The sequence below is a fragment of the Demequina sp. NBRC 110053 genome (assembly GCF_002090095.1).
Classification (GTDB): Bacteria; Actinomycetota; Actinomycetes; order Actinomycetales; family Demequinaceae; genus Demequina.
This window is the reverse complement of sequence record NZ_BBRJ01000003.1, coordinates 339,824-395,971: the sequence shown is the minus strand read 5'-3', so window position 1 is coordinate 395,971 and position 56,148 is coordinate 339,824. Positions and strand designations below refer to the sequence as shown.

Annotated in this window: 55 protein-coding genes (1 of these 55 running past the window's edge); 41 read left to right on the top strand and 14 right to left on the bottom strand. The window is 71.4% G+C overall.

Translation table 11 applies throughout. The features are described from left to right. Positions 1 to 57: 57 nt before the first annotated feature. Positions 58 to 261 (top strand): cold-shock protein, encoded by a 204-nt coding sequence (locus B7K22_RS11020; protein WP_084040286.1) that lies wholly within the window; start codon positions 58 to 60, stop codon positions 259 to 261. A 179-nt stretch (positions 262 to 440) separates the two neighbouring features. Here B7K22_RS11020 and B7K22_RS11015 read toward each other — a convergent pair whose 3' ends face one another. Beyond that, positions 441 to 1,217 (bottom strand): spermidine synthase, encoded by a 777-nt coding sequence (locus B7K22_RS11015; protein WP_084040285.1) that lies wholly within the window; start codon positions 1,215 to 1,217, stop codon positions 441 to 443. Between the two features lie 93 nt (positions 1,218 to 1,310). On the opposite strand from B7K22_RS11015, the gene B7K22_RS11010 reads away from it, so the two are divergent. Then, the gene (locus B7K22_RS11010) at positions 1,311 to 1,697 is read left to right on the top strand and encodes a DUF3040 domain-containing protein (protein ID WP_084040284.1); all 387 of its coding nucleotides are present in this window, start codon (positions 1,311 to 1,313) and stop codon (positions 1,695 to 1,697) included. 120 nt (positions 1,698 to 1,817) lie between these two features. Here the strand turns inward: B7K22_RS11010 and B7K22_RS11005 are convergent, their stop codons facing one another. From B7K22_RS11005 to B7K22_RS10995, 3 genes are read right to left on the bottom strand one after another with little or no spacing between them, the layout of a single operon-like run. Continuing rightward, a complete protein-coding gene (locus tag B7K22_RS11005) occupies positions 1,818 to 3,995 on the bottom strand; it encodes a DUF3488 and transglutaminase-like domain-containing protein (protein ID WP_084040283.1) in 2,178 nt (725 codons plus the stop codon). Further along, positions 3,992 to 5,278 (bottom strand): DUF58 domain-containing protein, encoded by a 1,287-nt coding sequence (locus B7K22_RS11000; RefSeq protein ID WP_084040282.1) that lies wholly within the window; start codon positions 5,276 to 5,278, stop codon positions 3,992 to 3,994. The genes B7K22_RS11005 and B7K22_RS11000 overlap by 4 nt, the downstream gene beginning before the upstream one ends. Before the next feature lie 9 nt (positions 5,279 to 5,287). Beyond that, complete coding sequence (locus B7K22_RS10995) at positions 5,288 to 6,304, bottom strand: MoxR family ATPase (protein ID WP_084040281.1); 1,017 nt, start codon at positions 6,302 to 6,304, stop codon at positions 5,288 to 5,290. 235 nt (positions 6,305 to 6,539) lie between these two features. On the opposite strand from B7K22_RS10995, the gene mraZ reads away from it, so the two are divergent. From mraZ to B7K22_RS10900, 20 genes are all read left to right on the top strand, one after another. Next, on the top strand, positions 6,540 to 7,007 hold the full coding sequence (mraZ, locus tag B7K22_RS10990) for a division/cell wall cluster transcriptional repressor MraZ (protein WP_084040280.1): 468 nt from the start codon (positions 6,540 to 6,542) through the stop codon (positions 7,005 to 7,007). 107 nt (positions 7,008 to 7,114) lie between these two features. Continuing rightward, a complete protein-coding gene (gene rsmH / locus B7K22_RS10985; RefSeq protein WP_084040279.1) occupies positions 7,115 to 8,098 on the top strand; it encodes a 16S rRNA (cytosine(1402)-N(4))-methyltransferase RsmH in 984 nt (327 codons plus the stop codon). Next, entirely contained in the window at positions 8,095 to 8,505 is a 411-nt protein-coding gene (locus B7K22_RS11980) for a hypothetical protein (protein WP_144276402.1), read from the top strand. Before rsmH ends, B7K22_RS11980 begins: the two co-directional genes overlap by 4 nt. Before the next feature lie 206 nt (positions 8,506 to 8,711). Further along, positions 8,712 to 10,526, top strand: coding sequence for a penicillin-binding protein 2 (locus B7K22_RS10980; RefSeq protein WP_159448853.1), 1,815 nt, complete (start codon positions 8,712 to 8,714; stop codon positions 10,524 to 10,526). 11 nt (positions 10,527 to 10,537) lie between these two features. After that, on the top strand, positions 10,538 to 12,178 hold the full coding sequence (locus B7K22_RS10975; RefSeq protein ID WP_084040507.1) for a UDP-N-acetylmuramoyl-L-alanyl-D-glutamate--2,6-diaminopimelate ligase: 1,641 nt from the start codon (positions 10,538 to 10,540) through the stop codon (positions 12,176 to 12,178). Next, positions 12,175 to 13,563 (top strand): UDP-N-acetylmuramoyl-tripeptide--D-alanyl-D-alanine ligase, encoded by a 1,389-nt coding sequence (murF, locus tag B7K22_RS10970; protein WP_084040277.1) that lies wholly within the window; start codon positions 12,175 to 12,177, stop codon positions 13,561 to 13,563. The genes B7K22_RS10975 and murF overlap by 4 nt, the downstream gene beginning before the upstream one ends. After that, complete coding sequence (mraY, locus tag B7K22_RS10965) at positions 13,560 to 14,657, top strand: phospho-N-acetylmuramoyl-pentapeptide-transferase (protein ID WP_084040276.1); 1,098 nt, start codon at positions 13,560 to 13,562, stop codon at positions 14,655 to 14,657. The genes murF and mraY overlap by 4 nt, the downstream gene beginning before the upstream one ends. A gap of 5 nt (positions 14,658 to 14,662) precedes the next feature. Continuing rightward, positions 14,663 to 16,045 (top strand): UDP-N-acetylmuramoyl-L-alanine--D-glutamate ligase, encoded by a 1,383-nt coding sequence (murD, locus tag B7K22_RS10960; protein ID WP_234983469.1) that lies wholly within the window; start codon positions 14,663 to 14,665, stop codon positions 16,043 to 16,045. A gap of 11 nt (positions 16,046 to 16,056) precedes the next feature. Then, positions 16,057 to 17,337: an FtsW/RodA/SpoVE family cell cycle protein gene (locus B7K22_RS10955; RefSeq protein ID WP_084040274.1), complete on the top strand. Its 1,281-nt coding sequence runs from the start codon at positions 16,057 to 16,059 to the stop codon at positions 17,335 to 17,337. Then, positions 17,330 to 18,472: a glycosyltransferase gene (locus B7K22_RS10950; RefSeq protein ID WP_234983468.1), complete on the top strand. Its 1,143-nt coding sequence runs from the start codon at positions 17,330 to 17,332 to the stop codon at positions 18,470 to 18,472. The genes B7K22_RS10955 and B7K22_RS10950 overlap by 8 nt, the downstream gene beginning before the upstream one ends. Then, positions 18,469 to 19,878 (top strand): UDP-N-acetylmuramate--L-alanine ligase, encoded by a 1,410-nt coding sequence (murC, locus tag B7K22_RS10945; protein ID WP_234983467.1) that lies wholly within the window; start codon positions 18,469 to 18,471, stop codon positions 19,876 to 19,878. The genes B7K22_RS10950 and murC overlap by 4 nt, the downstream gene beginning before the upstream one ends. Positions 19,879 to 20,083: 205 nt before the next feature. Then, positions 20,084 to 21,127 carry a cell division protein FtsQ/DivIB gene (locus B7K22_RS10940; protein WP_159448852.1) on the top strand — a complete coding sequence of 348 codons (1,044 nt, stop codon included), beginning with the start codon at positions 20,084 to 20,086 and terminating at the stop codon, positions 21,125 to 21,127. A 158-nt stretch (positions 21,128 to 21,285) separates the two neighbouring features. After that, the gene (ftsZ, locus tag B7K22_RS10935) at positions 21,286 to 22,464 is read left to right on the top strand and encodes a cell division protein FtsZ (RefSeq protein ID WP_084040272.1); all 1,179 of its coding nucleotides are present in this window, start codon (positions 21,286 to 21,288) and stop codon (positions 22,462 to 22,464) included. Positions 22,465 to 22,470: 6 nt separating this feature from the next. Beyond that, positions 22,471 to 23,184 carry a peptidoglycan editing factor PgeF gene (gene pgeF, locus B7K22_RS10930; RefSeq protein WP_084040271.1) on the top strand — a complete coding sequence of 238 codons (714 nt, stop codon included), beginning with the start codon at positions 22,471 to 22,473 and terminating at the stop codon, positions 23,182 to 23,184. An 82-nt stretch (positions 23,185 to 23,266) separates the two neighbouring features. Then, positions 23,267 to 23,749, top strand: a complete 483-nt coding sequence (locus tag B7K22_RS10925) for a cell division protein SepF (RefSeq protein WP_084040270.1) — start codon at positions 23,267 to 23,269, stop codon at positions 23,747 to 23,749. A 19-nt stretch (positions 23,750 to 23,768) separates the two neighbouring features. Beyond that, positions 23,769 to 24,074: a YggT family protein gene (locus B7K22_RS10920; protein ID WP_084040269.1), complete on the top strand. Its 306-nt coding sequence runs from the start codon at positions 23,769 to 23,771 to the stop codon at positions 24,072 to 24,074. A gap of 112 nt (positions 24,075 to 24,186) precedes the next feature. Continuing rightward, a complete protein-coding gene (locus B7K22_RS12270; RefSeq protein ID WP_084040268.1) occupies positions 24,187 to 25,071 on the top strand; it encodes a DivIVA domain-containing protein in 885 nt (294 codons plus the stop codon). A 112-nt stretch (positions 25,072 to 25,183) separates the two neighbouring features. Next, on the top strand, positions 25,184 to 25,636 hold the full coding sequence (locus B7K22_RS10910; RefSeq protein ID WP_084040267.1) for a TraR/DksA C4-type zinc finger protein: 453 nt from the start codon (positions 25,184 to 25,186) through the stop codon (positions 25,634 to 25,636). Then, the gene (gene lspA, locus B7K22_RS10905; RefSeq protein WP_084040266.1) at positions 25,633 to 26,262 is read left to right on the top strand and encodes a signal peptidase II; all 630 of its coding nucleotides are present in this window, start codon (positions 25,633 to 25,635) and stop codon (positions 26,260 to 26,262) included. The genes B7K22_RS10910 and lspA overlap by 4 nt, the downstream gene beginning before the upstream one ends. Further along, positions 26,255 to 27,172 (top strand): RluA family pseudouridine synthase, encoded by a 918-nt coding sequence (locus B7K22_RS10900; RefSeq protein ID WP_144276400.1) that lies wholly within the window; start codon positions 26,255 to 26,257, stop codon positions 27,170 to 27,172. The genes lspA and B7K22_RS10900 overlap by 8 nt, the downstream gene beginning before the upstream one ends. 146 nt (positions 27,173 to 27,318) lie before the next feature. Here B7K22_RS10900 and hrpA read toward each other — a convergent pair whose 3' ends face one another. Then, complete coding sequence (gene hrpA, locus B7K22_RS10895; protein ID WP_084040264.1) at positions 27,319 to 31,686, bottom strand: ATP-dependent RNA helicase HrpA; 4,368 nt, start codon at positions 31,684 to 31,686, stop codon at positions 27,319 to 27,321. A 184-nt stretch (positions 31,687 to 31,870) separates the two neighbouring features. Here hrpA and dnaE point away from each other — a divergent pair, with 184 nt between their 5' ends. Then, a complete protein-coding gene (dnaE, locus tag B7K22_RS10890) occupies positions 31,871 to 35,413 on the top strand; it encodes a DNA polymerase III subunit alpha (RefSeq protein ID WP_084040263.1) in 3,543 nt (1,180 codons plus the stop codon). Between the two features lie 81 nt (positions 35,414 to 35,494). Here dnaE and B7K22_RS10885 read toward each other — a convergent pair whose 3' ends face one another. Continuing rightward, positions 35,495 to 36,355, bottom strand: coding sequence for an SDR family oxidoreductase (locus B7K22_RS10885; protein ID WP_084040262.1), 861 nt, complete (start codon positions 36,353 to 36,355; stop codon positions 35,495 to 35,497). A 122-nt stretch (positions 36,356 to 36,477) separates the two neighbouring features. On the opposite strand from B7K22_RS10885, the gene B7K22_RS10880 reads away from it, so the two are divergent. From B7K22_RS10880 to B7K22_RS10860, 5 genes are all read left to right on the top strand, one after another. Further along, positions 36,478 to 36,858, top strand: coding sequence for a DUF4260 domain-containing protein (locus tag B7K22_RS10880; protein WP_084040261.1), 381 nt, complete (start codon positions 36,478 to 36,480; stop codon positions 36,856 to 36,858). Next, complete coding sequence (locus B7K22_RS10875; RefSeq protein ID WP_234983465.1) at positions 36,855 to 37,475, top strand: GNAT family N-acetyltransferase; 621 nt, start codon at positions 36,855 to 36,857, stop codon at positions 37,473 to 37,475. The genes B7K22_RS10880 and B7K22_RS10875 overlap by 4 nt, the downstream gene beginning before the upstream one ends. Before the next feature lie 74 nt (positions 37,476 to 37,549). After that, a complete protein-coding gene (locus tag B7K22_RS10870) occupies positions 37,550 to 38,410 on the top strand; it encodes an SDR family oxidoreductase (protein ID WP_084040260.1) in 861 nt (286 codons plus the stop codon). A gap of 60 nt (positions 38,411 to 38,470) precedes the next feature. Next, a complete protein-coding gene (hisD, locus tag B7K22_RS10865; RefSeq protein ID WP_084040259.1) occupies positions 38,471 to 39,784 on the top strand; it encodes a histidinol dehydrogenase in 1,314 nt (437 codons plus the stop codon). 88 nt (positions 39,785 to 39,872) lie between these two features. Continuing rightward, the gene (locus B7K22_RS10860) at positions 39,873 to 40,064 is read left to right on the top strand and encodes a hypothetical protein (protein ID WP_084040258.1); all 192 of its coding nucleotides are present in this window, start codon (positions 39,873 to 39,875) and stop codon (positions 40,062 to 40,064) included. A 22-nt stretch (positions 40,065 to 40,086) separates the two neighbouring features. On the opposite strand, the gene B7K22_RS10855 is transcribed toward B7K22_RS10860, so the two are convergent. Both B7K22_RS10855 and B7K22_RS10850 read right to left on the bottom strand, forming a co-directional pair. Beyond that, positions 40,087 to 41,085: an NAD-dependent epimerase/dehydratase family protein gene (locus B7K22_RS10855; protein ID WP_084040257.1), complete on the bottom strand. Its 999-nt coding sequence runs from the start codon at positions 41,083 to 41,085 to the stop codon at positions 40,087 to 40,089. A gap of 81 nt (positions 41,086 to 41,166) precedes the next feature. Then, positions 41,167 to 43,431, bottom strand: coding sequence for a RecQ family ATP-dependent DNA helicase (locus B7K22_RS10850; protein WP_084040256.1), 2,265 nt, complete (start codon positions 43,429 to 43,431; stop codon positions 41,167 to 41,169). Between the two features lie 79 nt (positions 43,432 to 43,510). Here B7K22_RS10850 and B7K22_RS10845 point away from each other — a divergent pair, with 79 nt between their 5' ends. Genes B7K22_RS10845 through B7K22_RS10835 form a run of 3 tightly spaced genes read left to right on the top strand, consistent with a single transcriptional unit; the run spans position 43,511 to position 45,800 of the window. After that, the gene (locus B7K22_RS10845) at positions 43,511 to 44,605 is read left to right on the top strand and encodes a histidinol-phosphate transaminase (protein WP_144276399.1); all 1,095 of its coding nucleotides are present in this window, start codon (positions 43,511 to 43,513) and stop codon (positions 44,603 to 44,605) included. Beyond that, complete coding sequence (gene hisB / locus B7K22_RS10840) at positions 44,602 to 45,201, top strand: imidazoleglycerol-phosphate dehydratase HisB (RefSeq protein WP_084040254.1); 600 nt, start codon at positions 44,602 to 44,604, stop codon at positions 45,199 to 45,201. Before B7K22_RS10845 ends, hisB begins: the two co-directional genes overlap by 4 nt. Continuing rightward, positions 45,198 to 45,800 (top strand): hypothetical protein, encoded by a 603-nt coding sequence (locus tag B7K22_RS10835; protein ID WP_084040253.1) that lies wholly within the window; start codon positions 45,198 to 45,200, stop codon positions 45,798 to 45,800. Before hisB ends, B7K22_RS10835 begins: the two co-directional genes overlap by 4 nt. A gap of 64 nt (positions 45,801 to 45,864) precedes the next feature. Here the strand turns inward: B7K22_RS10835 and B7K22_RS10830 are convergent, their stop codons facing one another. Then, positions 45,865 to 46,584, bottom strand: a complete 720-nt coding sequence (locus B7K22_RS10830; RefSeq protein ID WP_084040252.1) for a hypothetical protein — start codon at positions 46,582 to 46,584, stop codon at positions 45,865 to 45,867. Positions 46,585 to 46,649: 65 nt separating this feature from the next. Here B7K22_RS10830 and hisH point away from each other — a divergent pair, with 65 nt between their 5' ends. Continuing rightward, entirely contained in the window at positions 46,650 to 47,306 is a 657-nt protein-coding gene (hisH, locus tag B7K22_RS10825) for an imidazole glycerol phosphate synthase subunit HisH (RefSeq protein ID WP_084040251.1), read from the top strand. A gap of 10 nt (positions 47,307 to 47,316) precedes the next feature. Next, the gene (locus B7K22_RS10820; RefSeq protein ID WP_084040250.1) at positions 47,317 to 47,766 is read left to right on the top strand and encodes a hypothetical protein; all 450 of its coding nucleotides are present in this window, start codon (positions 47,317 to 47,319) and stop codon (positions 47,764 to 47,766) included. Here B7K22_RS10820 and B7K22_RS10815 read toward each other — a convergent pair whose 3' ends face one another. Beyond that, on the bottom strand, positions 47,767 to 48,477 hold the full coding sequence (locus B7K22_RS10815; RefSeq protein WP_084040249.1) for a cation transporter: 711 nt from the start codon (positions 48,475 to 48,477) through the stop codon (positions 47,767 to 47,769). Next, positions 48,477 to 48,920 (bottom strand): ArsR/SmtB family transcription factor, encoded by a 444-nt coding sequence (locus B7K22_RS12475; RefSeq protein WP_371327673.1) that lies wholly within the window; start codon positions 48,918 to 48,920, stop codon positions 48,477 to 48,479. Before B7K22_RS12475 ends, B7K22_RS10815 begins: the two co-directional genes overlap by 1 nt. 137 nt (positions 48,921 to 49,057) lie before the next feature. On the opposite strand from B7K22_RS12475, the gene priA reads away from it, so the two are divergent. Further along, positions 49,058 to 49,795: a bifunctional 1-(5-phosphoribosyl)-5-((5-phosphoribosylamino)methylideneamino)imidazole-4-carboxamide isomerase/phosphoribosylanthranilate isomerase PriA gene (priA, locus tag B7K22_RS10805; protein ID WP_084040248.1), complete on the top strand. Its 738-nt coding sequence runs from the start codon at positions 49,058 to 49,060 to the stop codon at positions 49,793 to 49,795. Positions 49,796 to 49,970: 175 nt separating this feature from the next. Continuing rightward, complete coding sequence (locus B7K22_RS10800; protein WP_084040247.1) at positions 49,971 to 50,699, top strand: SseB family protein; 729 nt, start codon at positions 49,971 to 49,973, stop codon at positions 50,697 to 50,699. An 18-nt stretch (positions 50,700 to 50,717) separates the two neighbouring features. Here the strand turns inward: B7K22_RS10800 and B7K22_RS10795 are convergent, their stop codons facing one another. From B7K22_RS10795 to B7K22_RS10785, 3 genes are all read right to left on the bottom strand, one after another. Then, on the bottom strand, positions 50,718 to 51,377 hold the full coding sequence (locus B7K22_RS10795; protein WP_084040502.1) for a serine protease: 660 nt from the start codon (positions 51,375 to 51,377) through the stop codon (positions 50,718 to 50,720). A 77-nt stretch (positions 51,378 to 51,454) separates the two neighbouring features. Next, positions 51,455 to 52,480, bottom strand: coding sequence for a hypothetical protein (locus B7K22_RS10790; protein ID WP_084040246.1), 1,026 nt, complete (start codon positions 52,478 to 52,480; stop codon positions 51,455 to 51,457). Then, positions 52,481 to 52,852: a DUF1844 domain-containing protein gene (locus tag B7K22_RS10785; protein ID WP_084040245.1), complete on the bottom strand. Its 372-nt coding sequence runs from the start codon at positions 52,850 to 52,852 to the stop codon at positions 52,481 to 52,483. A 223-nt stretch (positions 52,853 to 53,075) separates the two neighbouring features. Here B7K22_RS10785 and infC point away from each other — a divergent pair, with 223 nt between their 5' ends. The 6 genes from infC to B7K22_RS10755 all read left to right on the top strand — a co-directional run. Continuing rightward, positions 53,076 to 53,726: a translation initiation factor IF-3 gene (gene infC / locus B7K22_RS10780; protein ID WP_084040244.1), complete on the top strand. Its 651-nt coding sequence runs from the start codon at positions 53,076 to 53,078 to the stop codon at positions 53,724 to 53,726. Between the two features lie 48 nt (positions 53,727 to 53,774). Then, entirely contained in the window at positions 53,775 to 53,969 is a 195-nt protein-coding gene (gene rpmI, locus B7K22_RS10775; RefSeq protein WP_084040243.1) for a 50S ribosomal protein L35, read from the top strand. A 31-nt stretch (positions 53,970 to 54,000) separates the two neighbouring features. Then, the gene (rplT, locus tag B7K22_RS10770; protein ID WP_084040242.1) at positions 54,001 to 54,381 is read left to right on the top strand and encodes a 50S ribosomal protein L20; all 381 of its coding nucleotides are present in this window, start codon (positions 54,001 to 54,003) and stop codon (positions 54,379 to 54,381) included. 9 nt (positions 54,382 to 54,390) lie between these two features. Then, entirely contained in the window at positions 54,391 to 55,218 is an 828-nt protein-coding gene (locus B7K22_RS10765) for an RNA methyltransferase (protein WP_084040241.1), read from the top strand. A 78-nt stretch (positions 55,219 to 55,296) separates the two neighbouring features. Continuing rightward, the gene (locus B7K22_RS10760) at positions 55,297 to 55,746 is read left to right on the top strand and encodes a hypothetical protein (protein WP_084040240.1); all 450 of its coding nucleotides are present in this window, start codon (positions 55,297 to 55,299) and stop codon (positions 55,744 to 55,746) included. A 108-nt stretch (positions 55,747 to 55,854) separates the two neighbouring features. Further along, positions 55,855 to 56,148, top strand: partial view of a DUF6318 family protein gene (locus B7K22_RS10755; protein WP_144276398.1) — the beginning only. 318 nt of this gene lie beyond the right edge of the window; the window shows 294 of its 612 coding nt (coding positions 1–294); its start codon is at positions 55,855 to 55,857; its stop codon lies beyond the right edge, outside the window.

Here is a 56,148-nt window from a genome sequence, read left to right as displayed (position 1 = left end):
AAGCGGGACACGGTGTCTCGCTTCCCGTCACCCGGGCAGTAAGAAAAGGAAACATGCATGGCACAGGGATCTGTGAAGTGGTTCAACGCTGAGAAGGGCTACGGCTTCATCGCGCAGGACGGCGGCGGCGCCGACGTCTTCGTCCACTACTCGGCGATCGAGTCCGACGGCTACAAGTCCCTCGAGGAGGCGCAGCGCGTTGAGTTCGAGGTGACCGAGGGCCCCAAGGGCCCCCAGGCGGAGGCGGTTCGCCCCCTCTGAGCCGAATCAGGCTTCTAACGTAGAAGGCCGTCACCCCTCACCGGGTGGCGGCCTTCTCGCATGTCCGCCCCTCTTCACGCGCGAGTGGGGCCCCCTTCGCGCATCTCAGCGCTGAGACGAGCGAGTGGGACCCCACTCGTGCACCTCAGGCGGGCCGATGCGCCGGCTGGCACGTCGTCCTATCGCGGCCAGTCGGGGGAGACGCTGGTCGGCAGGGGCGCCGAGGCGGCGTACCGGCGCAGGGCGTCGACGTCGAGCCCCTCGCCAGCGACGAGGACGGCGTTGCCGCGGCGCCGGCCCTTGAGGACGGCCCCCTCGCCAACCGCGACCACGCTGGAGAACACCGACCGCGCCGCGAGGGCGTCCGGTCGGTGGGTGGCGAGGCCGGGGGCGGTCTTGACGTTGGCGACCACGAGGCCGCCGGGTCGGAGCGCGCGCCGGGCGTGCGCCCACCACGCGTCGTCGGCGAGCGAGGTCGGCGTCGCATCGCCCGCGAAGGCATCCCGCAGGATCAGGTCGAGCGAGTCGTCGTGGCGCTCGGCGACGGCGGCCAGGCCATCCTGCGAGCGCACGCGCAGCTGGGGAGAGCGGGGAAGGTCCCACCACGCGCGGGCGAGCTCCGGGAGCGACGCATCGATGTCGACGGCGATGTGGCGCGAGTCAGGGTACGCGTGCGAGAGGTGGCGCGCCATGGTGCAGACGCCTGCTCCGACGTGCAGCGCGAGCATGCGGGGTGGAGGCCCCCAGGAGGCGATCGCCGCCGCGAAGTGCCGCATGTACTCGAAGTCGAGCACGCTCGGATCCGCCCGCATCGACGAGCTGGGAACTCCATTGACCCATACGGACGTTGACCCGTCTGGATCGTCCATCAGCCGCACCGTGCCGGTGGCGATCGGGAGGTCGGTGTCCCGTGGGACGTGGAGCGCGATGAGTGCGTCGGACGGGCGGCGGGCCATGCGCAGCCTCCTGGTCGCTTCTGGGTAGTGCTTGACGGTCAGTTGGAACTAGACTAGGTACCATTCGTCCGAGGCGTTGATAGGGAGGTCGCCATGCCGCTGTCGGAGTATGAGCAGCGCGTGCTGGACCAGCTCGAGCAGGATCTCGGGCAGGATCCCTCGCTGCATCGCGCGATGTCGCGCGGGCCCCGGACGCCCGCGCGGGTGATCGGCGCGATCGCCGGCGTTGTCGTGGGCCTCACCGTCGTCGTCGTCGGTGTGATGACGCAGCTCCCGATCGTCGGCATCCTGGGCTTCGCGATCATGGTGGGCGTCGCGCTGTGGGCGCTGCTCGCGCCGCGCAAGAAGCCCGTCCCCGTGTCGAAGGACGCGCCGCGCCCCGCATCGAGCGCGTCTCAGCGCCAGCGTTCGGCGCGCAAGCCCTTCATGCAGCGCATGGAGGAGCGGTTCGAGCGTCGTCGGGAGAACGGCGACTTCTGAGCGACGGCGGGCGCTGACCTGGCCTCGCCCGGGCACCGCGATGGCGGTGAGCCCATGCGCGCGAGCCAGGCTCGCCGTGCGTGAGCCGCGCCGTTGAGAGCGCGGACAGTCGGCTCCTCGTCACCGAACGCCAGCCCGTTCGGCCTTGGCCGCCGCGTGAGCCTCCTCCGCGACGGCCGAGGCCCAGCCTCGCAGCGTCGCGACGTCCGCCGACGTGCCCTCCGGCGCATAGCGCGCGTCCGCGACGGCATGGGCCAGTCTCGTCAGCGCCTCCCGAGCGCCCCCCGACAGCCCGTCGCCGATCACCCGCATGCCGCTCTCGGCGTGCTCGGCCGCCTCATAGGGCGTGAGAGAGGCGGGCCACTGCAGGGGCTCAGGCAGCTCGGCTCTGAGCCTCTCCCACACCTGCTCGGCACTCGCCGCCGAGGATAGGCGAGAGCCTCCGCGGGCTCGCCACCACCAGGCGAGCACGCCCGCGGTGACGAGCAGCAGCGCGATGCCGACCGGCACCCACAGCGGGACGCCGTCGTCCTGCGCCGCCGCCTGGCCGGGCGTGGGCTGCGCCGGGGCGGGCAGCATGTCCTCGGGCATTTGCTGGGGTGCGGCGGTGGTCGGACCGCGCGGAGCCTGCTCACCGTCGGACGGCGCGTTGAGGTACGGATCCGCGTACGAGGGCGGCGGCCCGGTCTGGACTGCCGGGGTGGGCTCGAAGCGCACCCAGCCCTCTCCCGGGAACCACAGCTCCGGCCACACGTGCGCGTCTCCGCCCTCGACGACGAACGTGCTCGACGTGGTCGCCTCGCCCCCGAGGAACCCCACCGCGAGGCGCGCAGGAATGTCGAGAGTGCGCGCCATCACCACCATGGTGGTCCCGAACTGCACGCAGTAGCCCGTCCGGTCCTCGAGGAACGTCGACACCGCGTCCCCGCCCGACGGGCTCACCGAGGTGTCATAGGTGAACTCGCTCGTGTTGCGCAGGAAGTCCTGGATGGCGACCGCCTGGTCATAGCGAGTCGTGGCGTCGCCTGTCACCTCGGCGGTCAGATCCGCGACGCGGCCCGAGTCGATCGCGGGCGAGACGGTGACGTATCGCGGGTCGGTGGGGTCCCCGCCGGCTCTGATCGCGGGCTGAGCGTCGCGCAGCTCGTCAGGCGAGGTGTAGTCGTCCGCGGTCACCACGGAGTACTGCAGGTTGGCGGTGGAGACGCCGTCTCCCACGACCTCGTCGCGGTCGTGGTCGTAGTACCAGGGGCCGTCGATGTCGACGGTGCGAGGCGAGGGTGGCAGCGGCAGGTTGGACTCGATGAGGTTCAGCACCTGGATGTCGATGCGCTCGCGGCTGAGCTCCTCCCAGTCGGGCACGGTCTCCGACCACAGCAGTCCGGAGGAGGCGGAGGACCCCGGGAGGTCGGTGACCTCGCGGTCCCACTCGACGCCGTTGAAGTCGGTGAGCGCGTAGACGCGCAGCGCTTCGACCTGGCCGCCCGAGGTGGAGTAGGTGATGACGGGCGTGGTCGAGTTCGTCGTCAGCGAGGTGCGCAGGTCGAGCGCGAGGTTCAGGCGCGTGGCCGTCTGCAGCGACGCCGGCGCGTCGATCCGGGGGATCATCCCCCAGCCGTTGCCTCCCATGGCTGTCGGCACGACTACCAGCGCCGCCGCCATGGTCGCGACGGTGGCGGCGACGGCACCTGCGATGGGAACGCGCCGGTCCGTCGGTGCCCCGCGACGAGTGAACGCCAGTGCGAGCAGCCAGCACACGATGGCGGCCAGCAGCGCCGCGCTCGGCACCCGATGCTGGAAGACGACGGCGGGGAGCCACGGCAGCAGCAGCACCAGGCCGGCGGTGGCGGTCGCACGCCACGATACGGCGAGGTGCTCGGCGAAGAGGAACATCGCGACCGCGCCCGCGGTGATGAGCGCGGTCAGCGCGAGCGACGCCGGCGCAGGCGCGACGGTCGCGGCCGCGTAGTCGACGCCATCGCGCAAGGCGACTCCCAGGTCGCCGAGCGCGCCCGGCGTCGGCAGGATGTGGCGACTGCCGTCCTCACCGCGCGCGAAGAGCGGCACCATCACGATCACCGCCGCGAGCGCCGCGACCACGGTGGGCAGCGTGCGCGAGTGCGACAGCAGGCGCGTGATGATCGCGGCGGCGGCCGCGACGATGAGGACCGTCGCGACGGACCGCATCCACAGTCCCATCTCGAGCATGGTCGACAGCCCGTAGAGTCCCAGGAACGTGGCGCCCGCGATCAGTGGCGTGGCCAGCCACGGCGAGCGTCCAGGTGCGCCGGTCCTCACGCGATGTCTCCTGCCGTGAGCATGCGCGTCCACAGCTCCTCGAGGTCGTCCGACGACGAGACGGTGGAGGCCCGCCAGCCCGAGCGGCGCAGCGCGCGCACGGTCGCGCGAGCATCCTCCTCGAGGTGACCGTCGGCTCGGACCAGGGCCCACGAGCGTCCGGTGTCGCCCAGGGGCGACAGGGCGTCGAGGGCGGCCTTCTCGAGCGGGTCGACCACGGCGACGATCACCTCGCCCTGCGCCGAGTCCTCGCCGGTGAGGGAGGCGGCCCTGACGACGGCGGTGGTCGCGGCGGCGCGCGACAGCGGCGCGCGCAGGTCGATGGTCTGATTGAGCAGGTCGACCCTGGCCGCCTCGGATCCTCGATCTCCCAGGTGGCGGATCGCAGCGGGGTCGAGCCCTCCGCCGACCATGCGCACCGGGTGGCCGGAGTCGAGCACGGACAGCGCGATCGAAGCGGCCGCGGAGATCGCCCACTCGAGCGCGACGGGGTCGCGTGGGGGATCGAGGATGACCGACGCCGGTCGCCGGCCGGCGCGCTCGTCGGAGCGCACGAGCATGGTGCCGCGGCGCGCGGAGCTCGCCCAGTGCACGCGCCGCATGTCGTCGCCCTCGCGATAGTCGCGCAGCGACGCGTCGTCGGGGGAGGGCGTCCTGGCGCCCAGGACGATGCGGTCGGCGTGACCCATCAGCGCCCCTGCGGTGGCGGACAGGTCCACCACCGCAGGCCAGACCGGCACGAGCTGCGGGTCTCCGACCGGGGTGTTGGACTGGAACATGCCGAAGGGGTCGGCGCTGCGGACGAGCGAGGGGCCCAGTGGCCACCGCCCTCGCCTGACGGGGTGGACGGCGTACATGAGCTCGAGCCTGCCGGGCTCGCGTCTCACGGTCGCCTTGGTGCCCAGGCCGCCGGTGAGCTCGGCCGAGGCCTGCTCCCTGATGTCGAGGTGCTCGGCGAGGGACCGGCGGGTGCGTGCGCGAGAGCGCGCCGCCTCGATCGTGACGCTCACGGTCCCGCCGCGGCCCGCGGTCAAGGGGTGAGGGGACACCGTGCGGCGCGCGAGGGGGAACGTGCGCATGAACGAGTCGACGGCCAGCACCACCCAGATCCACGCGACGACCACGGCGCATGTCATCGCGACGCCGATGTGCACGAGGACCGGGGTGGACAGTCCGACGCCGAGGCCGGCCACGACGATCCCGCACGCGAGCATGCCGGTGCCGCGCGTCGTCATCTCTGCGCGCGGTCGCCATCGCGAGCCGGCGGGTGCCTTGGTGGACATGGCGCGCGATCAGGTGGCGCGCACGATGGCCGCCTCACGGGCCGGGGCGGCGTCCCTCGCACCGCTCGGCACGGCCGTTGCGGAGACGAGCTCGCGGGTGATCTGCGCCGCCGTCCGGCCGGACAGGCGCGACTCGGTCGACACGATCAGGCGGTGCGCGAGCACGGGCACCGCCAGCGCCTTCACGTCGTCGGGCAGCACATGATTGCGGGCGGCCATGGCGGCGCGGGCCTTGGCCGCGGCGAGCAGCTGCAGAGAGGCGCGCGGTGACGCGCCCAGCCGCAGGGCCGCGTCCTGGCGCGTCGCGGTCACGAGGTCGACGATGTACTGCTTGATGGCCGGGGCGGCGTAGATGCGCCGCGCGACGTGGATCGCATCGAGCAGCGCCTGCGCGTCGGCGACGGGAGTGACCTCGGACAGGGGGTCGTGCCCACCATGCGAGTCGAGCATCGCCATCTCGGCGCGGGCCTCCGGGTACCCGACGGACACCTGTGCCATGAAGCGATCGCGCTGGGCCTCGGGAAGGGGATAGGTGCCCTCCATCTCGACGGGGTTCTGCGTCGCGACCACCAGGAAGGGGGCGGGAAGCGCCCTCGTGGCGCCGTCGACGGTGACGGCCCGCTCCTGCATCGACTCGAGGAGAGCGGCCTGGGTCTTGGGCGAGGCGCGGTTGATCTCATCGGCGATCACGACGTTGGCGAAGATCGGCCCCGGCCGGAACTCGAAGCGGTGGTCGTCTGCCCGGAAGATGCTCACGCCCGTGACGTCGGAGGGCAGCAGGTCAGGCGTGAACTGGATGCGGCCCACGCTGCAGTTGATGCTCGCCGCGAAGGCTCGCGCGAGAGTGGTCTTGCCTACCCCTGGCACGTCCTCCATGAGCAGGTGCCCCTGTGCGAGCGCGGTCGCGAGCGTGGCGGAGATCGCCTGATCCAGCCCTGACAGCACGGAGGCGACGGCGCCGCGGATCCTCGCTGTGACGTCGGCGACGGCCTCCAGCTCGGCCTCGGTGGGCAGGGACGGGCTCATGAACGCTCCTTTGCAGCCTTTCCCCGAGCCTAGGCGATCCGGGGCGGTGGCGGCACGCCCGATCTTCCGCGCTGTGGCCATCTCCACACGCGATCCCTCCACCGCGTGTTCCCGCCAAATACAAGGCGCGATGCCCCTGGCGAGCAAACTTCTCGCCCATTTCAGCCTCGCTGTGGAGGGAAGTGGAGTAAAGTGGGGTGCACTGGCGAGTCGTGGCGTTGGGAGGTGAGGTCGAGTGTCGGATCTGGCGGCGCACGGCCTGGGCCCCACAGGGGTCTTCCTCGGCACGTTCACGCCCAGGCTCGACGACAAGGGCCGGCTGATCCTGCCCGCCAAGTTCAGGGGCCGCCTCGCCTCCGGGCTGGTCGCCACCAGGGGCCTCGACCGCTGCGTGTTCCTGTTCCCGCTGGACGAGTTCGCCGCCATCCACGACCGGCTGCGTCGCGCCCCGCTCGAGAACAAGAAGGCACGTGACTACCTGCGCAACTTCCTGGGCCACGCCCAGGACGACATCCCTGACAAGCAGGGGCGCATTCTCATCGGCTCGCCGCTGCGCAAGTACGCGAGCCTCGACCGTGAGGTCGCCGTGGTGGGCATGGGATCGCGCGTCGAGATCTGGGATGCCGCCACGTGGGAGCAGTACCTGGATGAAGGAGAAGAGGACTACGCGGCGACCGCCGCCGAGGTCTTCGACGACATGTGAATCGACTCGCGGCCCGTGGCCTCCTCCCGCGCACCTCTGACGGACTTCCCCCCGCCAGAGAGCCGGAGGGAGACCAGGGGCCGTGGTCACCAAGGAGGGGAGAGGACATGACCGATGCGGCATCGCGTCACCAGCCGGTGATGCTGCAGCGGTGCGTCGACCTGCTCGCACCCTCCCTCACGCAGCCGGGCGCCGTCGCGATCGACGGCACGCTCGGCATGGGAGGGCACACCGAGGCGATCCTCGAGCAGTGCCCCCAGGCACGCGTGGTCGGCATCGACCGCGACCTCGACGCGATCGCGCTCGCTGCGGAGCGCCTCGCGCGCTTCGGCGACCGCTTCACCGCCCACCACGCGGAGTACGACGACATCGCGGGCGCGCTCGCAGCCGTCGGCGCCGCGGCTGCCGACGGCGTCCTGCTCGACCTCGGCGTGAGCTCGCTGCAGATCGATGAGGCCGACCGCGGCTTCTCGTACGCTCAGGACGCGCCGCTCGACATGCGCATGAACCGCGAGGACCCGGTGACGGCGGCGGACATCCTGCGCGACTGGGACCAGCGCGATCTGGCGCGCATCCTGCGCGAGTACGGGGAGGAGCGCTTCGCGGCCCGTATCGCCGAGGCGATCGTGAATCGCCGGGCGACCGCGCCGATCACCCGCAGCGCCGAGCTCGCGGACATCGTCCGCGCCTGCATCCCGGCGGCGTCTCGCCAGCCAGGATCGAACCCTGCCAAGCGCACGTTCCAGGCGCTGCGCATCGCCGTGAACCGCGAGCTCGACGTGCTCGAGGCGGCGATGCCCGCCGCGATCGAGGGCACCCGCGTGGGCGGACGCATCGTCGTCATGTCCTATCAGAGCCTCGAGGACCGCATCGTGAAGCAGGCCTTCGCGCAGGGCGCCACGTCCTCGGCGCCTCCAGGGCTGCCCGTGATCCCCGAGGACGACCAGCCCTACCTGCGCCTCGTGACCAGGGGAGCCGAGAAGGCCAGTGCGCAGGAGGCCGAGGCGAACCCGCGCTCGAAGCCGGTGAGGCTGCGCGCGGCCGAGCGCGTGCGCCCCACTCCGCCATCGCGCCTGCGGAGGGCCGCATGAGCGCCGCCCCCCTGCGCAGGCCGCGCACCGTGCCAGCCTCCGCGCGCCAGCAGGCGACACCCACGTCACGACAGCGCCCGGAGCTGCGGGCAGTCTCCGCCCCCGAGCAGGCGCGATCGCTCGCGCCGTTCGCATGGTCGTGCCTCGCGGTCATCCTGGGCGCCATGCTCGCGGTGCTCATGATCAACACGGCGATGTCGCAGGGCGCGTACGAGCGCCGCGACCTCAAGATCGAGATCGCGCAGCTCCATCAGCAGCGGGCGAGCCTCATCAGCGAGCTCGAGGCCAACTCGTCGCCCGCGCTGCTCGCGGACGCGGCGGCCGAGCTCGGGATGCAGCCGCACCAGCAGATGGGCTTCGTGTCGCTGACCGACGGACTGGTGCTGCAGCAGGGGGGACAGGGATGACGGACGAGCCCAGGAGCGGCGGGCGTGGTCGCGCCACGGGCGACCGCGCCGCGCGCTCATCTCAGCGGCCCCCCCGCGGGGAGGCCAGCCGTGGCGCGAGGACGGGCGCCCCAGCACAGGGCGCGCGCGGCGGCCGCGGCTCGCAGGGCGCACAGCGCCGCCAGCCGCGCGCAGCCGGGACGCAGCGCACGAGCGGGGGTCGCACCATGCCCGTGCGCGGCCGCGTCACCAGCGTGGGCGCGGCGCCCGCGCCTCGCGTGGGCAACCCGCGCAACCGACAGCGCCTCATCACCCTGTTCAGCCTCGCCCTCCTGATGGCCTTCGCCGTCCGTCTGGTGATGATCCAGGGCGTCAACGCGGCCGAGCTGTCGACGGCGGCGCTCGAGAATCGCCTCGCGACGACGACGGACGAGCCGCTGCGCGCCGACATCGTCGACCGCAACGGCGTGGTGCTCGCCACCTCAGCGGATCGCTACCACGTGTTCGTCAACCAGCAGAAGCTCAAGACCTGGGAGCACACGCAGAACGGTCAGGTGATCGCGTCCGGTCCTCTCGACGCCGCGGAGATCCTCGCGCCCATCCTCGGCGTCAGCGAGTCCGAGCTGTCGGTCGAGCTCGTGGGGGACAAGCCGTTCCACTACATCGCGAAGTACGTGACGCCCGAGCAGTGGGACCTCATCGCCGAGGAGGGCATCTACGGCGTCGACCGCGAGCCCGTGACCGAGCGGTTCTATCCCAACGGCGACATCGCCGGCAACATCGTGGGCTTCGTGGGCGGGCGCGAGGACAGGCAGGGCGTCGACTGGGGGCTGGCCGGCATCGAGGCGTCCTTCGAGGACGAGCTGCTGGGCACGCCAGGCTCGCTCACCTACGAGCGCGGCCGCGGCGGCACCGTGATCCCGACGGGCGTGCTCGAGGAGGAGGCTGCCGTCCCAGGATCGAAGGTTCAGCTCACCATCGACCGCGACATCCAGTACTACACGCAGGAGCGCCTCGCGCAGGCGGTGGCGGAGACCGGCTCGTCCGCCGGCATCGTGGTGATGGAGGACGTGCGGACCGGCGAGATTCTGGCGCTCGCGGACTCGGGCTCGGTCGACCCCAACGACCCCGGCGCGACCCCGGCGTCGCAGCGCGGCTCGAGCGCGGTCGAGGACGTGTTCGAGCCCGGCTCCACGGCGAAGGTCATCACGGTGGCTGCAGCACTCGAGGAGGGGCTGTTCACGCCCACCAGCCGGTTCGTCGCGCCGTACGAGTACACGACGGACAACAACCAGACCTTCAAGGACTCCCACGACTATGGCGACCAGAAGCTGACCCTCGCCGGGATCCTCGCGAAGTCGTCGAACACCGGCACCATCCAGGTGGGCGAGGGGCTCACCGAGGCGCAGCGCCACCAGTACCTCACGGACTTCGGGTTCGGCCAGCGCACGGGCGTGGGCCTGCCCACCGAGTCCGCCGGCATCCTGCACCCGTGGGAGCGGTGGGACGGCCGCACCGAGTGGGCGGTGCTGTACGGCCAGGGCGTGTCCGTGACAGCGCTGCAGACGTCACAGGTCTTCCAGACCGTGGCCAACGACGGCGTGCGCGTCGCGCCCACGCTGGTGAAGGGCCTGGTGCAGCCGGACGGCACCGTGGTCGAGGCGGAGGCGTCCGAGCCGGTTCAGGTGATCTCCGAGGAGACCTCCGACCAGCTCATGCTCATGCTCGAGGACGTCACCGAGTCGGGGACCGGATCCCTGGCGAAGATCGACGGCTACAGGGTCGCGGGCAAGACGGGAACCGCGGAGGCCGTCGGCCCCTCGGGCAAGCTCGACCGGATCGTGGCGTCCTTCGTGGGTGTGGCCCCGGCCGACGACCCGCGTATCGTCGTGTCCGTGATCCTCTTCGACCCCAAGAGCTCCATCTGGGGAGGTGTGGTGGCAGCGCCGGTGTTCTCCGACGTCGCCACTTTCGGCCTCCAGGCCCTGCGCGTTCCGCCGTCGGGCCCCGCCGAGGAGCTCTACCCGACCACCTGGGAGTGACCGTGCAGGACATGGCACTGCGTCCTCAGCGTTCGGTGCCCCGCACTCTCGCCGAGGTCGCCCACCGCTCCGGCGCGAGCCTGCGGCCGGCCGATGTGGCAGCTGGGGACGCCGTCTCCGTCACGGGCGCGACGGTCGACTCGCACGACGTGCGGCCCGGCGACCTCTTCGGTGCGTTCACAGGGCTCAAGGTGCACGGAGCGACGTTCGCGCGGGACGCGATCGCCGCGGGCGCGGTCGCGGTGCTGACCGACGCCGCTGGCGTCGAGATCCTGGGCGACGTCCCGGTGCCCGTCCTGGTCGCGGCCGATGCGCGGGTCGCCATGGGCGAGGCCGCGGCGCTGATCTACGGGGACCCGTCGAGCGAGCTGGTGTTCGTGGGCGTGACGGGCACCAACGGCAAGACCACCACCGCGTACTTCATCGACAACGCGCTGGCGCAGCGCCACGAGCGCCGGGGCATCATGGGCACCGTCGAGCTGCGGATAGGCGAGCAGGCCATCGAGTCGCCGCGGACCACGGTCGAGGCGCCGGTGCTGCACGGCCTGCTCGCACGCATGGTCGAGGACGGCGTGACGGCCGCCGTGACCGAGGTGAGCTCGCACGCGGCAGCGCTCGAGCGCATCGGCGGCGTGGACTTCTCGGTCGCCGTGTTCACCAACCTGCAGTGGGACCACCTCGACTTCCACGGGACCATGGACGAGTACCTCGCGGCCAAGGCCAAGCTGTTCGCCCCCGGGCGGGCGCGCCGGGGCATCATCAACGTCGACGATGAGTGGGGCCGGCGCCTCGCGGGCCAGGTCCAGATCCCGTGCGAGACCGTCTCGACGCATGTCGACGACCCGCACGAGGCCGACTGGGTCGTGACGGACGCCGACATCGGCCTCGATGGCGTGGGGTCGCGGTTCATGTTCCGCGCACCGGACGGCACCGAGCATCACGCTGCGTCGCCGCTGCCGGGCCTCGTCAACGTGTCGAACGCGATGGTCGCGATCGCCGCCGCCCACGCCGCCGGCGTGCCGCTCGAGGAGGCCATCGACGGCGTCGCGAGCGCACACGAGGTGCCCGGACGCATGGAGCGCGTGATCGAGCGCTCGGACACCGACCCGCTCGCGATCGTCGACTACGCCCACACGCCCGACGCGCTGACGCTCGCGCTGCAGGGCGTCCGTCCCATCACGCCCGGCAGGCTCATCCTCATCTTCGGCTCGGACGGCGATCGCGACCAGGGCAAGCGCCCCGTGATGGGCTCCATCGCGGCCGAGCTCGCGGACGTGATCGTGCTGACGGACGAGAACCCGCGCTCGGAGCAGCCGGAGGCCATCCGCTCCGCCATCCTCGGCGGCATTCGGGAGGCGAGGCCGGACCTGCACGACGTCCACGAGGTCGAGCCCCGCGTCGCGGCCGTCGAGTACGGCCTGCGTCTGGGCAGGCCAGGCGACACCGTCATCGTGACCGGCAAGGGCCACGAGCCCACCCAGGAGATCGCCGGGGTCTTCCACCGCTACAACGACCGCGACGCCTACCTGGCCGCCCACGAGCGCATCGTCGCCGACCAGCCGCCGCTCGCGGCCACCGTCACCGTCCATGGCCCTCGCAGCGACGAAGATGCGCAGGTCGCGGCTGAGGCGCCGTCGGGGGAGCGCGCGTGAGGCCCCTGACGACCCAGTGGGTCGCCAACGCCGTGGGTGGCGAGCTGGTCGCCGACGTGACGGCGCGCGTCACCAGCGTGGTCAAGGACTCGCGCGACGCCTTCGAGGACGCGCTGTACGTGGCCTTCGTGGGCGAGCGGGTCGACGGCCACGACTATGCGCCCCAGGCCTTCGCAGCGGGCGCGAGCCTCGCGCTGGTGTCGCAGCCGGTCCCAGGTCCGCACGTGCTCGTCGACGACGTGACGGCCGCCCTGGGCCGGCTCGCCGCCGCGTACCTCGCGCTGCTGCGCGCCGAGGGCGAGATCCGCGTGATCGGCATCACAGGTTCGAACGGCAAGACCACCACCAAGGATGTGCTCGCGCAGGTGCTGCCCGACGCGGTCGCGCCTCAGGGCAGCTTCAACAACGAGATCGGGCTGCCGCTGACCGTGCTGCGCGCGGACCGGAGCACGCGTCACCTCGTGCTCGAGATGGGCGCCTCGGCGCCGGGCGATCTCGCGTACCTCACGCGCATCGCGCCGCTCGACATCGCTGTCGTGCTGACCGTGGGCAGCGCCCACCTCGGCGGCTACGGCTCGCCCGAGGCGCTGGCCGAGGAGAAGGCGACGCTGCTGGACGGGCTGCTGCCCGGAGGGGTGGCGCTGCTCAACGCCGACGATGCCCGGGTGGCCGCGATGGCGGAGCGGCCCGTGCTCGCCGAGGGCGGCCGACGCACGGTGACCTTCGGCACGGCGGGCTCGGCCGACGTGCACGCGGGCGCCCTCGACCTTGACCGCGGCCGGGCCACGTTCACGGTGGAGGCCGCGGGCGCATCGGCCGACGTGTCGCTCACCCTGGTGGGCGAGCACCACGTCACGAACGCGCTCGCCGCGACCGCCGTCGCCCTGGAGTGCGGACTCGACCTCGAGTCCGCATCGGCCCTCGTGGGGGCCGCGAGGCCCCTCAGCGCTCACCGCATGGCACTGACGGAGCGCGCCGACGGCGTGTGGATCCTCGACGACAGCTACAACGCCTCGCCCGAGTCCATGGCGGCCGCGTTGCGCGCCCTCAAGAACGTCGCGACCACGGGCAGGTCGTTCGCGGTCGTGGGGGAGATGCGCGAGATGGGGGCCTCGTCGCGTGCGGGTCACGAGAAGGTCGGGCTCGACGTGGTGCGCCTGCGCATCGACCACCTGCTCGCCGTGGGCGAGGGCGCCAGGCCGGTCTACGTGTCCGCCGTGCGCGAGGGGTCGTGGGGCGACGAGGCCGCCCACGTCGCTACGATTGACGAGGCCCGCGCGTATCTCGACGAGCGGCTGACGCGCGGAGACACCGTGCTGATCAAGGCATCTCACGGCTCCGGGCTGTGGAGGCTGGCCGACGAGATGCTGGGAGTGGATGCATGAGAGCGGTGGTCTTCGCGGGAGGCATCTCGCTGTTCATCGCGCTGCTCGGCACGCCGCTATTCATCCGCTTCCTCACCCGCCACCAGTACGGCCAGTTCATCCGCCACGACGGGCCGGCCTCGCACCTCGTCAAGCGCGGCACGCCCACCATGGGCGGCGTCGTGATCATCCTCGCGACCGTCCTGGGCTGGATGGGCGGCAACCTGCTCACCGGGCGGACGCCCTACGCGTCGTCGATGCTCGTCATGCTGCTCGTCATCGGGCTCGGATTCGTGGGGTTCCTCGACGACTACATCAAGATCCGTCAGGAGCGCTCGCTGGGGCTCAAGGCGCGCTACAAGATCCTCGGCCAGGCGGTGGTGGGCATCGCCTTCGCCGTGCTCGTGCTGCAGTTTCCCAACGGCGACGGCGTGACGCCCGCGTCCGAGTCGATCTCCTTCCTGCGCGACACCGCGCTCGACCTCGCCTACTGGGGTCCCGCGGTGGGCATCATCCTGTTCGTCATCTGGTCGAACCTGCTCATCACCGCGTGGTCCAACGCCGTGAACCTCACCGACGGCCTCGACGGCCTCGCCACGGGAGCGGCGCTCATCTTCTTCGGCGCCTACACGATCATCTGCGTCTGGCAGTACAACCAGTGGTGCAGCCTCGAGGCCGCCACCAGCCAGTGCTACGAGGTGCGTGACCCGCGCGACCTCGCGATCCTGTGCGCCGCCATCGCCGGCGCAGCCTTCGGGTTCCTGTGGTGGAACGCCTCGCCGGCCAAGATCTTCATGGGCGACACCGGCTCCCTCGCCCTCGGCGGCGCCATCGCCGGCGTGACCATCCTGTCGCGCACCGAGCTGCTGGGCGTGATCATCGGCGGCCTGTTCGTGATCATCGTCGCGAGCTCCGTGATCCAGATCGGCTACTTCAAGATCTCCGGCGGCAAACGGGTCTTCAAGATGGCGCCGCTTCATCATCACTTCGAGCTGCTCGGGTGGGGAGAGGTCACGATCGTGATCCGGTTCTGGATCATCGCTGGACTGGCCGCCGCCGCCGGCGTGGGGATCTTCTACGCCGAGTGGATCGCGGCGCTGCCGCCAGGCGAGTGACGGCCGTGAGCGCCCAGCGCCCTTCCATCGCGGGCCGGCGCGTGCTGATCCTCGGCCTGGGCGTCGCCGGACGCTCCGCGCTCGAGGCGTGCAGCGAGCAGCGCGCCGCCGCGGTGACCGTCGATCCGAACGCCGCCGGCGCCGACCACGCCTCGCTCGACGGACTCGACCTGGCGGCGTTCGACCTGTGCATGTCCTCGCCAGGCTTCGCGCCCCACCACCCGTGGGTGGTCGCCGTCGCGAACGCCGGCGTGGAGATCGTCTCGGAGATGGAGTTCGCCTGGCGGGTGCGGCGCCCCGGCATCCCCTGGGTGCTCGTCACCGGCACCAACGGCAAGACCACGACCACCCAGATGGTCGGCGCGATCGCCGCCGCAGGCGGCCTCGACGTCGCGGTGTGCGGCAACATGGGCGTGCCGGTCATCGGCGCCGCGCGCGAGGAGCGCGACCTGGTGGCCGTGGAGATCGCGAGCCTGCAGCTGCACTTCACGTCCACGCTGTCCCCGCACGCCGCCGTATGCCTCAATGCCGACGAGGATCACCTGGACTGGCACGGCTCGGTCGAGGCCTACCGCGCGGACAAGGCGAGGGTCTACAACCTGGTCCAGGTCGCGTGCGTGTATCCCGCGGCGGACCCCCTGGTCGAGGCCATGGTCGCCGAGGCCGACGTGGTCGAGGGCGCCCGCGCCGTGGGCGTGACGCTGGGCTCGCCAGCGGTCTCGCAGCTGGGCGTGGTCGACGGCCTGCTGGTCGATCGCGGCTTTCACGACGCGCGCTGGGCGCAGGCGCTCGAGCTCGGCTCCGTCGCTGACCTGTCGCACCTGGTCGCAGGAGACGTGCCGCCGTACCTCGTGACGAACGCGCTCGCCGCGGCCGCGCTGTGCCGCGCCGTCGGCGTCGCGCCCGAGGCCGTCAGCGAGGGCCTGCAAGCGTTCGGGCTCGACGCCCACCGCACGGCCCATGTCGCCACCGTCGATGGCGTCCACTGGGTCGACGACTCGAAGGCCACCAACGCGCACGCGGCCATCGCGGCGTTCGGGGGCCGACCGCCGCGGTCAGTGGTGTGGATCGCAGGCGGCCAGGCGAAGGGCCAGGAGTTCGACGCACTCATCGAGACGGTGAGGGATCGCGTGCGGGCCGTGGTGCTCATCGGCGAGGATCCGCAGCCGCTGTCGGACTCGCTCGCGGGACACGCGGCCGATATCCCCGTGACCCGCATCGAACCGGGCGACACTGTGATGGAGCAGGCGGTGGAGGCGGCTCGACGCCTGGCACACCCGGGCGACACGGTCCTCCTGTCACCCGCCTGCGCATCGTTCGATCAGTTCCGCTCCTACGCGGACAGAGGGGACGCCTTCGCGGCAGCGGTGGGGGCGCTGGAGGCCTGAAGGAGGCGCGCATGACGGCTACGGCCCCGCGACGCTCCGCTGCACCTCGACGGCCTGCGGCGGTCTCCGACGGCCGCGGCGCGGCGTCGTCTCGCGCCAAGGCGTCGACCTCGCCGCCCTCCGGCTCGCCCGTGCTGACCTACTATCTGCTCGCCGCCGCGACGGCGCTCCTGGTGGTGGTCGGGCTCGCCGTCGTCCTGTCCTCGAGCTCATCGAATGCGCTCGCGAAGAGCGCAGGCAACCCGTACTCGGACTTCCTGCCCCAGGTGGCCGCGCTCGGGGTCGGAGTCGTGGCGCTCGTCTTCGGGTCGCGCGTGCCGATCGGCCTCTGGAAGAAGATCGCCTTCCCCGCGCTGCTGGTGTCGATCGTCCTGCTGCTCGCGGTCGCGGCCGTCGGCCAAACGGTGGGCGGCAACAAGAACTGGATCCCGGTGGGTCCGGCGACCTTCCAGCCGTCAGAGCTGGCGAAGCTCGCCCTCGCCCTGTTCCTGGGCGTCGCCCTCGCCGTGGGTCGGAAGCAGCTCACGACGCTGCGCGGCGCGCTGGTGCCGGGCGGGATCGCCGCCATCGCTGTCCTCGGACTGGTGCTGTACGGACGCGACATGGGCACGGCGCTGGTCATCTGCCTCATGGTCGCCGCGGCCTACTGGGTCGCCGGCCTGCCGGTGCGCTGGTTCGCCGCCGCCGGCGCGGTGGGCATCGTCGGCGTGCTCGTGCTGCTCCAGCAGGGCGTCACCCGCACGGGGCGCATCAACGTGTGGCTCAACCCTGAGACGTGCGACCCGCAGGGTGCGTGCATGCAGACCCTGCATGGCACGTGGGCGCTGGCCTCTGGTGGGCTCTGGGGCCTCGGTCCCGGCATGAGCCGCGAGAAGTGGGGCTACCTGCCCGTCGCGGACTCGGACTTCATCTTCTCGATCATCGGCGAGGAGTACGGGCTCGTCGGCACCCTGCTCATGCTCGTCGCGTTCGGCATGATGATCGTCGCCGTCAACCGCCTCGTCACCCGTCACGAGGACCCGTTCGTGCAGATCTCCGCGGCGGCCATCGGCGCATGGATCGTGGGCCAGGCGTGCATCAACATCGCGGTCGTCGTGGGCTTCGCGCCGGTGACCGGAGTGCCGCTCCCGCTCGTGTCCTCGGGCGGCTCGTCGCTCATGGTCTCGCTCGCGGCCATCGGAGTGCTCATGGCGTTCGCTCGCCGCGAGCCCGGCGCGCAGGAGGCCTTCGCCGCCCGGCCATCGGTCATCAAGCGGTCCTTCGCCGTGGTCGCCCGGGGACGCCGTGGCTAGCATCCTGCTCGCCGGCGGTGGAACCGCCGGACACGTCAACCCTCTGCTGGCCACCGCGACCGAGCTGCGCACCCGCGGCCACGTGGTCGCCGCCGTCGGCACCGCCGAGGGCCTCGAGAAGGACCTCGTGCCACGCGCGGGCGTCCCGCTGCACACCGTTCCCAAGGTGCCGCTGCCGCGCAGGCCCTCGGGCGATCTGCTCCGCTTGCCGCGCAACCTTCGAGCGGCCGTCGCCGCCGCATCGGCCGCCATGACGGACAGCGGCGCCGCGGCCGTCGTCGGTTTCGGCGGCTATGTGTCGACGCCGGCGTATCTCGCGGCACGGCGTGCGAAGCTCCCCATCGTCGTGCACGAGGCCAACGCACGCCCGGGGCTGGCGAACCGGCTGGGCGCGCGGATGACCGACCGCGTCGCGGTGACGTTTCCCGGCACGCCGCTGCGAGGCGCGACCGTCACCGGCCTGCCCCTGCGCCGCGAGATCGCCGACCTCGCCACCGTGCTCGCGGACGCGGAGGCAGGACCGGAGGCCCGCGCCGCCGCGCGAGCCGTCGCCGGCTGGGCCTCGGACGCGCCCACCCTGCTCGTGACCGGAGGCTCGCTCGGAGCGGCCAGCGTCAACGCCGCGGTCGTGGCCGCCGTGCCAGACCTGGTCGCGAGGGGCGTCCATGTGTGGCACCTGACGGGGCAGGGCAAGGGCGAGGACGCGCTGCGAGCGCAGGCCGAGCTGCCCGAGCGCGTGCGCGGGCTGTACCGGGTCGAGGAGTACAGCCACGACATGGCGACCGCGCTCGCTGCCGCCGGAGCCGTCATCTGCCGCGCGGGCGCCGCGACCGTGTCCGAGGTCACCGCGCTCGGGATCCCGGCCATGTACGTGCCCCTCCCGCACGGCAACGGCGAGCAGGCCGACAACGCACGCCCGGCGGCCGGCGCGGGCGCGGCCACCATCGTCGCCGACCAGGACCTCACCGCGGACGCGGTTCGCGACGGCGCCGAGCGGATGCTGCTGGACTCGCACGCGGCGGAGGCCATGCGTGCCGCGACGGACGCCATCGCGATCAGGGACGGCGCGGCGCGCGTCGCGGACATGGTGGAGGCGGCGCTGGATCAGGATGCGACCGCAGGGAGCTCATCGTGAGCGGCCGCATGCACTTCATCGGCGTCGGCGGCTCCGGCATGTCCGCCGTCGCCCGGCTCGTGGCCGCCCGCGGCATCGAGGTGTCGGGCACCGACCAGCGCGAGTCCGCCTACTTCGCGGCGCTGCGCGACGCGGGGATGGATGTGCGGATCGGCCACGACGCCGGATGCGTGGACGGCGTGGACGCGGTGGTCATCTCCTCGGCGGTCCGCGAGACCAACCCGGAGCTTGAGCGCGCCCGCGAGCTCGGGATTCCCGTGATGCACCGCTCGGAGGCGCTGGTGTACGCGCTCGAGGACGACCGCCTGGTCGCGGTCGCCGGGTCGCACGGCAAGACCACCACCTCCGCGATGGTCGCTCACACGCTTCACCGCTGCGGGATCGATGCGTCGTTCGCGGTGGGGGCGCGCGTGTTCGGCGTCGATGGCGCGGTTGCCGGCGGGTATGCGGGCGCCGCGGGGATCGGCGTGGTCGAGGCCGACGAGTCTGACGGCTCGTTCCTGCGCTACCACCCCGAGGTGGGCATCCTGCTGAACATCGAGCCCGACCACCTGGACCACTACGGCACGGTCGAGAGCCTGGAGCAGGCGTTCCTCGACTTCGCCCTGGAGTGCCAGGTGCTGATCGCGTGCGCCGAGGACCCGACCGTGCTGCGCATTGCCGACGCGGCCCGCAAGGCCGGCGTGCACGTGGTCACCTACGGCCGCGAGTCCGCGGACGTCGTCGTCACCCCGACCCACCTCACCGTGGCCCCCGCCCACGTGCGCGAGTTGGGCCCAACTCGCGCATCAAGGCCGTTGGGCGAGCGAATGGGGCCCATTTCGCTCGTGGTGCCGGTGCCGGGGGAGCACCAGCGGCTGAACGCCGCCGCGGCCTGGGCGGCCGCCGTCGTCATGGGGGCCGATGCGGTCTCGGCAGCCGATGCGCTCGCGAGCTTCGCTGGCACCGGCAGGCGCTACGAGCTTCGCGGGGAGGCCGGCGGAGTGCGGGTGGTCGACGACTACGCGCACCACCCGACCGAGGTCGCCGCGGTCCTCGCGGCGGCGCGCGCCGCAGGGGAGGAGCACCTCGTCGTGCTGTTCCAGCCGGCGCTGTTCACGCGCACCCAGCTGCACGCCGCGAACTTCGCTCGCGCGCTGGCGATCGACGACGCGGACGTGGTGATCGCCGGCGTCCATGGCGACCGCGAGGACCCGATTCCCGGCGTCACGTCGGACAGCATCCTCGGGCTGATGGAGGTCCCGGACGGCTCGACGGCGCAGGTGGTCGAGGACCTCCGCGAGGCCGCCGCCGTCGCCGCGTCGCTCGCGAGGCCCGGCACGCAGGTCATGACCATCGGCTCGGGGACGGTGACGCTCGCCGCGGACTGGATCCTGGACGACCTGCGCGAGGCCGCCGATGGCTGAGCAGCGCAGGCCGCCGACCGGCGAGGGCAGTCCGCAGCGCTCCGTCCCGTGGTCCTCGGTGGCCGCGACGCCTGCCCGATCGTCGCGCCCCGCGCCGGCCGCCGGCGGTGGCTCGGGCTCGCGACCCCCACGCACCGCTTCCGGCTCGATCCGCAAGCCGGCGGCTCCGCGTTCTCGTGGCGGGCAGCGTCCCGCGGCGCCCAGCGTGCAGAGGCCCGCTGATCCGCCGCGCTCGACGGGCCAGCGGACGGCGCGCACCTCGACACCCGTCGCTGGCCCGGTTCGAAGGCCTTCGGCCTCGCGCGCATCGGCGCCCTCCGCCTCCTCCGCCGCGCGCGCACCTGCATCGGCTGCCGCTCCCGGCATCCTGCAGCGTGCGCTCGCGACCGCCACCGGCGGCCGCCTGGGCCGCTTGGACGAGCCTGCCACCGGGGCCCAGCCCGCGCATCGGCCCTCTCCTGGATCAGGAACGTTCGCGACGCCGTGGGCCAAGACCAAGGCGGCCTCGACGACGGTGTCCACGCGCATGGAGGAGAGGCTCAAGGAGAAGCGCAGCGCGCACCGTCGGCTGCTGTCCGCGCGCTGGGGACGCCGGGCGCTGTACGCGGGCGGCGCGGCGGCGGCCGCGTGGGTGCTGCTGATGTCGCCGGTCTTCGCGTTCGACGAGCAGAACATCGAGGCGAGCGGGTTCGGGACGGTCGTGGACCCCGCCGACGTCGAGTCGATCGTCGCCGAGCAGTCGGGCACCTCGCTCGTCCTGCTCAACACCGCGCACGTCGAGGATCGGCTCGAGGAGCTGGTGGGGGTGCACACGGCCGAGGTCGAGCGCGTGTGGCCCGCAGGCTTGAGAATCACCATCGACTCCGCCGAGCCCGTCGCGGCGATCCCCGTCGCCGATGGCACCGTGGTCCTCCTCGACCAGACCGGCACGCAGGTCGCCGAGGCGGACGAGGCGCCGGCCGACCTCCCGCTCGTCAACGTTCCGCTGAACGCCGAGGACGCCCGCATCCTCGACGGCGTCATCGCGGTCATCGACGAGATGCCGGTCGAGCTGCGCGACCGCATCCGGGACATCGAGGCGCAGACCGAGGACTCGATCCACTTCGTCCTGCGGGACGGGCCGAGCGTCGAGTGGGGCAGTGCCGAGGAGTCGGCGCTCAAGGCGGAGGTGCTGCTGGTGCTGCTCGACGAGCGCGCCGGCGCCGAGGTCATCGACGTGTCCGCGCCCACGCTTCCGACGGTGTCCTGACATCGACCGGTCGGGAGGCCAGCCTTCCTCGCCGAGATTATCGAGCGACACGCGCGCGCCTCACGTGCGCATCCGCCGTCCCGACGTACCTTCTCCAGTGGAAGCAGTTGACATAACTATAACCCTCAAGTAGAGGGTTAAGGTTGGGAGAGGGTCTCATGGCCGCACCGCAGAACTACATCACCGCCATCAAGGTCGTCGGCGTGGGCGGCGGCGGCGTGAACGCCGTCAACCGCATGATCGACGTCGGCCTCAAGGGCGCCGAGTTCATCGCCATCAACACCGATGCTCAGGCGCTGCTCATGTCGGACGCCGACGTCAAGCTCGACATCGGGCGCGAGCTCACCCGGGGCCTGGGTGCGGGCGCGGACCCCGAGGTCGGCCGCCAGGCGGCCGAGGACCACGAGGACGAGATCGCGGAGGCGCTCAAGGGCGCCGACATGGTGTTCGTGACCGCGGGCGAGGGCGGCGGCACCGGCACCGGCGGTGCGCCCGTCGTCGCGAAGATCGCTCGCGGCCTCGGCGCCCTGACCGTGGGTGTCGTCACGCGCCCCTTCAGCTTCGAGGGCCGCCGTCGCGCCGACCAGGCGGACTCCGGCATCCAGCGCCTGCGCGAGGAGGTCGACACCCTCATCGTGATCCCGAACGACCGCCTGCTCGACATCGACGACACCGAGCTGTCGATCCTCGGCGCCTTCGCCGCGGCCGACCAGGTGCTGCAGGGGGGCGTCCAGGGCATCACCGACCTCATCACGACGCCCGGCCTCATCAACGTCGACTTCAACGACGTCAAGTCCGTCATGCAGGGCGCGGGCACCGCGCTCATGGGCGTGAGCTCGTCGCGCGGCGAGTCCCGTGCGCTCACTGCCGCTGAGGGCGCGATCTCGTCGCCGCTGCTCGAGGCGTCGATCGAGGGCGCGCACGGCGTGCTGCTGTCCATCGCCGGTGGCTCGAACCTGGGCATCAAGGAGGTCGAGACGGCCGCACGCCTGGTGCGCGAGGCCGCCCACGCCGAGGCGAACATCATCTTCGGCACTGTCATCGACGACTCGCTGGGCGACGAGCTCCGCATCACGGTGATCGCCGCCGGCTTCGACGGCGGCGCGCCCACCACGCGCCACCGCACCGGGGCGCTCGGCACCATCGAGGGCGCGAAGGAGACGCCGGCCGCGCAGGAGCAGGAGCCGGTCGAGGCGCGCGTCGAGCAGTCCTCGGCACCCGTGCCGCAGGCGCTCGACGCCGACGAGCCCGAGGCGCCGCCGGTCACGGACGCGATCGAGGTCAAGCCCTCCCGCCGGGATGCGGACGCTCTCGACGTGCCCGAGTTCCTCCGGTAGGAGGGGATGCTCGACGCGGGACTCGAGGTTCGCGCGTTCTTCACCACCCGCGCCGGGGGAGTGAGCCAGCCTCCCTACGACTCGCTCAACGTCGCCGACCACGTGGGCGACGACCCCGTCGACGTGGCGCGCAACAGGGAGATCGTCGCGCGCCACGCGGGCGCCCCCGTCACCTTCCTCACAGCTGAGCACGGCATCGCGGTCGCCCGCATCTCCCGTCCGGGTGAGCTCGCGCAGGCAGCCGATGCACTCGTCACCCAGGTGCCAGGCGTCGCCCTGGGGGCCATCGCGGCCGACTGTGTGCCGGTGCTCCTCCATGACGGCGCGACCGGCGCGGTCGCGGCGGTGCACGCCGGCAGGGAGGGCCTCTTCCTGGGCGTCGTCGACAACGTCGTGGCGTCGCTGCTGGACGTGCGCGCGCGGCGGGCCATCGACGGCGAGATGAGTGCCTCGATCGGTCCCGCCGTGTGCGGGCGCTGCTACGAGGTGCCGGACTCGATGCGGGCGCGCGTCTCCGCGCGGCATCCCTCGGCGTTCACGTCGACCCGCGGCGGGACGCCGGCGCTCGACCTGCCGCGCGCGATCGAGGCGAGGCTGTCGCAGCTGGGGTTCGGGCAGATCGTCCGCAGCAAGGTGTGCACGGTGGAGAGCCCCGCGCTGTTCTCGCATCGCAGGGACGGCGTGACGGGACGGTTCGCCGGCGTGATCGTGTGCGAGTGACCGCGCGGCGTGTCGCTCCCCGGCACCGCGCCGCCGCCGACCTACCGTTCTACCAAGAGCGAGAACTTCGAAGGAGCCCCCGATGAGCGCGATGCGCAAGGCCATCCAGTACCTCGGCTTCGACGTGAGCCAGCACGAGGAGTACGACTATGCGGACGACGAGCTCGCTCCCGTGACGAACCTCCACGACATGTCCGAGGTTCGCGAGCGCCACGAGGCGCCGTCGAAGGCTGCGCGCAACGAGCGTCAGCGCACGCCCGCGAGCCACATGTCCGCGAACGACCTGCGCCGCATCCAGACCATCAAGCCGCGCACCTACAACGACGCGCGCCTGATCGGCGAGGCGTTCCGCCAGGGCGTCCCGGTCATCATGAACCTCACCGAGATGTCGGACGCGGACGCGAAGCGACTGGTCGACTTCTCCGCCGGACTGTCGTTTGGCCTGCACGGCTCGATCGAGCGGGTGACGACCTCGGTGTTCCTGCTGTCGCCGGCGCACGTGGAGATCGGGATGGACACCGAGCAGCCCGAGCCTGTCGAGAACGAGTTCTTCAACGGCCGCTAGCCTCGGTTAGGCTCACTGCGTGGATCTGATCTTCGACGCGCTGCGGTTCGTGCTGTTCCTGTTCATGCTGATGCTCTTCGCGCGCGTGATCCTCGGGCTGGTGCTGTCGTTCGCGCGTGACTGGAGGCCGTCCGGCGTCGCCCTGGTGGCGACCGAGTCGGTGTTCTCCGTGACGGACCCGCCGCTGAAGGCTCTGCGGCGGCTGATCCCGCCCCTGCAGTTGGGGCAGTTCCGGCTGGACATCGCGTTCCTGGTGCTGTTCTTCGGCTGCTACCTGTTGAGCGCCGTCCTCGCCACGCTGCAGTACGGCATCGTTGGCGCATGACGATCGCTTGAGCGGTCGACGGCGAGTGCCGATAGACATCGTTGAGTAGAGTGACCAAGACGGAAGGTCGGGACATATCCGACCTCGCCGAGGAAGTGAAGGTGGTTCGGACATGGCACTGCTGACGGCAGAGGACGTCCTCAACAAGGCGTTCTCGAAGACCAAGTACCGCGAGGGGTTCGACCAGGACGAGGTGGACGACTTCCTCGACGAGGTCGCGCACACCATCCAGTCGCTCACCGCCGAGCGCGACGACCTCGCGCAGCGTCTCGCCCAGGCGCAGGCCGGATCGCCCACCACGCCCTCGCAGGCGTCCGCGCCCGAGCCCGAGCCGTCTACCGAGGGCGGACTCCTGGCCGCGGCCACCGACCCCACGCCTCCGAGCGCGACCGGCATGCTGGCGATGGCGCAGAAGCTCCACGACGAGTACGTCCAGGCAGGCGAGTCCGAGCGCGACCGCCTCATCGACGAGGCCAAGGTCAAGGCGGAGTCGATCGTCGAGCAGGCCGAGACGGACGCCCGCGACCGCATGGACCAGCTCGCCACCGAGCGCACCGAGCTCGAGACCAAGATCGATGATCTGCGGCGCTTCGAGCGCGACTACCGCGCGCGCCTCAAGAGCTACCTCGAGAACCTCCTCGGCGACCTCGACCATGGCGCGAAGGAGCCCAGCGCATCGTCGTCGGCCCCGGCGTTCGATGGCGGCTTCGGCCAGGCGTCCCAGCCCGTCGCAGCGTCCGCGGCCTCGGTGGCCGAGGCCCCGTCAGCCGTGTCGGCTGCGGCCGGTGACGCGCCGTCGACGGCCTCTGCCGCCGCGGACGAGGATGGCGCGGACGCCGCAGGCGCCCCGAAGGCCGCGGAGAGCCCCTGGGCGCAGGTTCGCGACCAGGAGCCGGGCGCCGAGACGCCCACGCCCTGGGGTGCCTCGCCCAGCGGTACCAGCGACGTCGCGCAGGCGTTCGGCACTCAGCAGGCAGCCGAGGACGAGCAGCGCTGACCTGAGAACATGTGGCGGCGCGCCCGCGGGCGTGCGGTGCTGGCGTGGCGCTTTGCGATGCCGGGCAAACGGGATTAGTCTCTCGTCACTACCCTGATTCGAGGAAGAGGGCATGACCAGTACTGATGTGACGATCGTGGTCGTCGATCCGGCGGAGCTCAAGGCAGCCGATGCCAAGCGCCTCGCCGTGCGCGACGGCGACGAGCCCTGGAAGGTCGCCGAGCTGCGCGCGATCGTCAAGACCCTCAACGCGGACGTCGAGCGACTGGTGCAGGAGTACCACGGCGCCGAGCACGACCTCGACGACCTGCTCCACACCTCGGAGGGAGCTGGCGACGACCAGGCCGACGCCGGGTCGACGGCTCTCGAGCGCGAGCAGGAGATGTCGATCGTCAACAACACGCGCGACATGCTCGAGCAGAGCGTCGACGCGCTGCGCCGCGTCAACGCCGGCACGTATGGCACCTGCCAGTCGTGCGGCGAGGGGATCGGCAAGGCGCGCCTCCAGGCCTTCCCTCGTGCCACTCACTGCGTGACCTGCAAGCAGCGCGAGGAGCGTCGGTGACCTGGCGACCAGCCCTGTGGCTGGTCGCCCTCCTCGTGGTGGTGATCGATCAGATCACCAAGCAGTGGGCACTCGCGGCGCTCGAGCCCGGTGAGAAGGTCGAGATCGTGGGCGACCTGCTGTCGTTCCAGCTGGTGTTCAACTCCGGCGCGGCGTTCTCGCTGGGCAACAGCACCACCTGGATCCTCACCATCGTCGCCATCGTGGTGACGGTCGGCATCATCTACTACGGACGCCGCGCGCAGTCGACGCCCGCGGTGCTGATCTTTGGGATCGGCCTGGGCGGCGCCATCGGCAACCTCATCGACCGGCTGTTCCGCGAGCCGTCCTTCGGTCAGGGCCACGTGGTCGACATGATCAACTACAACGGCTGGTTCGTCGGCAACGTCGCGGACATCGCGATCGTGGGTGCCGCCGCGGCGATACTGCTCATGAGCCTGCTGCGCAAGCCGCTGCTCGCGCCCGCGCCGGGCGAGGGCACGGACGAGCGCTCGGCTGAGGCGGGAAGCACGTCATCAGAGAAGCCCGATGCGGTCGTGACTGACGATGGCGTGTCGCCTGCGGGAGCCGCTGAGCCCGACGCGCCCGCCGCCACCTCGGCGAGCGACGCCGATCGCCGTGGCTGACACCAGGTACCTGCCCGTCCCCGACGCCGTGGTGGGCGAGCGCGCGGACGCGGCTCTCGCGCGCATGCTCGGGCTGTCGCGCACCAAGGCCGCGGAGCTGCTCGCGGGCGGCGCGGTCATGCTCGACGGGCGCACGCTCGCGAAGTCGGATCGCGTGGGCGATGGCGTCATCGCCGTCGACCTCCCGGACGAGCGGGACGCGGAGCCGGAGCCTGAGGTGCCAGGCGGCCTGGGGGTCGTCTACGAGGACGCGGACCTCATCGTCATCGACAAGCCCGTGGGAGTCGCGGCGCACCCGTCGCCGGGGTGGTCGGGACCCACGGTCGTGGGCGCGCTGGCGTCGATGGGCGTGACGGTGGCCCAAGCGGGCCCGGCCGAGCGCCAGGGCATCGTTCACAGGCTCGACGTGGGCACCTCTGGGCTCATGGTCGTCGCTCGCTCCGTGCCCGCCTACTCGGCGCTCAAGGCGGCGTTCAAGGAGCGGACCGTCGAGAAGGTCTACCACGCGATCGCCCAGGGCCACCTGGATCCCACGGCGGGCACCATCGACGCGCCCATCGGACGCCACCCGTCTTCGGACTACAAGTTCGCGGTGGTCCAGGACGGCCGTCCCTCGATCACCCATTACGAGGTGCTCGAGATGTTCCCGGCGGCATCGCTGCTGGAGATCCACCTCGAGACCGGCCGCACGCACCAGATCCGCGTCCACATGGCCGCCATGCGGCATCCGCTCGTGGGCGACCTCACGTACGGCGCCGACCCGACGCTCGCGCGCCGGCTCGACCTGTCGCGCCAGTGGCTGCACGCGCGCGAGCTGGCCTTCGAGCATCCCGTGGACCGGGGCGAGGTGCGGGTGACCTCCGAGTACCCGGACGATCTCGCGGCGGCGCTCGAGCAGCTCAGGAGCTGAACGGTCTCCACCAGCCGGCGCGACTGCACCGCCCGACACACACGTGGGATGGAGGTGACGGGTGAGGCACGTGCGACGGCACACCAGCCACTGTGGTCCCGTGGGTCCCAGCCGTGTGTGGAGCGGTACGCGCGCGGCGCGCGATGTCAGGCGAGGAGCTTGCGGATGCGCTTGTCGCTCACCGGCTCCGACGTCCCGAGTCCCTGCGCGAACAGCGAGACGCGCAGCTCCTCGATCATCCAGCGCGCGTGCTCGAGCCTGTCCGCACGTTCGGGATCGCCGCGCCCCGCCTCGTGCGCTGCGCGCACGGTGTCCAGCTCCTCGGTGAGCGCTCGCACCGTCCAGATCTGAGCCGCGTCCCGGTGGGGGTCGCTCGCGGCCCTCTCGAGACGGGCCGATGCGGCCTTGAGGTAGCGCGGCAGGTGTGGCAGGCGGTCGACGGGAGTGCGGCTGAGGAAGCCGGCACCCACGAGGGCATCTGCCTGCGCGCGGATGTCCGCCACGACCGCGAGCAGCGCCATCGACCGCGACCCGCTGAGGGCGGCGTCGAGGTCGCGGTACGCGTCGAGCGCCATCGCGACGACTCCGGCGAGCCGATGCGTCTCGTCCTCGAGCCGCGCGCGGACGTGGTCGCGCGCGCGGGCGTAGGCGTTCGCGTCGGTGACGGTGGCGGCGTCGACGTCGGGACCCGTCGTGAGGGACCGGATCGCGGTCTCCTGGAGTGCGACGGCCAACGCGTCGGTGGTGGGATACGGCGACGCCGCGAGGCTCAGTGCCTCGCGGCCGGTCCAGCGGGTGCTGATGCGCTTGGCCGGCAGGCCGCACTCCGTGAGCAGCAGGCGGCGCACGCCGGACGGGTGAGCCACGGCGAGGTCGTCCGCTGCGCCGAGCACGCGCAGGGCGACCGATGCGCCCTCGTCCACGAGAGACGGGTAGCCGCGCACAGTCGCGCCGCCGACGGTGCCGCTGACCTCGTCGGGGAGCGCGCCATCGGGCAGGTCGGGCCACGTGGCGAGGCCCGCGACCTCCGCGAGGCCAGCGGAGGCACCCGCCGCATGTGAGGCGCTGCTGTCGTCCTCACCCGCGATGGTGGCTTTCGCCGCGTGCCCGACGCTGGACGCCGCCGCGGTGCCAGAACCGCCCGCGCCGCCTCGCGCATCGGCGCCTCGAGAGCTCGACGAGGCTGCCCGCGCCGCACGCTCGACCGCGGAGCTCACTGCCGCCTGGGACTGCGGGGCGAGTGAACGCTGCAGCCCGAGCAGCGAGGTGGACTCCTCGAGGTTCCGACCGCGCTCGTCCTCGACGCGGAAGGTCATGCGCAGGTGCGCGGGCAGTCGCTCCGCGAGGCCGTCCCACGCGTCTGCAGGGATCTCGACGCCGCGTGTCTCGAGGACGGCGCGGGAGAACGCCTCGCGGTAGGAGTCCGCCATGTCTCCGGCGCGCGCCATGTCCACCCACGCGGGCGTCGATCGCTCGAGCCAGGCCACGACCTCGCGGGCGGTGTCAGGCGCGGGAACCAGCAGGCGCCGCACCGTCTTGGGCAAGGCACGGATGGTCGCCGTCGCGAGCTCGTCCGCCAAGCCCGGCACCATCCAGTCGAAGCCGTCGGGCACGACCCGTGGGAGCACCGCGAGGGGGACGTGCACCGTCACCCCGTCGGCGTCGGTGCCCGGCTCGAACTGGTACGTCAGCGGCAGCTCGAGGTCGCCCTGGGGCCACAGCTCGGGATAGAGCGACGTGTCGACGTCCTCGTGCTCGGGTGCGATAGTGTCGAGCGTCAAGGTCAGCAGGTCGGGGGAGCGGCGCCGCTCGTCCTTCCACCAGCGGTCGAAGTGCCGCTGCGACACGATCGAGTCAGGGATGCGCTCGTCGTAGAAGTCGAACAGCGCCTGATCGTCGGCGAGCAGGCCGCGCGTGCGCGACCGCGCCTCGAGCTCCTCGGCCTCCTCGATGAGACGCTGGTTGTCCTTCCAGAACCGGTGGTGGGTGTCCCAGTCGCCCTCGACCAGCGCATGGCGGATGAACAGCTCTCGAGCCTCGTGCGCCCGGATGCGCCCCCACAGCACGGCGCGGTCCGCGACGATCGGCACGCCGTACAGCAGCACCTTCTCGGTGGCGACGGCGGCGCCGCGGCGCTTGGACCAGTGCGGGTCGGAATAGGTGCGCTTGGCGAGGTCGCCGGCGAGCGCCTCGGCCCACTCGGGCTGCACCGCCGCGACGTCGCGCGCCCACAGGCGGCTGGTCTCGACGAGCTCGGCGGCCATGATGAACGCCGGCGGTTTCTTGGAAAGAGGAGAGCCGGGAAAGATCGCGAACCGCGCCCCGCGCGCGCCCAGGTACTCGTTGCGCGCCTGCTTCTTGGCTCGGCGGATGGCGGCCTCGCGCTGGGGCCCGCGCAGGTGGGAGAACTGCGAGGCCTTGGGCTCGCCCGTCTCCTGCATTCCCAGCTGGGACAGCAGGCCGGCCAGCACCGAGCGGTGGATGGCGTCCGCGTTCCACACATAGCGGTGCGCCTGACTATCGGCGATGTCGGAGGACCGCTGTGCCTCGACACGCGGCATGGACAGTCCCAGCGGCTTGGCGGTGATGCGGATCTGCTCGACCACGTCCTGCCACTCGCGCACGCGCAGGAAGTTGAGGTGCTCGGCGCGGCACATGCGTCGGAACGCGTTGCCCGACAGCTCGCGGCGCTGTTCGCGCAGGTACTCCCACAGGTTGAGATAGGCGAGCAGATCGGAGGTGGGGTCGGCGAAACGTCGATGAAGCGCGTCTGCGGCCTCTCTCTGGTCCGCGGGTCGCTCGCGAGGATCCTGGATCGACAGCGCCGCCGCGATGATCGCCACCTCGCGCGCGACACCATGTCGCCCCGCCTCGACGATCATGCGCGCCTGGCGCGGATCCATGGGCAGCCGCGCGAGAGAGCGCCCGATGTCCGTCAGTCGTGTGCGGCCTTCCTCGGTCGCGATCGCGCCCAGCTCCGTCAGCAGCTGCACGCCGTCGCGGATGGCGCGCGTGTCCGGCGGCTCGACGAACGGGAACGCCGCGACGTCATCAGGCGAGGACACCACGCCCACGGCGATCATCTGCAGCAGCACCGACGCGAGCGACGTGCGCAAGATCTCGGGCTCGGTGAATGCCGGGCGGCCCTCGAAGTCCTCCTCGGCGTACAGCCGGATCGCGATGCCGTCAGCGAGGCGCCCCGCGCGCCCCGACCGCTGGTTGGCGCTCGCCTGGCTGATGGGCTCGATGGGCAGCCGCTGGACCTTGGTGGCCTTCGAGTACCGTGAGATGCGGGCGGTGCCGGGATCGACGACGGAGTGGATGCCCGGCACGGTCAGCGACGTCTCCGCCACGTTGGTCGACAGCACGATGCGACGGTGGGAGTGCCGCTCGAAGACCCGGTGCTGCTCCGCGGAGGACAGGCGCGAGTACAGCGGCAGGATCTCCACGCGCTGGGGGTGCCGCGCGTCCCTGGCGCGCGGGCCGAGCCAGCCCTCGAGCGCATCGGCCGCGTCCCTGATCTCGCGCTCGCCCGACAGGAACACGAGCACGTCGCCCGTGGTCTCCCGCATGAGCTCCTGGCACGCGTCGACGATGCCGGTCGCCTGGTCCCTCTCCTCGCCGCGTGTCTCGCCCGCGAGCGGTCGGTAGCGGATCTCGACGGGGTACGTGCGCCCCGTCACCTCGATCACCGGAGCCGTCGCCGGGGCGTCAGGTCCGGCCGATGCGCTTGCTGGCTCCTCGAGCTCGTCCAGCTGTGGCGGGTGCAGGGGGCCGCCAGGGGCGAAGTGGCGAGCGAAGCGCGCGGAGTCGATGGTGGCCGAGGTGATGATGACCTTGAGGTCCGGTCGGCGCGGCAGCAGGTTGGTGAGGTAGCCGAGCAGGAAGTCGATGTTGAGGCTGCGCTCGTGCGCCTCGTCGATGATGAGCGTGTCGTAGGCGAGCAGATCGGGGTCGCGCTGGATCTGGGCGAGCAGGATGCCGTCGGTCATCACCTTGACGAGCGTCCTCTCGCTGGACTCGTCCGTGAAGCGCACCTGATAGCCGACGATCTCGCCGATGCTCGTGCCGAGCTCCTCCGCGATGCGCTCGGCCACCGACCGGGCCGCGATGCGCCGCGGCTGCGTGTGGCCGATTTGCCCCGCGCGCCCGCGGCCGAGCTCCAGTGCGATCTTGGGCAGCTGCGTGGTCTTGCCCGACCCGGTCTCGCCCGCGACGATGACGACCTGGTGGTCGCGGATGGCCTCCGCGATGCGCTCCCTGCTCGCGCTGACGGGGAGCTCGGGCGGGTAGGTGATGGGCGGGACGTCGACGGCCTCGCGGGCGCGCGCCGCGGCCTCCAGCTGTGCGGCGCTGACCCTCCGGTGCGGGTCGCGCGCGCGGCCCTGCCCCGTTCCGGCGCGGCGGCCACCGCCCGACCGTCGCCCGCGGGGCGAGCCAGCCCGCGCATCGGCGCTGCGACGGCTGCTGTCTCGGTTCTTGGGAGAGGGGGACGGGGAACTCACGCTGGCCATTGTCCCAAGGTTCGAGCGACCCCCTGTTCCCGCGACACATCCGAACATCCCGAGCACGACACGCGGAGCGAACGGGCGGATCGGCGCATCATCATCGGCGTGTTGCTGGGCGGATGTTCGAAACTGTCGGAGGCTGGCTGAGGAGAGGACCCGATGTCCGTCGCCAGCCCTAGAATCGGGTTCCATGCCCGGCAGTGATTTCGTCCACCTCCATGTCCACACCGAGTACTCGTTGCTGGACGGTGCGGCGAGGCTGGACGACCTGTTCACGCATGCCAAGGAGCTGGGCCAGACGGCGCTCGCGACCACGGACCACGGCTACATCTTCGGCGCCTACGACTTCTGGGCGAAGGGCCGCGCGCACGGCGTGAAGCCCATCATCGGCGTCGAGGCCTACCTCACGCCCGGCACCGCGCGCCAGGACAAGACGCGCGTGCGGTGGGGCGAACGTGGGCAGGAGGGCGACGACGTCTCCGCGGGTGGCGCGTACACCCACATGACGATGTGGGCGGCGAACACCGCGGGCATGCACAACCTGTTCCGCATGTCGTCCTACGCCTCGCTCGAGGGCCACTTCCACAAGCCGCGCATGGACCGCGACCTGCTGCAGCGCTACGCCAAGGGCATCATCGCGACCACGGGCTGCCCGTCGGGCGAGGTGCAGACGCGCCTGCGCCTGGGCCAGTACGACGAGGCTCTCAAGGCCGCCGGCGAGTTCCAGGACATCTTCGGTGCCGAGAACTTCTACGTCGAGCTCATGGACCACGGCCTCGACCTCGAGAAGCGCGTGCGCGAGGACCTGCTGCGCCTCGCCCACCAGCTGGGGGCTCCGCTGGTCGCGACCAACGACTCCCACTACGTGCGCAAGGAGGACTCGGTCGCGCACGAGGCGCTGCTGTGCGTCCAGTCCGGCTCCACCCTCAACGAACCCACCTATGAGCAGGGCGGCAAGCGTTTCGCGTTCAGCGGCGACGGCTTCTACCTCAAGTCAGCCGAGGAGATGCGCCACCTGTGGCGCGAGCTGCCCGAGGCGTGCGACTCGACGCTGGAGATCGCGGAGAAGTGCGAGGTCGAGTTCGACACCAAGGCCGACTACATGCCGGTCTACGACGTGCCGCCGGGCGAGGACGAGCACTCGTGGTTCGTCAAGGAGGTCCAGAAGGGGCTGCACGAGCGTTTCGGCGAGACCATCCCGGCGGAGGTCCAGGAGCGCGCCAACTTCGAGATCGAGGTCATCGCAGGCAAGGGGTATCCGGGCTACTTCCTCGTGGTCGCGGACTTCATCAAGTGGGCCAAGGACAACGGCATCCGGGTGGGTCCCGGCCGCGGCTCCGGCGCCGGCTCCATGGCGGCGTACGCGATGAAGATCACGGACATCGACCCGATCGTCCACCAGCTCTACTTCGAGCGATTCCTCAACCCGGAGCGCGAGTCCAAGCCCGACTTCGACATCGACTTCGACGAGCGCAGGCGCGGCGAGGTGATCCGCTACGTCACGGAGAAGTACGGCGAGGAGAAGGTCGCGATGATCGCGACCTACGGCACCATCAAGGCCAAGCAGGCGCTCAAGGATGCCGCGCGCGTGCTGGGCAAGCCCTTCGCCGTGGGCGAGCAGCTCACCAAGGCGTACCCCGAGGCGATCATGGGCAAGGACATGCCCCTGGTCGGCATCACCGACTCGTCCCACCCGCGCCACCACGAGGGCGGCGACTTCCGAGCGCTGCTGGAGACCGACCCCGAGGCGCAGCAGGTGTTCGAGCTCGCCCAGGGACTCGAGGGGCTGAAGCGCCAGTGGGGCGTCCACGCCGCCGGCGTGATCATGTCGAGCCACCCGCTCATCGACATCATCCCCATCATGCGACGCGAGCAGGACGGCGCCGTCATCACACAGTTCGACTACCCCACGGCCGAGGGCCTCGGGCTGGTCAAGATGGACTTCCTGGGCCTGAGGAACCTCACGATCCTCGACGACGCGCTCGACAACATCGTCGACAACGGCAAGGAGCCGCTGGTTCTCGAGGACCTCGAGCTCGCGGACGAGGAGACCTTCAACCTGTTGGGTCGCGGTGACACCCTGGGTGTGTTCCAGCTCGACGGCACCGCGATGCGATCGCTGCTGCGTCAGATGAAGCCCGACAGCTTCGAGGACATCTCGGCGGTGCTCGCGCTGTACCGCCCTGGCCCGATGGGCATGAACTCGCACACCAACTACGCCGAGCGCAAGAACGGTCGCCAGAAGATCGAGCCCATCCACCCGGAGCTCGACGAGCCGCTGCGCGAGGTGCTCGGCATCACCTATGGCCTCATCGTCTACCAGGAGCAGGTGCAGCGCATCGCGCAGATCGTCGCGGGCTACACGCTGGGCGCGGCGGACCTGCTGCGCCGCGCGATGGGCAAGAAGAAGAAGGAGATCCTCGACAAGGAGTTCGAGCCCTTCGAGGCCGGCATGAAGGCCAACGGCTACTCCGATGCCGCCATCAAGGCGCTGTGGGACACGCTGCTGCCGTTCGCCGACTACGCCTTCAACAAGGCGCACACCGCCGCCTACGGCGTGCTGTCGTTCTGGACCGCGTATCTCAAGGCCCACTACCCGACCGAGTACATGGCGGCGCTGCTGACGTCGGTGGGCACCGACAAGGACAAGTCCGCGCTGTACCTGGCCGAGTGCCGCCGCATGGGCATCACGGTGCTGCCGCCCGACGTCAACGAGTCCAAGGGGCTGTTCTCAGCGGTCGGCACCGACATTCGGTTCGGCCTGACGGCGGTGCGCAACGTCGGCTCGAACGTGGTCGAGGCGATCGTGAAGACGCGCCAGGAGAAGGGCGCCTTCACGTCCTTCCAGGACTTCCTCGACAAGGTCCCCGCGACCGTGTGCAACAAGCGCACGATCGACTCGCTCATCAAGGCTGGCGCCTTCGACTCGTTGGGCTACTCGCGCAGGGCGCTCAACGCCGTGCACGAGCAGGCCATCGACTCCGTCGTGGGCGTGAAGCGTCAGGAGGCCACGGGACAGTTCGACCTGTTCGGGGGCGACGCCGACCTGGGCGGCGGCGTCACGGTGGTGGTGCCCCAGCTCGAGGAGTGGGACAAGAAGACCAAGCTCAACCTCGAGCGCGACATGCTCGGCCTGTACGTGTCCGACCATCCGCTGTCCGGACTGGACCATGTGATCCGTTCGGAGGCGTCGCACCAGATCCTCGCGGCCACGCCCGCGAACGGCGTGAACGACGGCGCCCAGGTGTCATTCGCCGGCCTCGTCACCCGTGTGGACCGGCGCGTCGCGAAGTCGGGCAACGCCTACGCGATCGTGACCCTCGAGGACCTGTCGGGCGAGACGGATATCTCCTTCTTCGGGCGCACCTACGAGACGTACGCGCGCGACCTCGCCGAGGATGCGGTGCTGACGATCAAGGTGCGCGCCCGGGAGCGGGGCGACGGCGGCCTGCAGTTCTCCGCCGTCGAGCTGAGGGTGCCGAACCTCAACGTCGTGGACACCTCGCCCGTCGCCATCACGCTGCCCGCGGCGCGCGTCAACCCGCCGATGGTCGAGGAGATCAAGGGGATCCTGCGCTCCCACCCCGGCTCCGTCGAGGTGCGCATGGTGCTCACAGGCACCGGCAAGCCCATCACGATGCGTCTGGGTGACGAGTTCCGGGTCGCACGGTCGAGCGCGCTCTACGGCGACCTCAAGGCGGCGTTCGGCCCGAGCTGCCTCGCGGGCGCGTAACTACCCCTCACACCCCACCTGAGCGTCCTATGAGGACCTCACTGACGGTCCTGCCCCTTCGCCGCGTGCTGCGAGGAGATCTCAGTACAGGCTCAGCCCACCGTCCGTCTTGAGCACCTGACCCGCCACCCACGAGCCCTCCTCGGACACGAGCCACGCGATGAGCCGGGCGGGATCGGCGGGCTCGCCGAACCGCCCGAACGGGGTGCGTGCCCGCCACTCGTCGAGCGGCCCGAGGTCGCGATCCGTGGAGTCCGAGTCGAGATAGCCGGTGTTGACCGGGCCGGGGTTGACGGTGTTGAGCACGATCCCGAGCTCGAGCAGCTCCGCCGCGACCGTCGCCGTCACGCCGGCGAGCGCGGCCTTGGAGGCCGCGTACGCGACCTCCCCGCGCATCGGCCCGTCCTGCTGACCCGACGTCATCCAGATGACATGTCCGACCGGCCCGGGCAGCGGGGCACCTCGGGCTGCATCTCCCGGACGAGCGCCTCCGGCGACCCCGCCGTGCAGCGCCGCGAAGGCCTGGGTCAGCAGCAGCGTGGAGCGGGTGTTGGTCTCCCAGAAGGCGCTCAGGCGCTCCGCCGTCATGTCGTGGATGGCGCCGTCGTTGCCGCTCTTGGCGTGGTTGCACACCAGCAGGTCGAGGCCGCCGAGGGCCTCGACGGCGACGCGCACGAGCTCGCCTGGGGCCGCGCCGTCGCGCAAGTCGGCCTCGACGTCCATGAACCTCGCATCGCCCACGGCCGCGTCTCGCAGCTCGGCGACGAGCGCGTCTACGTCGTCACCGCCCCACGGCTGGTCGAGATCGTGCGGTTGGTAGTGCTGGATGGCGACGCTCGCGCCGTCGGTCAGGAGGCGGCGGGCGACGGCGAAGCCGACGCCGCGGCGGCGGGAGACGCCCGTCACGAGGGCGGTGCGGCCGGCGAGGGGAAGGTGGGTCATGGCAGTCCTGACGGTGGGTGGGTGCGGTGCGCTCGAGCGCGGCGACGTCGCCGCGCGAATCCTCACAGGCTCTGCATGGCCGCCACTGTAGCAAGGCGGGTGCGAGCGCTACCGTTGCCCACATGAGCACCCGCTCGTGGCAGCGTGTCGAGAACGCGGCCGTGGCGATCGCAGTGATCGTCGCGACCGTGGCGCTCGACCATGCCTGGTGGTGGCTGCTGGTGCTGTTCCTCGCGTTCGACCTGTCCGCGCTGGGGTACCTAGCCGGCCCGCGCATCGGCGCGTTCGTCTACAACCTCGTGCACTCGTACTGGGGTCCGGCGCTGCTGGGAGCCGCGGCACTGGCCATCGAGGCGCGCTGGGCGGGACTTGTGGCGCTCGCGTGGGCGTTCCACGTCGCCGTCGATCGGGCGATCGGGTACGGACTCAAGGAGCCTGATGACTTCCGGCACACGCACCTGGGATGGATCGGGTCCGCTCGTAAGGATGGGAGGACGCCGTGAGGTCCACGCCGCTCGAGGACGCGCGGGCGACGCCTCTCGAGGTGCTTCCCGCGACGCCTGACCGCTGGGAGGACGTCCGGACGATCCTCGGCCCCCGCAGCATGGACACGCCGTCGTGCTGGTGCCTCTCGCTGCGCGTGAGCGCGGGGGATCCGCGCATCAAGGACAAGCCTCCCGCGGCGCGCGCCGCGCTGCTGCGCGAGCTGTGCGGCGAGGCGATCCCGCCGGGGGTCCTGGGCTACCGCGACGGCGAGGTGGTCGGCTGGTGCTCGGTGTCGCCACGGTCCGCCTATCACCGGCTCGTGCATTCGCGCGTGATCCCGAAGGTCGACGAGGAGCCCGCGTGGTCGGTGGTGTGCTTCGTCGTGCGCGCCGGGCATCGCAAGCAAGGAGTGGCAGGCGAGCTCCTGGAGGGCGCCGTCGCGTTCGCACGTGAGCGGGGCGCGCCCGTGATCGAGGGCTATCCCGCTGACACGGGCGGCGCCAGGATCGATGTGGCGTCCGCATACGCGGGCTCTGCCGCGCTGTTCGCCAGGCACGGCTTCACCAAGGCGATGGACACGTCATCGAAGGTCGGCGGGAAGCCGCGCGTGATCATGCGCCGTCGGCTCGACTGAGGCCCGCAGCACGCGTCGGGAATGGCTTCTCCCGGCGCCCGGTTGTTGCTGGCAGAGCCGCTGAAGGAGCCGCCATGTCCATCGCCATCACCGCCGCCTCCGGCAACCTCGGGCCGTTGGTGATCGATGAGCTCCTGGCCCGTGGCGTGCGCCCCAACCAGATCGTGGCCGTGGTGCGCGACCCCACCAAGATCGAGAGCCTGGCGGCGCGCGGCGTGTCCATTCGCCAGGGCAACTACGACAACCCGCCCAGCCTCGCCGCCGCCTTCGAGGGCGTGGCGAAGGTGCTGATCATCTCCGGATCCGAGATCGGGCGACGCGTGCAGCAGCACAGCAACGCGATCGACGCGGCCCGCGAGGCGGGAGTGGGCCTCATCGCGTACACGTCCGTGCTGCGCGCCTCCGAGGCGCAGATCAATCCCGTCCTGCCCGAGCACGTGGGGACGGAGCAGTATCTGACGGCGTCGGGCGTGCCCCACGTGCTGCTCCGCAACGGCTTCTACACCGAGAACTACGTCGCCCAGGCGCGCCAGGCGCTCGCGAGCGGCGAGCTCCTCACGAGCGCAGGCGACGGACGGACCGCGTCCGCGACACGGCGCGACTTCGCCGCAGCCGCCGCGACGGTGCTGACGACGCCAAGCCACGAGGGCGAGACCTACGAGCTCGCGGGCGACATCGGCTGGACCATGCGCGACTTCGCGGAAGCGCTCGAGCGCATCGGCGAGAGGCAGGTGGTGGTGCGCAGGCTCGATGCTGCGCAGCACCTCGAGACCCTGCTGGGCGCTGGCGTCCCCCAGCCGGCCGCCGAGTTCGCGGTCGAGGTAGATCAGGCGGTCGCGGCCGGCGAGCTCGACGTGTACGGCTCGGACCTGGCAGAGCTCGCGGGCAGGCCCACCACGTCGCTCGAGGACGGTCTGCGCGCCGCTCTCGGATGAGCGATGGTGCGCCGCCGGTCCGGCGTCTGTGGGGCGCCCGCCCGGCGCTAGGCTGACCGTGTGCTGAGCCGAATCGACCTTCGCGACCGCGACCTCACGACCCGTGAGCTGCTGGGCGTCGTGCCCCGCGCGGACGTCGACGTGGCCGATGCGCTGGCCACCGTCCAGCCCATCCTCGCCGACGTCCGGGCCAGGGGCGAGGCGGCGCTGCGCGAGTACGGCGAGCGGTTCGACGGCGTGACGCCCGAGCACCTCCGCGTGCCCGCCGGTCGCATCGAGTCCGCGCTCGACACGCAGGACACGGCGGTTCTCGACGCCCTCCGCGAGGCCATCGCCCGCGTGCGCACGTTCCACGAGGCCACCGTGCCGCCGCCGGTGAGCGTCGATGTCGCCCCGGGCGCGACCGTCAGCCAGCGCTGGATCCCCGTGGGCCGTGTGGGCCTGTACGTCCCCGGCGGGCTCGCGGTCTACCCGAGCTCGGTGGTCATGAACGTGGTGGCCGCGCAGGCGGCGGGCGTGCAGTCGATCGCCGTCGCCACGCCGCCGCAGAAGGCGTTCGACGGCGAGCCCCACCCGACCATCCTTGCCGCGTGCGCGCTGCTCGGCATCGACGAGGTCTACGCCGTGGGCGGCGCGCAGGCGATCGGGATGCTCGCGTACGGCGTCGAGGAACTGTGCGACCCAGTCGACGTCATCACAGGCCCCGGCAACGTCTACGTCGCCGCCGCCAAGCGCGCGGTCAACGGCGTGGTCGGCATCGACGCCGAGGCGGGCCCGACGGAGATCGCGATCATCGCGGACAGCACGGCCGACGCGGACTTCATCGCCGCCGACCTGCTCAGCCAGGCCGAGCACGACCCCATGGCCGGCTCGGTGCTGATCACCGACGACGAGGACCTCGCCGACCGCGTCGAGGAGGCCCTTCACCGCCGCAGCGACGAGACCAAGCACCTCGCGCGCACCAAGGAGGCGCTCACGGGCCGCCAGAGCGCCATCATCCTCACGGGCAGCATCGACCAGTCCATCGAGGTCGCGGACGCCTACGGCGCGGAGCATCTCGAGATCCACACCCGCGACGCCAGCGCGGTGGCCGAACGCATCACGAGCGCCGGCGCGATCTTCGTCGGCCCGCACAGCCCCGTGCCGCTGGGCGACTACCTCGCCGGCTCCAACCACGTGCTGCCCACGGGCGGCACAGCGCGCTTCGCGAGCGGCCTCAACACCACGAGCTTCCTCAAGGCCGTCTCGACCATCCACTACAGCGCCGATGCGCTGGCCGAGGTGGGGGAGAAGGTCGTCGCCCTCGCGAACGCCGAGGACCTTCCGGCTCACGGCGAGGCCATTCGCGCCCGGCTCAAGCGGCTGCGGGGATAGTGCCGATGCTCGGGCACGGCCAGCACGGACCGCGCCTGGGCGCTGGGCCGTGTGGCCCGCGACTACGCAGAACGCGGACGGTGGGGCGATGCCGGTGATCGATGGCGAAGCGTTGGCCGACGGTGACGCCGTCGCCGGCACGGGCGCGCTCGTCGAGGCGGACGCACTCTCCGAGTGGAATGCCGGCGACGGCAGCTACTTCGGCTCGTTCGGCGGCTTCTGCGAGGCGAGGGAGATCGGGGTCGTGGTGCTGGACGAGGTCGCTCTCCCCTCGCCGTGACGGCCGTCCGGACCGCCAGCGGTCAGTCGTCGCGCGCCGCCGCTCCGTCGAGGTGCTGGCGCACGCGCCGCTCGTCGTCGTCCGACAGCCCGGCGCGCGGCCGGTCCGCGAGCTCGTCAGACTGCACCTCCTCGAACTCGAGCACGCGAGCGAGCGTCTCCCGCAGCGGGCGCGTGGTGAGGCCCGCGGCTCGGGCGGCCCGGGTGTCGAGGGTGGCGAACCACCGCATGTCACCGTCGTCGATCCACAGCGGCAGCGAGCACGCGCCGCTCCACGGGCTCACGCCGGCGTCGCGCAGGGCATCCGAGTCCACCCACCGGGGCACGGCGCGCGAGCCGGCGACCTGCGCCGACAGCTCGACGACCTCCGCGAGCGTCGTGGTCTCTCCTGTCGCGTTGAAGATGCCGTCGAGCCGCTGCTCCGCTGCGTGGACGGTCCATGCCGCGAGGTCGTCGACGTCGATGAGTGCCGTCGCCTGCTCGCGATCATCGGGCACGATGACGTCGTCCCCGGTGGGGTGGGCGAAGCGCCAGGGGTAGTAGCCGCTGCGGCGGCTGAGATCGCCAGGCCCGCCGATCAGTCCGGCACGGATGACCGTGGACGTGGCGGGCGCCGCGCGCACCAGCTGCTCGCAGGTCACCTTCGCGCGGCCATAGTCGGCCTCGTCATCGAGGTCGTCGAGGGGCGGGACCGTGGCGGCGGTCTCCGGTTGCTCGCGGCGGTCGAACCGTGGGTACACACTTGCCGTCGAGACGAGCACCCAGTGCTCGGTGTCGAGATCGCGCACGGCCCGCTCGACGTGACGAGGCTTCCTGGACACGTCGATGACGGCGTCCCAGCGGTCGGCAGCGACAGGCGCCAGGCCGTCGTCCTCGTCGCGGTCGATCGGAATGAAGGCGCAGCCGTCCGGCGCGGGCGCGGACCCGCGAGCCGCACAGGTCACGTCGTGGCCGCGGCTCAGGGCGTGGAGGGCGGTCGCGCGGCCCAAGAACGCCGTGCCGCCGAGCAGGAGAATCCTCACAGCTCCATCCAAGGACGTGGGCCGTCGCGCTTCAAGCCGCTTCGCGCACGGCGCAACCCGGCCGTTCGTGCCGCTCGAGCGTCAACGCATGCCCAGCACGAAGGGCAGCACGGCAGCTGCGCCCGCACGGCGCAGTTCACGCGCCGCGACCGTCAGGGTCCATCCGGAGTCCGTGTAGTCGTCGACCAGCAGCACCGAGCGGCCGCTCAACCCCGCCAGAGCAGCACCGTCGAGCTCGAGCGTCAGTCGCCGCACGACGCCCGCGAGTCTCTGGGCGGAGTTGACGTCGTGTCGCTGCGGCTCCTCCGCTCCGGGACGCGGCGCGATCCAGCCGACGAACGGCACGCCCAGGTAGCGCGCGAGTCCTGGGCCGAGGTGGCCGGACAGCTGCGGCCGCTTCACCGACCGCACCCCCACTACGCCGTCGACGCGCGGCGCGCGACCGCCGCCGGCGCCCGGCCCCCACAGGTCGGCCCAATCCTCGAGCGCGCGCACCGCGGCACCACGCAGCGGGACCGGTGTCTCGCCGTCGACCACGGCGCCGTCCTCGGTCCGCACCTCGAAGAGGTCGCGCAGCGCGCCCGACCAGCCGAGGCCGTCGAACCGAGCGATGGCGCGCCCGGTCGCGGCCTGCTCGTCCGCCGGGATGCGCCCGCGCAGGTCGAGTCCCAGGGAGTCCAGACCGCTCGGCCACTGCCGCCGCGCCACGATCTCGACGCCCACCTTGTCGAGCCCGTCCCGCACCGCCCCCACGGCATCGGCGTCCGGCGCATCGGGGAGAGCGAGCCCTCCGCAGTTGTCGCAGCGGCCGCACTCCCACCCGTCCGACAGGTCGGGATCATCGAGAACCGTGCGCAGGAACGCCATCCGGCACGTCTCGAGCCGCTCGTAGGCGATCATCGTGTCCTGCTCTGCCTCGCGAGCGGCTGCCACACGCGCGTAGCGCTCGGCGTCGTACTCCCACGGCTCGCCGGTCGCGAGCCACCCTCCCTGCACGCGCCGCACGGCGCCGTCCACGTCGAGCACCTTGAGCATCGACTCGAGGCGGCCACGGCGCAGGTCGACCTGCGTCTCGAGCGCGGCAACAGACACCGGCGAGGCCGTCCCGAGCGCTGCCAGCGCGGCGCGCACCTGGTCCTCGGGCGGGAAGGCCTGCGAGCCGAACCACTCCCAGATCGCCTTGTCCTCGGGCCCGGGCAGCAGCACCACCTGCGCGCGATCCACGCCGCGGCCGGCACGGCCCACCTGCTGGTAGTACGCGATGGGGGAGGAAGGCGCGCCCACGTGGATGACGAACGCGAGGTCGGGCTTGTCGAAGCCCATGCCGAGGGCGGACGTCGCGACCAGCGCCTTCACGCGGTTGCCCTTGAGGTCCTCCTCGAGCTGCTCGCGCTCGGCGGGGTCGGTGCGGCCGGTGTAGGCACCCACCTCCAGTCCTGCCTCGCGCAGCTGGGACGCCACCTCCTCGGCCGCGGAGACGGTGAGGCAGTAGACGATCCCCGAGCCATCGATGTCGCGCAGCGCGGCGGCGAGCCACGCCACGCGCGTCGCGGGATCCGGCAGCTGGACCACGCCCAGGTGCAGCGACTCGCGATCGAGGGCCCCGCGCAGCACCAGCACGTCCTCGCGCGCGGCGAGGTCGGCTCCCCGCACTCCCAGCTGTTCGGCGACATCCGACGTCACCCGGGAGTTCGCGGTCGCCGTGGTCGCGAGCACCGGGATGCCGTCGGGCAGCTCCGCGAGCAGGGTGCGGATCCGCCGGTAGTCCGGCCGGAAGTCGTGTCCCCAGTCGGAGATGCAGTGCGCCTCGTCGATGACGACCAGGCCCGCGTCGCGCGCGAGGCGTGGCAGCACCTCGTCGCGGAACTGCGGATTGTTGAGCCGCTCGGGCGAGCACAGCAGCACGTCCACCTCGCCGGCCGCGATGGCGGCGTGCACCTGGTCCCATTCGGTGACGTTCGCAGAGTTGACGGTCACCGCACGGATCCCCGCGCGCGCGGCGGCGGCGATCTGGTCGCGCATGAGCGCGAGCAGCGGCGACACGATGATCGTCGGCCCCGCGCCGCGAGCGCGCAGCAGCGCCGTCGCGACGAAGTACACGGCCGACTTGCCCCATCCCGTCCGCTGCACCACGAGCGCCCGCGCGCGGCGCGCGACCAGCGCCTCGATCGCGCGCCACTGGTCCTCGCGCAGCGCGACGTCGTCGCGACCCACGAGCGAGCGCAGCGCCGCCTCGCCCTCGGCTCTGAGTTCGGCTCCGCCGCGCAGCCCGCTCACATCGGACAGCGCCGATGCGCTCGAGGGGTCGAGCACGGAGGTGTCAGATTCAGCGGAGTCGCCAGTCATGCCCACCACCGTAGGCGCGACCACCGACAAGCCCAGCCAGCGCATCGGCCGTGCGCACGCCGCCACTAGACTCCCTGCCATGACCCTGCCCCTGCGCCCCGAGCTGGTCGGGCTGGAGCCGTACGGCGCTCCTCAGCTGGACGTCGTCGCGCGCCTCAACGTCAACGAGAACCCGTACTCGCCGCCCCCGGCCGTCGTGGACGCGATCGCGCAGGCCGTCCGCAAGGCCGCCGAGGGCCTCAACCGCTACCCCGACCGCGACTTCACGGCCCTCAGGGCCGACCTGGCGCACTATCTCGAGGTCGAGTCGCACGTGGACTTTGTCGAGGTGCGCAACATCTGGGCCGCGAACGGCTCGAACGAGGTGATGCTGCACCTGCACCAGGCCTTCGGCGGGCCCGGCCGCACAGTGCTGAGCTTCGCGCCCACGTACTCGATGTATCCCGAGTACGCGCGCGACAGCCTCACCGAGTACGCGACGCTGCCCAGGCGCGAGGACTTCCACCTCGACATCGAGGCCGCGCAGGCCGCGATCCGCGAGCTGCACCCCAGCCTGGTGCTCGTCGCGAGCCCCAACAACCCCACGGGCACGGCGCTCACGCTCGACGAGGTGCGGGGCCTCATGGCGGCCGCGGACGACGTGCCCGGTGGGTGCGTGGTCGTGATCGACGAGGCGTACGGCGAGTTCCGTCGGCGGGGCGTGCCGAGCGCGGCGACCATCATCCCCGAGCACGCGAACCTGGCCGTGAGCCGCACCATGTCGAAGGCGTTCGCCCTGGCAGGCGGGCGACTGGGATACCTGGTCGCGCACGAGCCGGTCATCGACGCCCTTCGGGTGGTGCGCCTGCCGTACCACCTGAGCGCCGTCACGCAGGCGGTGGCACGCGCCGCCCTCGCGCACCACCGCGAGCTGCAGGCGCAGGTCGACGAGATCCGCGCCGAGCGCGACGAGACCGTCGAATGGCTGCGCGAGCAGGGCTACACGGTCGCGGACTCGGACGCGAACTTCGCGCTCTTCGGGCCGTTCGAGGACCGTGAGAGGGTGTTTCAGGGGCTGCTGTCGCACGGGGTGCTGATCCGTGTGGTGGGGCCCGAAGGCTGGCTGCGGGTGTCGATCGGCACGCCGCAGGAGATGGCGCTGTTCCGCAGCGCGCTACTGGAGGTCACCGCATGAGCCGCACCGGACGCATCGAGCGCAAGACGAGCGAGTCCGAGGTCCTGGTCGAGCTCGACCTCGACGGCTCCGGCGCCACGGACATCAGCACCGGGGTGCCGTTCTACGACCACATGCTCACCGCGCTCGGCAAGCACTCGCTCATGGACCTCACGGTCAAGGCCACGGGAGACGTGCACATCGACAGCCATCACACGGTCGAGGACGTGGCGATCTGCATCGGCGAGGCGCTCCGACACGCGCTGGGCGACAAGGCCGGCATCTCGCGGTTCGGCGATGCGATGGTGCCGCTCGACGAGGCCCTCGCGCAGTGCGTGGTCGACGTGTCCGGCCGGCCCTACTGCGTGCAGGTGGGCGAGCCGGTGGGGCAGGCGACGCACCTGATCGGCGGCAACTTCGCGGGCTCCCTCACGGGTCACGTGCTCGAGTCGATCGCGCACCACGCCGGGATCTGCGTGCACATGCGCGTGCTCGCGGGCCGCGACCCGCACCACATCGTCGAGGCGCAGTTCAAGGCGCTCGCGCGCGCCCTGCGGGCGGCGGTGGCGGCCGATGCGCGGGTGAAGGGCATCCCTTCCACGAAGGGCGCGCTGTGACGGACGAGCAGGGCCAGTCGGGCGGTGCAGCAGACGAAGTCCCCGACGACCTGTCGAGCCTCGCCGACGCCAAGCCGATGGGGGAGTCCGGCAAGCACATCGACAACGACACGGTCGCGCTGTTCACGCCCATCCAGAACGGGCGCGTGCTCGCGGCCGTGTGCTCGCTGAACGGCGTCAAGGGCCAGACCATCGAGACGTCGGCCGGCGCCTTCGCGGTGCTCGACGACACGAGCGCCGGTGCCGTCGACGCCGCGGGCCAGGTCATCAGCGCCTTCGTGAAGACGCAGCCCATCCTCGCGATGGAGCGGCGCAAGGGCCAGATCACCATCACCCGCTGGCTCGGCGGTCAGAAGGGCGACACGCTGCCGCCAGGCCTGGCGCTCGACAGCGCTCCCGGCGTGATCACCACGCTCATGGCCGGCACGCAGACCATCGACGAGCTCGCCGCGACCCATCCCGGCAAGACCTTCGAGGCCCGCATGGGCCGCATCGAGGCGTTCCGCGAGCTCCGCCGCGCGTCGAAGGCCGCGAAGAAGCAGTACAAGGCTCAGCAGGACAACAAGAACAGCTCCAACCCCGACCCGAGCGGCGAGTAGTCCGTGGCTCGGCGCGACCCGGCCGGCGCATCGGCGCTGCCACTGCGAAGCCCGAGAGGCGAGCTCAGCGAATCCGCCGCTCTCGCACCGTCGCCTCCGCGGCCCTGACCTTCTCGTCGGCCTCCGCGATGCCCTTGTCATAGCGCGCCTGCGCCTCGTTCATGCGGACCGTGGCCTGCTCGGTCGCGGCGGTGACCGCCTCCTCCGCCTCGCGCACGGCGTCGTCGCGCTGGCGCAGAACCTCGTCCACGCTGTGGGCGGCGGCGCCCACGCGGGCCGCGAACCCGCGCACATCGGACTCCTGGTCCGGCCGGAATGCGACTGTCTCCGCGGTGCCGTCCGCGTCGCTGATGACGAGGTCGACGCGGCGGGTGTCCGCCGCGCCCTCGGCGGTGGCGGGGGAGCCCGCGGCCGTCGCCTCCGCGCTCAGGTCAGGGGTGACGTCCCTGGTGCCGCTGGGCGTCTCGAGCGTGCGTGACGTGAGCGCGACCGTGCCGCTCGGTCCCTTCACCGCATCGATCTGGTCGGTGCCGATGGCGAGGGCCGACTCCAGCCTGGAGCGAGCGTCCTTGACCGCGCGCTGGCCGTCCTTCTCAACGGCTTTGAGGTCCGCCTTGAGCTCGCTGACGCGCTTCTTGCGGGCGCGCTCGGCGTAGTGCAGATCGCGCTGCTCGGGCGTCATCGCCTTCACGCGCCGCCGCGCCGCGAGCCTGAGCGCGATGATGATGAGCAGCAGTGCGACCGCGACCGCAGCGACGATGATGAGGACCTGGGTGGTGTCCATGGTGTGCCTCCTTGCAGTGGACAACCGAGTCGGGTGCGCCTTCATGCCCTCGTTAGACTGATGAGGTGACCTCCCCCCTCGTCTGCGTCCTCGACTACGGCTTCGGCAACGTCCGCTCCGCGGTGCGCGCAGTCGAGCACGTGGGGGCGCGCGTGGTCCTCACCGACGACCGCGTGGTCGCCGAGAACGCGGACGGCCTGATCGTCCCCGGCGTGGGCGCGTTTGAGGCGGTCATGACCGGGTTGAAGGGCGTGCGCGGCGAGCAGGTCATCGGGCGCAGGCTCTCCGGCGGACGGCCGGTGCTGGGCATCTGCGTGGGCATGCAGGTGATGTTCGAGCGCGGCGTCGAGCACGGCGTGGAGACGCCGGGCCTCGACCAGTGGCCCGGCACCGTCGAGAAGCTCGAGGCGCCCGTGGTGCCCAACATGGGCTGGGCGAGCGTCGAGGCGCCGGAGGGCTCGACCCTGTTCGCGGGGCTCGAGGACGAGCGCTTCTACTTCGTCCACTCCTATGGCGCGCGCGAGTTCCCGCTGGGCACCACCGAGGACACCGGCCGCTTCAAGGCGCCGCTCGTCACGTGGTCCGAGGCCGGCACGGCCGATGCGCCCGACAGGTTCGTCGCGGCCGTCGAGAACGGCCCGCTCGCCGCGACGCAGTTCCACCCCGAGAAGTCGGGCGAGGCCGGGCTCCAGCTGTTGCGCAACTGGGTCGCGACGCTCTAGCGAGACGCCGATGCGCATCGTCCTGGAGCCTGACGAGATCGCCACGGCGCTGCGCTCTCAGGTGCGCGAGGTCACGGCGGCTCGCGTCACTGGCGACGGCGAGCTCGAGGTCGACGTGGCCCTCGCGGTGGGGCCGGTGAGGGCATCCGGCACCGGCACCGTGCGCGAGGTGACGGTCGACGGAGGGCGGTTGCGCGCCGTCGCGGACGTCCGCGCGGGCCGGTTCCGTGCGCCGGGGTTCGCGCTGCGGATGGGCCTGGCGCGACTGTGGAAGCCCGAGCGCTCGAGCCTGCCGCCCGGGACGGTGGACATCGACGTGCGGGGCTCCGCCATGCACATCGACCTGGACGTGCGCGCGCTCGCGGACCTGCTTGCACCCATCATCGGTCTGCGGATCGTGGTCGAGCGCGTCGAGATCGGTCCTGCTGTGACGGTGATCGGCACCCTCGTCGCCGCGTAGTCAGTCGCAGCAGCCGTCGTCGCAGCCGTCCTCACATGCGCAGTCCTCCGTGTGCCCGTGGAGCAGCGCACCCGAGGTCGCGCAGCATCCGTCGCCCTTCCACGCCTCGCGGCCCTCACGCACCGCGAACGCGGCGATGACGAGCGCCGCGGCAGGGTCGGCCCACCACCAGCCGAGCCACGCGTTGAGGACCAGCCCCACGAGCAGCGCGACGGACAGGTAGGCGCAGATGAGGGTCTGACGTGAGTCAGCGACCGCCGTGGCCGAGCCCAGCTCGCGTCCCGCGCGGCGCTCGAGGTACGACACGGTCGGCATGATCGCCACGGACAGTGCGGCGAGCACGATGCCGATGGAGGAGGACTCGGGCTCGGAGCCGGTGAGCAGCGACCGCCCCGCCTCGAAGGTGACGATCGCGGCCAGCGCGAAGAACGACCACGCGATGAGCCGCATCGCCCGTCGCGACCGCTGCGCAGGGTCGGGCGCCGTGAACTGCCAGGCGACGATCGCCGCCGACCCCACCTCGACCACCGAGTCTAGCCCGAACCCGATCAGCGCCGTCGAGGACGCGGCAGCACCCGCCGCAAGCGCGACGATCGCCTCGACCACGTTGTATGCGATCGCGAGCGTCACGATGATGCGGATCCGCCGCGTGAGCAGCGCGCGGCGCCCGGCGGTGAGCGATGGGGAAGGGAGGTGCGTATGCGCGGCCATCAGCAGGTGCACTCCTCTCCGTCGCAGCACGTGGGGTCGAGCGTGAAGGTCAGCGCGAGCAGCGCGTCGAGCGCGACGGCGATGGAGCCGTCGGCGAGCGAGTAGTGGGCGTGGCGGCCGCGCTTCTCGGCGCGCACCAGCCCGCAGCCGCGCAGGCACGTGAGGTGGTTGGACATCGACTGGCGGCTCACGTCGAGCTCGGCGGCCAGGTCTGCCGGGCAGTGGCTGCCGTGGCGCAGTGCGAGCAGGATCGCGGCGCGAGTGGGGTCGGACAGCGCGTGGCCCACGTGCGCGACCGCGCGCGTGTGGCCGGGGTGTGCGCACTCGACGTGATCGCGCGGCTCCGCGGCGAGTGCGTCTGTCGTCGCGGGCACCGTCGAGACGGCCGATGCGCTGGCCGGCATCAGGTCGATCGTGTCAGCGGGAGACGAGGTGGCGCTCATGGAGTCCAGTTTAGTACAGCGAACGGTGTACTGTCACGGCCGCGAGGTCAGCGCGGTAGCCTGGTGCCCGCCTCACGCGCGCACGGCACTCAGCCCGCGCATCGGCGCTGCCGACGAGCCCTCACGAAAGCGAGACCATGACCGAGAACCCGCGCCTCGAGCTCCTGCCTGCGGTTGATGTGGCCGATGGCCAGGCCGTCCGCCTCACCCAGGGCGCGGCCGGCACGGAGACCGGGTATGGCGACCCGCTGTCCGCGGCGCAGGACTGGGTCGACGGCGGGGCCGAGTGGATTCACCTCGTGGACCTCGACGCGGCGTTCGGGCGCGGCGAGAACGCCGCGCTGCTCGAGTCGGTCGTGAAGTCGGTGGACATCAAGGTCGAGATGAGCGGCGGCATCCGTGACGACGAGTCGCTCGAGCGCGCGCTCGCGACCGGCTGCGCCCGCGTGAACATCGGCACGGCGGCCCTCGAGAACCCCGCGTGGACCGCGCGCGCCATCGCCAAGCACGGCGACCGCGTGGCGGTAGGCCTTGACGTGCGCGGCACGACGCTGTCGGGCCGCGGCTGGACCCGCGACGGCGGCGACCTGTGGGACGTGCTCGCGCGGCTGGACTCCGAGGGCTGCGCCCGCTACGTCGTCACCGACGTGAAGAAGGACGGCATGCTGTCGGGCCCGAACTTCGAGCTGCTCGCGCAGGTGTGCGAGGCGACCGACCGGCCCGTGGTCGCGTCCGGCGGCGTGAGCTCGCTCGAGGACATCGCGGCGATCCGTACTCTGACTGGCCAGGGCGTCGAGGGCGCGATCGTGGGCAAGGCGCTGTATAACGGCAACTTCACGCTGCCGCAGGCGCTCGACGTCGCCGGCCGCCCCTAAGAGCTCAGGTGCGCCGGTGAGCCCGGTACCGCTCAACACACGGCGGTGACGGGTGGTGCTGGTGTGTCGGGTGCGCCTGCACGGGAGCCACATGCGTCGCATGAGTCCCAGGTGTGTGTTGAGTGGTACGCCACGTCCCGGGAACAGCGTCACCGAGAGCGCGTAGCATCGAACCATGAGCGACGGCGAGCCCGCGAAGGAGATCCCCGAGTCGATCTTCTCCGATGACGACGGCAGCGCGGACGCCCACCTGGCCCAGGCGCTCATCCGCCACTCGCACGGCAAGACCACGCTCGCGGACGTCGTGGATGCGCTCGCCTACGCGCGTGTGCTCATCCCCGTGCTGGCGAGCGGTGAGCGGCGCGTGATGGGCGCCCACGGCGTCGAGAAGGACAAGGTCGCGTCGACCGGCGTGGTCGCGGTGCAGATGCCCGACGGGCGTGCCGCGCTGCCGGTCTTCACGGACGTCGACGCGATGCGGGCATGGAACGACAAGGCACGGCCGATTCCCGCCGAGGGGCCGCGCGCCGCGCTCGCGGCCGTCGCCGAGGGCTGGTCGAGCCTCGTGATCAACCCCGGCATGGAGACCGTGCTGGTGCCCCGGCCGGCGGTATGGGCGCTCGGGCAGGGAGAGACGTGGCGGCCCGCGGTGGTCGAGGGCATGGTGGTCGAGGACGTGCGCGAGGCCGTCGCGACCGCGATCACCACGGACAGCGCGCTCAAGGCGGTCGAGGCGATCCCGGGAGCGGGAGCCGAGATCTCCATCGTGCTCAGCCTCGCGCCCGGCCTCACCAAGCCCGAGCTCGACTCCGTCGTGGAGCGCGTCCAGCGCGAGCTCGCGCATTCGGATGTGGTCGCTCAGCGCGTGGACACGCTGGAGCTCAAGCTCACGACCGCGGTGTGACCCGCGGCAGCGCCCGCCTCAGGACTGGCTGCACTCGAGCGAGTCCGGCACCAGCAGCGAGGGCTGGGCGAGCAGCGTGTTGAGCATCGTGACGGGGACGATGAAGCTCTGGCCCACGGCGTTGTTGGCGTAGACCACGCCCACGACCTCGCCGTCGTCGCTCAGCACGGGAGAGCCCGAGGAGCCCGGCTCGACCACGGCCGTGGTGGCCAGCACGGTATCGACGGCGCCACCGTCCTCGACGGGGTCGGGGACGGCGCCCAGCACCACCCCCGAGACCGTCGTGAGGCGGCCGCCGCCGGGGTAGCCCACCACGGTGATGACGTCGCCCTCCTCGGGGTCCTGGGTCGCGCGTGCGGCGAAGGCGCCGCCCAGCGGCTCGGTGGTGGTGATGATCGCGATGTCGGCGACCGTGGTGGAGGAGGCCGCGGTGGCGTCGATCACGCGGCCGTCGTGGGTGGAGACCTGGATGTTCTTCGAGTCCTCGATCACGTGACGATTGGTGACGAGCGTGAACGCGTCGAGCGCGAAGCCCGAGCCGGTGCGCACGCCCACGCCGCAGCCGATGCTGCGCACCCGCAGCGTCATGCGCTGGGCGGCCGTGAAGCCGTCGGGGGACAGGCCCACGTTCTTGGCGACGGGCGTCGCGGTGGGCTCGGGCACCCAGTCGGACGGCATGGCCTGAGGCTCCGCTGGCAGCGCAGCGCAGCCCGACAGCGCCAAGGCCGTCGCGGCGAAGAGAGCGAGCGCGCGCCTCACTCGGTGAGCTCCGCGAGCATGCGCTGCTGGTTCTGCTCGGCCGTCGCGCACAGCTCGCTCACGCTCTTCTCGAAGGCCGCGAGCTCCTGGGGGTCGTAGTCGTCGGGGGTCTTCAGGTACTGGGTGAGCTGCTGCTGGCCGTCGACGCAGCGCTGGAGGGACGTGGCCGTCGACGTCGCGGTGGTGAGGTGACCCTCGAGAAGGTCGATCTGCTGGCTCGCGAACGTCGACTCGTCGATCGCGCTCTGCGACTCGGCGCTGAGGTCGAGCACCCGCTGGTTCGACGTCGCGAGCTGCTGGCTGAGCAGCTCGATCTCGGACTCGAGCCCCATCGTGGTCGCCTGCTCGGAGGACAGCTGCGCGCCCAGGTCGTAGTTGACGGTGGTCAGCTCGTCGGCGCGCGCCTCCCACGCCTCGGTGGTGTTCCACAGGTGCCAGTTGAGCGCCACGGACACGCCCAGCAGCAGGAGCAGGACGATCGACGTCGCGATCCAGCCTGCACGGCCCCGGCGTCGCGGGCGCTCCCGACGATGATCCCGGCGGCGTTCATGCTCATCGTCCGCGTAGTTGAACACTGCGGGCGGCGGGTCGGAGCGGCGCCGGCGGTGCGGGGCGCCGTCCTCGTCGACGGAACCGGAGGCCGAGTGCTCGACGAGCGCCGCGGGGGCGGGCTCGTCCTCGTCCGCCTCGGAGGCGTCAGACTCGGGGTCCGCATCGGACTCGGGGGTGCCGTCGTCAAGTTCCTCGGCACTCGCGGCACTCAGCGGATGGGGGCCCCGGGTGGGGGCCGATGCGCCCTCGGCTTGGCGCGCACCGGCGCCGTCGTCGGTGGCCTCCGTCGCGGCGTCGTCGGCGCTCCCGGTGCTGCCAGCAGCACTGTCGCCGACGGGGGAGGCGGTTGCCGCATCGGCTTCGCTGGCCTTGTCGATGTCACGGGACGTGTCGGCGGAGGACGCGTCCGTCGCGTCCGCGTCGGTGTCGCGCGCGGTGCGCGCGTCCGTCGATCCGGTCCCCGTGCTCATCTAGGTGACTGCCCCCGTGTACTTCTCGCCGGGGCCTTCCCCCGGAGCGTCCGGGATGACCGAGGCCTCCCGGAATGCCAACTGTACGCTCCGCAATCCGTCGCGAAGCGAGCGTGCGTGAGTGTTGCCGAGATCGGGTGCGGATGCCGTGACCAGCCCGGCGAGCGCATTGATGAGCGCCCGGGCCTCGTCGAGGTCCTGATGGCCCTCGCCATCCTCGGCGAGCCCGCACCTGAGCGCGGCAGCGCTCAGAAGGTGAACGCTCACGGTCGTGATAAGTTCCACGGCGTTGACCTCGGCGAGGTCGCGGGCGGCGGCTGCGGAGGCCTCGCGGAACGCCTGGGCGCCCGCCTCCTGTGAAGATTCGCTCATTCTGCTATCCTTGATGACTGACCGGCCGGGGATCGCTCCTTGGCGCGCAAGTGGAGTCCACCTCCCACCCTAGGGCCAAAGCAATGGGCCAGGGTCCAGGTCTCGGCGTTCGCCATGCGTGGAGCATGGCGGGATCCGGAGCCTCGGTGGGCCTCTGCTCGTGTTCGGGCAGGGGCCTTTTCCTCTGCCCGGCGGGTAGCCGAAGACCACAGAGGAGTCACTCATCAACGAGCCCCGTATCAACGAGCGCATCCGCGTCCCCGAGGTCCGCCTGGTCGGACCCAATGGTGAGCAGGTGGGCATCGTCCGCATCGAGGACGCCACCCGACTCGCGCAGGAGGCGGACCTCGACCTCGTCGAGGTTGCGCCCAACTCGCGTCCCCCAGTCGTCAAGCTCATGGACTACGGAAAGTTCAAGTACGAGGCGGCGGTGAAGGCTCGCGAGGCGCGTCGCAACCAGGCGAACACCGAGATCAAGGAGATGCGGTTCCGTCTCAAGATCGACGAGCACGACTACGAGACCAAGAAGGGCCACGTCATCCGCTTCCTCAAGGGCGGCGACAAGGTCAAGGTCACCATCATGTTCCGTGGACGCGAGCAGTCGCGTCCCGAGATGGGACGTCGCCTGCTGCTGAAGCTGGCCGACGAGCTGCAGGAGTTCGGCGTGGTGGAGAACATGCCGTCTCAGGAGGGTCGCAACATGTCCCTCGTGCTCGGGCCGCTGAAGAAGAAGGCGGAGGCCATGGAGGAGCAGCGCAAGGCTCGGGAGGAGCGCAGGCAGGCCGGCAAGACCGAGCGTGCCGAGCGTGCCGCGGCCAAGACCGCCAAGCAGACGTCGGGCGCCGAGCCCGCTTCGGACGAGCAGTCCGAGTAAAGACCCGCACGTCCCCACCGGGGCGCGCAGACTCAAGAAGGGGCAGTCATGCCGAAGAACAAGACCCACTCGGGCGCCAAGAAGCGCTTCAAGCTCACCGGCTCCGGCAAGGTGAAGCACGCGCACGCCATGAACGTGCACAAGTTCGAGGAGAAGACGTCCTCGCGCAAGCGCCGTGTGGCGCAGGACGCGATCCTGTCGGACGCGGACTCCAAGAAGGTCAAGAAGCTGCTGGGCAAGTAAGTCCCGCTACACGTCACAAGGAGTAAGAAACATGGCACGCGTCAAGCGGGCGGTCAACGCCCAGAAGAAGCGCCGCAGCACCCTCGAGAGGGCCCAGGGTTACCGGGGCCAGCGCTCGCGCCTTTACCGCAAGGCGAAGGAGCAGGTCACCCACTCGATGGTCTACAGCTACAACGACCGTCGCAAGCGCAAGGGTGAGTTCCGCAAGCTGTGGATCCAGCGCATCAACGCCGCCGCCCGTGCGAACGGCATCACCTACAACCGTCTGATCCAGGGCCTCAAGCTCGCCGAGATCGAGGTGGACCGCCGCATGCTCGCCGAGCTCGCGGTGAACGACGAGGCTGCCTTCGCCGCCCTCGTGGAGACCGCCAAGAAGGCGCTCCCCGAGGACGTCAACGCGCCCGCCGCGTAAGTCCCAGGCATGACAGGACGCCCCGCGGGGCCCGACGACCTCACGGTCACGCTCTCGAATCCGAGGGCGGAGCGCGTGAGGAAGGTCGCGGCCCTGACGGGGCGTTCTGCGCGTTCACGGGCAGGCCAGTTCCTGGTCGAGGGGCCGCAGGGGGCGCGTGAGGCTGTCGCCTTCGCGCCGTCGCGCGTGCGCGACCTCTACTGCAGCGCCGATGCGCTGGCGAGGCACCGCGACATCGTCGCCAGTGCTCTGGAGGCCGAGCTGTGGGTGCACCTCGCGACTGACGAGGTCATCGAGGCGATGAGCGCCGATGCGCAGGGGATCATCGCGGTCGTGGAGTCGACGGGCTCGTCGCTGGACGACGTGGTCGCGGCGCGCCCGCGTCTCGTGGCCGTGCTGAGCAACGTGCGCGATCCCGGCAATGCCGGAACGGTGATCCGTGCCGCTGACGCGGCCGGCGCGGATGCCGTCGTGCTCGCCGGCGACAGCGTCGACATCACTAACCCCAAGGTGGTGCGGTCGACGGCCGGCAGCCTGTTCCACCTGCCGATCGCGCGGGCGCCGCTCGCGGACGCGCTGGTCGCGCTCAGCGAGACTGGGCTCGCGCTGCTGGCCGCCGATGGCTCGGGCGACGTCGAGCTCTTCGCCCCCGGGCTCGACCTGGCCGTGCCTACCGCGTGGGTGTTCGGCAACGAGGCGTGGGGCCTCAGCGACGAGGATCTGTCGCTCGTGGACACCGTGGTTCGCATCCCCATCTACGGCCGCGCCGAGAGCCTCAATCTCGCGACCGCGGCTTCTGTGTGCCTGTACGCGACTGCCACGGCGCAGCGGAGCTGAGGCCGCGCATCGGCGCCGCTGACGTGACCGCGGAGAGGGCCGCGGTGCTAGGGTGCCGCCTGGATCGAGAGGGAGCTGATGGCTGACGAGACGGTGGCGCTGGACATCCCGGGCGCGCGTGGCAACGTGGCGCTGCAGGGCGCCGAGGGCGTATTCTACAAGGTGCTCATCGACGGGCAGCCCATCAAGCGAGCGAAGGGCCACTGGCCCATCCCCATGCGCAACGGCAGCACCGGCAAGCTCGAGTCCCGCGGCATCCTGCCGGGGTTCCAGAAGCTCGTAATGGGAGACCGCGAGGTCTACCAGATGGGCGCGCACGCGACCACGCTCGAGAAGAGCCTGATGTTCCTGCCGCTGCTGCTCGTCGTGTTCCTGTTCCCCGGGATGGTGCTCGCGCTGATCCTGTTCTTCATGAACGTGTTCGTCGTGAAGAACGCACAGTTCCCTCGGGCGCTGCGCGTCGCGTTGCCGATTGTGAACACCCTCGCGGGGGGCATCATCCTGGCGATCCTGACGGGTCTGGTCTAGCGCCTTTCGCGCTCGTTCGCTGCTCGCGCGCGGCGCCAATGCGGGGTTGTCCCCAGGTTTCGCGCTTGCCCTAGTCGCGAGCTGGGTTTGCCCGCTAGGGTCGCGAACATGACTCGGGGCGGGCGGGGCTTGGCAGTGCTGTCGGCGACGGCGTGCCTGGCGCTCGCCGCGTGCAACGGTGCGCCCGAGGTCGAGGCGACGCCTTCGCCCACGCCTTCCCTGACCGAGATCGCCGTCACCTCGCCCTCGCCGACTCCTTCGCCCACCACGACCGCGCTGACCGAGGAAGAGGTGCTCGCGGCGATTCCCGAGGAGGCGCGGAGTGAGGACTTCCCGGGCGCAGTGAGCTTCGCAGAGTTCTTCTTGATCGAGTCTCAGGATGTCTTTGTGCATCAAGACATA

Bases quoted from the DNA above. Each gene is read 5' to 3' on its own strand.
- B7K22_RS10860 (WP_084040258.1), top strand. From the start codon at position 39,873: ATGCCGGTGATCGATGGCGAAGCGTTGGCCGACGGTGACGCCGTCGCC.
- rsmH (WP_084040279.1), top strand. From the start codon at position 7,115: ATGACCGATGCGGCATCGCGTCACCAGCCGGTGATGCTGCAGCGGTGC.
- B7K22_RS10980 (WP_159448853.1), top strand. From the start codon at position 8,712: ATGCCCGTGCGCGGCCGCGTCACCAGCGTGGGCGCGGCGCCCGCGCCT.
- ftsZ (WP_084040272.1), top strand. From the start codon at position 21,286: ATGGCCGCACCGCAGAACTACATCACCGCCATCAAGGTCGTCGGCGTG.
- dnaE (WP_084040263.1), top strand. From the start codon at position 31,871: ATGCCCGGCAGTGATTTCGTCCACCTCCATGTCCACACCGAGTACTCG.
- B7K22_RS10975 (WP_084040507.1), top strand. From the start codon at position 10,538: ATGGCACTGCGTCCTCAGCGTTCGGTGCCCCGCACTCTCGCCGAGGTC.
- B7K22_RS10995 (WP_084040281.1), bottom strand. From the start codon at position 6,304: ATGAGCCCGTCCCTGCCCACCGAGGCCGAGCTGGAGGCCGTCGCCGAC.
- B7K22_RS10765 (WP_084040241.1), top strand. From the start codon at position 54,391: ATGACAGGACGCCCCGCGGGGCCCGACGACCTCACGGTCACGCTCTCG.
- B7K22_RS12270 (WP_084040268.1), top strand. From the start codon at position 24,187: ATGGCACTGCTGACGGCAGAGGACGTCCTCAACAAGGCGTTCTCGAAG.
- hisB (WP_084040254.1), top strand. From the start codon at position 44,602: ATGAGCCGCACCGGACGCATCGAGCGCAAGACGAGCGAGTCCGAGGTC.
- hrpA (WP_084040264.1), bottom strand. From the start codon at position 31,686: ATGGCCAGCGTGAGTTCCCCGTCCCCCTCTCCCAAGAACCGAGACAGC.
- B7K22_RS10800 (WP_084040247.1), top strand. From the start codon at position 49,971: ATGAGCGACGGCGAGCCCGCGAAGGAGATCCCCGAGTCGATCTTCTCC.
- B7K22_RS11000 (WP_084040282.1), bottom strand. From the start codon at position 5,278: ATGTCCACCAAGGCACCCGCCGGCTCGCGATGGCGACCGCGCGCAGAG.
- B7K22_RS10850 (WP_084040256.1), bottom strand. From the start codon at position 43,431: ATGACTGGCGACTCCGCTGAATCTGACACCTCCGTGCTCGACCCCTCG.
- B7K22_RS11980 (WP_144276402.1), top strand. From the start codon at position 8,095: ATGAGCGCCGCCCCCCTGCGCAGGCCGCGCACCGTGCCAGCCTCCGCG.
- B7K22_RS10880 (WP_084040261.1), top strand. From the start codon at position 36,478: ATGAGCACCCGCTCGTGGCAGCGTGTCGAGAACGCGGCCGTGGCGATC.
- B7K22_RS10885 (WP_084040262.1), bottom strand. From the start codon at position 36,355: ATGACCCACCTTCCCCTCGCCGGCCGCACCGCCCTCGTGACGGGCGTC.
- B7K22_RS10785 (WP_084040245.1), bottom strand. From the start codon at position 52,852: ATGAGCGAATCTTCACAGGAGGCGGGCGCCCAGGCGTTCCGCGAGGCC.
- B7K22_RS10820 (WP_084040250.1), top strand. From the start codon at position 47,317: ATGCGCATCGTCCTGGAGCCTGACGAGATCGCCACGGCGCTGCGCTCT.
- B7K22_RS10845 (WP_144276399.1), top strand. From the start codon at position 43,511: ATGACCCTGCCCCTGCGCCCCGAGCTGGTCGGGCTGGAGCCGTACGGC.
- rplT (WP_084040242.1), top strand. From the start codon at position 54,001: ATGGCACGCGTCAAGCGGGCGGTCAACGCCCAGAAGAAGCGCCGCAGC.
- mraY (WP_084040276.1), top strand. From the start codon at position 13,560: ATGAGAGCGGTGGTCTTCGCGGGAGGCATCTCGCTGTTCATCGCGCTG.
- B7K22_RS11020 (WP_084040286.1), top strand. From the start codon at position 58: ATGGCACAGGGATCTGTGAAGTGGTTCAACGCTGAGAAGGGCTACGGC.
- B7K22_RS10815 (WP_084040249.1), bottom strand. From the start codon at position 48,477: ATGGCCGCGCATACGCACCTCCCTTCCCCATCGCTCACCGCCGGGCGC.
- B7K22_RS10790 (WP_084040246.1), bottom strand. From the start codon at position 52,480: ATGAGCACGGGGACCGGATCGACGGACGCGCGCACCGCGCGCGACACC.
- priA (WP_084040248.1), top strand. From the start codon at position 49,058: ATGACCGAGAACCCGCGCCTCGAGCTCCTGCCTGCGGTTGATGTGGCC.
- B7K22_RS11010 (WP_084040284.1), top strand. From the start codon at position 1,311: ATGCCGCTGTCGGAGTATGAGCAGCGCGTGCTGGACCAGCTCGAGCAG.
- B7K22_RS10760 (WP_084040240.1), top strand. From the start codon at position 55,297: ATGGCTGACGAGACGGTGGCGCTGGACATCCCGGGCGCGCGTGGCAAC.
- B7K22_RS10830 (WP_084040252.1), bottom strand. From the start codon at position 46,584: ATGGACACCACCCAGGTCCTCATCATCGTCGCTGCGGTCGCGGTCGCA.
- B7K22_RS10795 (WP_084040502.1), bottom strand. From the start codon at position 51,377: ATGCCGTCCGACTGGGTGCCCGAGCCCACCGCGACGCCCGTCGCCAAG.
- rpmI (WP_084040243.1), top strand. From the start codon at position 53,775: ATGCCGAAGAACAAGACCCACTCGGGCGCCAAGAAGCGCTTCAAGCTC.
- B7K22_RS10910 (WP_084040267.1), top strand. From the start codon at position 25,184: ATGACCAGTACTGATGTGACGATCGTGGTCGTCGATCCGGCGGAGCTC.
- B7K22_RS12475 (WP_371327673.1), bottom strand. From the start codon at position 48,920: ATGAGCGCCACCTCGTCTCCCGCTGACACGATCGACCTGATGCCGGCC.
- B7K22_RS10870 (WP_084040260.1), top strand. From the start codon at position 37,550: ATGTCCATCGCCATCACCGCCGCCTCCGGCAACCTCGGGCCGTTGGTG.
- B7K22_RS10925 (WP_084040270.1), top strand. From the start codon at position 23,267: ATGAGCGCGATGCGCAAGGCCATCCAGTACCTCGGCTTCGACGTGAGC.
- B7K22_RS10955 (WP_084040274.1), top strand. From the start codon at position 16,057: ATGACGGCTACGGCCCCGCGACGCTCCGCTGCACCTCGACGGCCTGCG.
- pgeF (WP_084040271.1), top strand. From the start codon at position 22,471: ATGCTCGACGCGGGACTCGAGGTTCGCGCGTTCTTCACCACCCGCGCC.
- B7K22_RS11015 (WP_084040285.1), bottom strand. From the start codon at position 1,217: ATGGCCCGCCGCCCGTCCGACGCACTCATCGCGCTCCACGTCCCACGG.